This is a genomic window from Marinobacter antarcticus, assembly GCF_900142385.1.
Classification (GTDB): Bacteria; Pseudomonadota; Gammaproteobacteria; order Pseudomonadales; family Oleiphilaceae; genus Marinobacter; species Marinobacter antarcticus.
This window is the reverse complement of sequence record NZ_FRAQ01000001.1, coordinates 398,997-454,498: the sequence shown is the minus strand read 5'-3', so window position 1 is coordinate 454,498 and position 55,502 is coordinate 398,997. Positions and strand designations below refer to the sequence as shown.

Sequence of the window (55,502 nt, the reverse complement as noted above, 5' to 3'; positions counted from 1 at the left end):
GAGGTCTGGACCTGGGCCCAGCTTGGTTTCCACCGGAAACCTTGTGCTTTCTATAACGTTGACGGATTTTATGATTCGTTGCTGGACATGGTGAAAACCATGGTAGCCGCCGGGTTTGTAAAGCAGCAGTACTTGGACATGATCGTGGTGGCGAAAACTCCGACAGAGCTGCTCGATGGCTTCAGGGACTACACCCCGCCCCAGGAAAAGTGGTCCTGAGGTGGTATGAGTTCCCCGGTTGAATTCAAAGCCGGCTGACCCTGCTCATTAGCCGGCTCCAGTCGATCGGCAGCCGCTTTTCCAGGCCGGCAAGAGAGGGATCTTTCGGGTTTATAGGGTCGAAGGGCTGTTTGCTGGCGTACACAACGGTATTGTTGGTTTTGCTTTTGAACATAAGCAGAGTGGCAAAGTGCTTTCTCAGCTGGCGGAAGTAGGGCCCTTCGGGATCGGGCGCGCGGTGGTAGTTCAGAACCAGCCAACCACCAGGGCTCAGTGCCCGGCTGCAGCTTTCTACAAACTGGCGCTGCGCCTGCGCTGGGCTCATACGGTCTGCGCTGTACAGGTCTGCCAGGATCATATCGGTAATGGCATCGGGAAGATCGCTCAGGGCATTGCGGGCATCGGCAATGGTCACGCTCAGGCGTTCGCTGTCGGGTAACCCGAAGTATTCCCGAGCCACATCCAGCACCGCCTGCCTCAGTTCAACCGCGTGCACATGGCAATCCGGATAAAGGTGATGAAAAGCACTGGCCATTACGCCGCCGCCCAGCCCCAGTATGGTGACGTGCTGCGGGGGGCAAAAGGCGGCTGGCAGGAGCATCGCCCGGCTATATTCGTGCACAGGAATGTAGGGGTATCGCCGGTCGATCTTGCTCTGCTCAAATATCGAATTGAAGGTCAGTACCCGATGTTTGCGGTAGTCGATCACCAGAATACTGCCGAGTTTGTCCCGGCTGTGGTGAATAATCTCGCCTTTGTTGAACATGCGGTGCTCTTTGAGGAGGTCGGAGGCTTAGCGTTCCAGGTGTTTGATGACGTCCTGTGCACCCATGGCGCGGGCAAGGCTCAGAGCGGTATTACCGTCTGCGTCCTGTAGCTCTGGGTTGGCGCCTTTTTCCAACAGAAGTTGCACCGTATCTGCATGGCCGTTGCCGGCGGCGAGCATCAGCAGGCTGTCGCCGTCGCTGGTGCGTATGTCTGCGGGTACTCCCGCTTCCAGCAGAGGGCGCAGCATATTGGTGCCGCCGTTACGTGCCAGCTCAAAAATCCCCTGGGCGAAGGCGATGGCGTCTTCATCCAGCTGGCTCTCTGGTTGTTGCGGCTGGCCGGGCTTGTGCTCGTTCATCTGGTCTCCGTTTTACGCGTTACTGGAAGGTCGGTTGGACATGCGTACGATACCGCTGATACAACGTATTATCACAGAATGGGTTAGTCTCTGGCACAATCATTTAGACAGAGCCCAGCAATTAACTGCAATAACCGACAGGAGAAAGCGCCATGAAACTGAACGTTGAGGGTATTGAAGAGGGCAAGCCGGTCCCGGAGATATTCGCGTTCGGCGTGTTCAACCCGGAAGATCACATGAGCTTTGGCCCCAACCGGAACCCGGACATGTTCTGGGAAGGTGCACCGGAAGGCACGAAAAGCTTTGTGGTTATGATGTTTGATCCGGATGTGCCCAGTGTGGCAGATGATGCAAACCAGGAAGGCAAAACGGTTTCAAAAGATATTCCACGGGTGGATTTTTTCCACTGGTTGTTGGTGGATATTCCCGCCAGCATCAGCCGGATTCCGGAAGGCGAAGACAGCGATGGCGTTTTGCCCAAAGGTAAAGACGGAGGTCTCGGCCCGGTGGGCTTGCGCGGCGTAAATAACTTTACCCAGTTTCTGGCCGGTAACCCTGATATGGCAGGCACCTACTGCGGCTACGACGGCCCCTGCCCGCCCTGGAATGATGAGTTGCTGCACCACTATCACTACGAAGTGCATGCACTGGATGTGGAATCACTTGGTCTTTCCGGAGAGTTTGACGGTGAGGCGGTGCGTAACGCCATGGCCGGCCATGTTCTGGCCAGTGCCAGGGTTACCGGAACCTACACGTTGAATCCGGACCTGCGCTAAGGTCAGCGCGCGGCTGAGGCAGATTACAGATCTGCCCAGTTGATGGCTCTGAAATCGAAGCTGCTTTCCAGAGTTGGTTTGATAATCCGGAAATACGGAGATGCATCAAAATCCCTCGGTGTGAACAGGGATGTTTGCCGGATCCGGTAGTGCTCACGAATACAGCTTGCACAGTTCGGGTCGTCGGAGGGTATTGTGTCGATGGTCGGAAGTATCGGATAGCGCAGGCGCTGAAAACCCTCCGCAATGAATGTGGAACAGATAGCCCGTGTCGGGTCTCCGCTTCCAAATGACAGCAGCTTGTATCTGTGCCGTGCAGGAACCGGTGGTGTCTGGATAAGATAACGCGCAAGATCAAATACATTCTTCATATCGTACTGGTGCCCCAGCCGGCTCAGGGCGTAATCGGTGAGCGTGCGAATGTTCTCGTCATCAAGCCCCACAGGGCGGCAGATGCGGGTATGGCTGTTACGGTAAAAGGATAGCGACAGCGGGCGAATGCCGAACTCGAGATCCGCTTCAATCAGAGTTTGTGGCTCACCGTATTCCGAGGTTCCCAAGCCCGCATCCGGCCCCAGGTAGAGTGCCGCATGAGACCACGTTGACTGGGTCAGGTATTTTATTGCCACGCTGATGCGTGTATCCCCCTCTACAAGCAGAACATCTCCCGGCCTGAGAGCCTTTCCCAGAGCTTCATAGGTTGAAGTGGGCACCGAATGCTGCGCCACTTGCTTGGAAAGGTAAGCGGCGAGATGTTTCGCTAGCCAGTTCAGGAACATTCTTCACTCCGATGGTGTGCAGGACGTGTTGATGACCAACCGTCGGCCTTCCGCAGTTTAACTCTAGTCGTCCGTGCCGGGTTTTTGAATGCTTAGTGCGTCGGCTAGAACCCCAGGAGGCCTGAGGTTCATCGCGTTTATGAAGCAGGTAAATCGCTTAGCTGGTTGCACCTGCGTCTTTGACCATCGGGCCATGAAGGCACGGATGGTTGTTTCCACATTCGAGATCTCTGGCACTTGGTGTGTCCGCATAAGCTGTTGCACCCCACGCGAATACAACAAGGGCACCGATCAGTGTTAAAGTTTTCATAATGCTGTTCCTCTTCGTTGGTATAGCGGCCACGCTCCTGTTGATCTGAGTTCAGTCAACGTCCTGGGGTGTGGCTTTCACGGTATGGACACACGAGTGAACGAAGGATTACAGATTATTCGCATGCTGCGGATTCGGGAGCGTCTGCCGCACTGTCAGTCGGCTCAGTAAGCGTCAAGAATATGCGCCATATCGTCGCCCAAAGCCTCCAGGTCCCCGGCAGAGAGGTTCCGCTCTGCAATGGAGCGCAGACCCATGATCTGACTTTGCATCAGTCGGGCCAGACGGGCGCAATCTGTTGAGTCTTTCAGTTCGCCCCGTTGTTTGGCTTCCTCCAGCAATTCCGAGAAAGATTGCTCAATGGCTCCGAGGATTTCCCGGGCCTGGTCTGAATGCCCGGTGTGTGTGTTGCTTGCCTCCAGCAGGGTTTTAACGATGAGACAGGCCCGGGAGGGTACTTCGTCTTTATCGACACAGCCACTTGCGATTTTCCGCAGGTAGCCTTTGAGCCCGTCTACAATGGAATCGTAACCAGCCATATGCCTGGCCAGCTCCGCACCGCCAGCCTGGGCATAGCGGGCCAGAGCTTCAGAATAGAGGCCATCCTTGCTGCCAAACGTTGCGTAGATGCTGCCGGGACGCATATCCAGAGCATGCTCAATCTGCTTCATTGAGCTGCCGTTATAACCCCTCTTCCAGAACAGACCAATGGCCTGGCCGAGGGCCGCTTCCCGATTAAAACTGGGACTTCTCGCCATGGGTGTCACCGTTAATTGCGGGTTTGAATGTTCATTCAATTATATCTTGAATGATCGCTCAGCAACAGATACCGTGATGATGTTGCTGAAAATTCCCGAAAACCCTTCCCGCCCTCAACGTGACCGGTAGAATACGCTGATGAACCGTTCACAATGGGCTTTCCGTCTCACTATTCTGATCATTGTCGCACTCTTGATGGGGGCCATTTGGCTGATCCTTCGTCAACTGGGCATGCCTGTGAGTCTGGCACCAGTAGCGCTTTCTGAGTGGCTTAGCGATCAGGGTATGTCCGGGCCATTTTTGCTGATGCTGTTGATGATCCTCGCAGTGGTTGTTGGGCCAATTCCAACACTGCCCATCAGTGCTGCCGCAGGGCTCGTTTACGGCACGTTCACCGGAACCGCGATTGCGGTGTCGGGCGCCCTCGCCGGATCCATCATTGCTTTTTATCTGGCGCGGATCCTGGGGCGTGAGGCGGTTCGGCGCAAACTGGGCGACAACCCGGTATTCTCAGCCACCGGGTCCCAGCGTTTTCTGTTCATCGCGGTGACGCTGACGCGCCTGATCCCATTGTTTTCGTTTGCGCTGATCAGTTATGCCGCCGGTGTCACTGCGATATCGTTCTGGCGCTACGCACTCGCGACAACCCTCGGCATGATCCCCATGACCTTTGTGTTTGCCGGACTGGGCCACAGCTTTGAACTCAGTCCTGTGCTGACGGTGGTTGCCGCTGCCGTCATCCTTGTGGTGATGAGCACCTTGCCGCTGTATCTCGGCAGACGCCCCCACTCCCGGCTGTCTCGTTTCCTGCATCTGGATACTAAGGTCTGAGCTTTCCGGCATTGCATGTGTAACAGAACGGGGTTGTTTTGGTCTGTAGTCATGATTCTGAACTACTACTGACCAGACTGACTGACTTGGGAGTGATTATGCGTGGATATCGATTAGTGACCGGCTTTCTTGCATGGGTTCTATTGCCCGGCCTGGTTTGGGCGGATATCAATCCCGGCCTCTACAAACCCTACCAACGCCTGTTATCCAACTATCTCATTGAACAAACATTGCCCGCTAACGGACTGGTCTCCGCGTTTGATTACCAGTCCGCATTGGCGGATACGGATTTGGCGCAGACGCTGGAACAGCAGCGCAAAGCTCTGGCGGAATTTGATACCGGAACCCTTGAGGCTCAGAAAGAGTCCGTAGCCTTCTGGATTAATGCCTACAATTTTTTCATGCTCGAACAGATACTTACCGAGCGGCCGGACGGCCTGTTGGTTTCATCCGTCTGGGATTATGGCGGCCGGGTGAACCCGTTTGTCGACAGTGTCTTTGAGCGGGAAAACTTCGTGATTGGCGGGGAGCGCTTCAGCCTGAACCAGATCGAAAAAGGCGTTTTGCTGGGTGAGGACTATCAATCCCGAGGCTGGAAGGATGCGCGGGTTCACTTCGCCGTAAACTGCGCTTCTGTGGGTTGCCCACCGTTAAGAGAACAGATTTACACTACGGCCAACCTTGAGGGTCTGCTGGAAGAGAATACTCGCCGGGCGTTCAACACCCAACACCATCTTCGGGTGACTGGCAACACCCTGTATGGCACGGAACTGTTCAAATGGTACGAACAGGACTTTGTTGAGGCGGAGGGATCGGTTCGGGCCTTTATCCGGCGCTGGGCCGGCGACGCGGTAGCGGAACAGGTGGCCGGGACGTCGGAACTGGATTACATCGACTACGACTGGTCCCTCAATCTGCCTGCCGCCGATAGAAATATTCTCAATTTACATAGACCGAAAAAGAATAGATGAGCGGCTATGCATAACGGATTTAAAGATCCATAATGATCGTTCAAAAATGAACTCCAAGTTGGAGGTGGTGCGATGAATCGTTTAACGACATTGCTTGTACTGATGCTGCTTAGTGCGTTTTCCTACGGAGCAGAGCCGGGAGTGCCTGCCCTGGTGGATGCCCAATGGCTGAATGAGCGCCTGAATGAGGAGAAGCTTGTTGTGCTGGATGTGCGCTCGGGCATCGATAATGGCGGCGATCGGAGCAGCTTCCAGAAAAGCCATATTCCCGGTTCGGTTTACAGCAATTACACCAATGATGGCTGGCGGGAAACCCGGGATGGTGTGGCCGGTTTGATGCCTCCGGTCCGCTTCCTGGAACGTCTGATTGGCAGCCTGGGGATCGCCAACGGGAATACAGTGGTTCTGGTTCCGGCCGGCACTGGCCCGACCGATTTCGGTAGCGCCGCACGGGTATACTGGACCTTCAAGGTACTGGGTCATGAGTCAGTGACCATCCTTAATGGCGGCCTTGCCGGTTGGAAAGCCGCAGGCTACGAGGTAGCCAAGGGAGAGGGCGCCCGCTTGCCGGTGGCGCAATTTGCCGCTGAACTTCAGGAGCACCTGATTGCCAGCCTGGAAGAAGTTCAGGCCGCCCGGGACACCCAGGCGCAGCTGGTCGATGCCCGCCCCGTGGACTATTTCCGTGGCGAAACCAAGTCTCCGGCCGCTAAGGCCCCCGGCACCATTCCCGGATCAACGAACCTGCCCCACCAGTCGTTCATTAAACAGCAAAACCAGGTGTTTTATCTGGACCAGGACGCCATTAGCGATAAGGTCAACACCGCTGAACTGAACCCTCAGGCCCGGACAATTGCCTTTTGCAATACCGGCCACTGGGCAGCCACGGACTGGTTCGTGCTGAGCGAACTGGCGGGCTTCCAGGAGGTTGCGCTTTATGACGGCTCCATGGCGGAATGGTCTCAGGACAGCAACCGTCCGCTGCAGGTTGCCAAAAAAGGATTGGGGAAGCTTCTGGACCTGTTTAACTGAGTGGCAAAGTAATGACTGATTCCGCAGTTCTCCAGCCTGGTCTGCAACAGCCGGGTTGGCAGGTGGACCGCTTTATTGTATCAACCGCCCTGTTTGGCCTTGCCCTGTTGGGTGGTCTGATCTGGTTGGAAACAGCACCGTTCATGGTAGCGCTGTTTGTGGTGGGCACGGTGCTTGGCATGGCGCTCTACCACGGAGCTTTCGGCTTCACTGCCGGCTGGCGCAATCTGGTGGTCAAAAAGCGCGGTGCCGGCATGCGGGCCCAATTGCTGCTATTCGGTGTGACCTCACTGATCATGGTGCCCATGCTGCACAGTGGCATGGAAGGCCTGGTGGGTGCGGTGGCGCCGGTGGGCACCTCTCTGGTTGTGGGCTCCTTCCTGTTCGGTGTAGGCATGCAACTGGGTGGTGGCTGTGGCTCCGGCACCTTGTTTACCGTCGGTGCCGGTAACATTCGAATGGTGGTGACGCTGGTGTTTTTTATCGCCGGTGCCGTGCTCGGCTCCATTCATCTGCCCTGGTGGCTGGATCAGCCCGGGTTCGATCCGGTGCCACTGGTCAACACCTTCGGCATTAGCGGTGCCATCCTTGCCCAGCTTGTCGGCCTGGGGCTGATTGCCTGGTGGGTCAACCGCATTGAGCGCAAGGCCCATGGCAATGTTGAACGGGATGAACTGCTCTGGAAAAACCAGGGGCACGGTGTATTGCGTACTTTGATCAGCGGCCGCTGGCCATTCACCTGGGCAATCCTGATTCTGGCCGCCGGCAATGCCCTCACCCTGGCCATCGGTGGCGCACCCTGGAGCATCACCTTTGCGTTTAACGTCTGGGGCGCCAAGGCCCTCGAGGTAGTGGGGGTAAATATGTCCCAGTTCGAGTTCTGGCAATGGGATTATCCCGCCATGGCTCTGAAGGACTCGGTTCTCACCAACATCCCTTCGGTGATGAACTTCGGATTGCTGCTCGGCGCCATGCTCGCGGCGGGCTTGGCCAACCGGTTCAATGAAGCCAGTCGCAACAAGCCCGAAGGCCGGCAGTTTCTGGCGGCGGTGGTAGGCGGATTGCTGCTCGGCTATGGCGCCCGGCTGGGCTTTGGCTGCAACATCGGTGCGCTGTTTTCCGGCATTGCCTCAGCCAGCCTGCACGCCTGGATATGGTTCGCCAGTGCCTTTGTCGGGTCGCTGATTGGTATCCGGCTACGGCCCTGGTTCCGGCTGGCAAACTGATGAAGGGGTCTGAAACCATGGAGCGAGCTTACAGCCGCACCCGTATTCTGGTGATGCTGGGATTTATTCTGGCACTGATCCTGGTGGATCATTTGAACAGCCCAACCTTTGCATTCAATTCCGGGCAGGGCAATGTGGAAACCGCACTGAGCCAGCGGGATGAAACAGCCTGCGCGCCCTGCGGTGCGCCGTGCCCGTCAACGAGAAACTGACCGGTATTGAAGCAGGTATTAGGTATTAGTAGTGGGAAGGAAACCACCGGTTCCGCCCGGGAGCTCTGTTTTTTGAAACCGATAAAATTTGAGAATGGGTGTAATAGTTGTGGAGGTCATGTGTCTCTATCCTAACCGCTCCTTTGGGCGGTGAGCCAATAGCTCCATAATCACGGAGAGAGACAATGTCTACAATACATCCTCTGAGAAAAGCCATCCGCAGTTCCTATGAACATCGTCGCACTACCTGGTGGTCCGCGGCTCTGATGACTGCCATGCTCGGCACCAGTGGGCTGGCGGTAGCCGCCTGCAGCCCGTGTTCCCCATGCAAGAATAAGTGCAAGGCCGGACAGCACTGCAAAGCTGGCTGTAATCCGTGCGCAGCCAAAAACCCGTGTGCGACCAAAAATCCCTGCGCCGCGAAGAACCCCTGCGCCACCAAGGGTTGTAATCCCTGTGCTGTGAAAGGATGCAACCCGTGCGCCGCAGCGGGTAAGTGCGGTGCCAAACCCAATCCCTGTGCGGCCAAGAAGGTGAGCCGGCCTGCCAACTATCAGTCATACGAGGGCAATCCCTGCAAACTGATGGCCTTGGGCGAGAAACTGTTTAACGATCCGTCACTGAGCAGTAATGGCTTGTCCTGTTCGACCTGTCACAACAATGGCGCCAGCTACAATGCAACCTTCGCCAATGCCTACCCGCACTCGGTGGCCATGGCCCGGGATATCTTTGGCTTGGACTCCGTGCACCTGGATGAAATGGTTCAGATCTGCATGGTCCAGCCTATGGCCTCCGAGCCTTTGGCGTGGGACAGTGAGGAATTGGCCGCTCTGACTACCTATATGGGCAAGGTTCAGAAGCAGCTGGCAGGCAACCCATGCGCGCTCAAGGGCGGAAAGTGTGGTGCCTGTAACCCTTGCGCTGGCAAGAATCCATGCGCTACAAAAAATCCCTGTGCGGCTAAGAATCCCTGTTCAGCCAAAGTGGGGAAAAGCTTGGCAAACGTCGCTGCATAAGGTCGAGCACAAGTCTGACGCGCGCGGTTTCCAAGATAACCGGAAACCGCGCTGCAGGAGGTGAGAGATTATGACAGAGCTCCAGATTCCGAAACTGGCGAGCCTCAGCGACAGCCAGCTGACAGCCAGCCTGGCAGCCATTGACGATATCCGGGAATGCTACCGGGTGTTGGAGAAGGGTGGCATAAACATTGTCGGTGAAGTGCTCAGGGGGCAGGGGTCTTTCTATGAGATGGATCATTATCCGAAAGACGACGTCTATGATCGGGACACGGCGTCCCAGTATTACTACCATGCTCACCGCGCGGATCATGCTGAGCACGGCCATTTCCATCTGTTTCTGAGGAGCGCGGCATTACCCCAAGGTGCTGAGCCGGCAATGGGGCCAGCGGGCGAGGATCGGGTGGCTCACCTGGTGGCGATTTCCATGGACGCCTGGGGCTATCCCACGGATCTGTTCGCGGTAAACCGCTGGGTAACGGATGAAAGCTGGTTGCCTGCAGAGACGATCGTTACGGAACTTGATCGGTTTGCCATCGACCACGCTTATCCCAGCTGGCCGGTGAATCGGTGGCTGACAGCGATGGTGCGTTGTTTCAGGCCACAAATTGAAGCCCTGCTTTACCACCGGGACGAGGTTGTCTCACAACGACAGGGGCAGAACCTTGAGCAGGTGCTTGAGGACCGTTCCCTGGAAATTACCGGAACCATCCCGGTCGATATAGAAAGTTGGGCGGACAAACTGAAAGCGGAGCAAAAAAGACGAATTCAACCCAGCGAAATACCGCGAAAACGGTTATCAGGAGCCGGCAACCAACGGTAATCCGGTCGTCTCGGGACGGAAGGTTAGTTATCTCCGTTATTCTTTTTCCAGGCCTGGAGGGCCTCTGTCACCCGTTCATCAATCCGACGCATGAGTTCCTCGTCCGGCTTGCCGGAGGAGTGCGCCTTCATAAGATTCGTGCTTGCGCGAAGGTTGCCGATAAACGTGCGGCAGTCCTTGCACATCATCAGATGCATCTTCACGGACACGTTCTGTCGGCCGGTCAATTCGCCATCGATGTAGTCACTGGCGATTCCGGCCAAGTCCCTGCACATTAACATTCGCCCGTCTCCTGGAAAGTTTCCACCATGAGAAAGATCTTCTGCCTCGCACGGTGTAAAAGAACACGAAGGTTAGAGGCACTGACATCCAGAATGTTACAGACATCCTCGGATTTGTGTTGGTGGGCTTCGTAAAGCATCAGGGCTGAGCGCTGGGTTTCTGGCAACACCGATAGATGTTTATCCAGGCAATCACTGAGCGCGTCTTTTTCCATCAGAGTGTCTGCGGATTCGTGGAACTTAAGTTTTGGTGGCAGGTCCCAGCGGCCTTTGGCATTGAAACGGTCGGCAAGCTCCGGCTCGAGACTTTCTGAAAAATCAGTGGCTACTTCCCGATTGCTGGATCGGAGCTTGTTCTTGCAGCGGTTGGCGACAATTCGGTGCAACCAGGTTTTCAGGCCGGAACGACCTTCAAACTTCTGAATAGCATCGATCACCGTCACCCAGCAGTCCTGAACGATTTCCTCGGCACTCGAGTAATCCAGATAGAACCGGGCGACAGCCAGCATTCCGGGCGTGTAGGTGCGCACCGCTGCCTGATAGGACTGATCATCGCCCGTTTTCATGCTTTGAATCAGTGCTGCTTCCTTGAGGGCGTCTGTATCGGACATTGCTGTTTCCTTTTATGAGCAATTGTTCAAGAATAGCAGTAAGTTCTGAAAGCTGGCGAAAAGTTCCTTGCGTATCATCCACCGGGGCCGTGACCAAATTGTTAGATATTCATGAGAAAACGTTGACACAATGCCGGTCTGAATAACGTACAACATGATTAAACCGGTAAAAGAAGCAAAACTGAAGCGCTTGATGTAACACTTCCGCGACTGGCGTGTCTTTGCAGTATCACGTTAAAGGTAATAAGGATTATTTCATGACAGCGAAAAAGTGGATTCTGGTCGGGTTGATCGTGGCGGTGATCATCGGCTTTATCGCCAGCGGTGGTAATGAACTGCTGACGCTGCAGAATCTCAAGGATAACCAGCAGCTTCTGGATAGCTGGATTAGTCAGAATCTGGTGGTTGCGGTGCTCGGCTTTGTGGCTATCTACGTCGTGGTCACAGCGCTGTCACTCCCCGGGGCAACGATCATGACCCTGGCAGGCGGTGCTTTTTTCGGTAACCTTTACGGCCTGGCGGCGGTGTCGGTTGCCTCCACCATCGGTGCCTCTCTGGCGTTTCTGGTAGCCCGCTTCCTGATGCGCGATACCTTGCGCCGACGTTATGCCGAGACGGTGGCGAAAATGGACCGTGGTATCGAAAAGGATGGCGCGTTCTACCTCGCAACCCTGCGCCTGGTGCCGGTATTCCCCTTCTTCCTGATCAACCTGGCCATGGGCCTGACGGCGATGAAGCTGCGCACCTACGCTCTGGTTAGCTGGATTGCCATGCTTCCGGGGACCTTTGTCTACGTTAATGCCGGTACGCAGTTGGGCCAGATCCAGTCCACCAGCGATATCGTTTCTGCGGATCTGCTGCTTTCCTTTGCGTTACTCGGGCTTTTCCCCCTGATTGCCAAGTTTGTGGTGGGCTTTATCCGCCGTCGCAAGGTGTACGCAGGCTGGCAGAAGCCCGAGAGCTTTGATTACAACCTGTTGGTGATTGGCGGTGGCTCGGCGGGTCTGGTATCTGCCTACATTGCTGCTGCGGTTAAGGCGAAAGTGGCGCTGATTGAAAAGCACAAGATGGGCGGTGACTGCCTGAATACCGGTTGTGTGCCTTCGAAGGCACTTATTCGCAGCGCGAAAGCGGCGGATACCTTGCGCCATGCTAATCGTTACGGCCTTGAATCGGTGCCGGTGAAAGGGTCATTCCGGAACATCATGAACCGTGTCAAAGATGTGATTGCCAAAGTAGAGCCTCATGACTCCCCTGAGCGGTATCGGGAACTGGGCGTGGATTGCATCGCTGGCGAGGCGAGCTTCGTCTCTCCCTGGGAGCTGGAGGTAAAGCACAATGATGGTCACACAGAGCGGCTGACAGCACGGAGTATTATTGTCGCCACCGGCGGCAAGCCGGCCATGCCACCGATTCCAGGGCTTAATGATATGGAGCCTTTGAACTCTGACAACCTTTGGGAATTGCAGGAGCAACCGGAGCGTTTGCTGGTGCTGGGTGGTGGCCCCATCGGTTCCGAGCTGGCTCATGCTTTCGCCCGCCTGGGCAGCCAGGTGATTCAGGTAGAAATGGGTGATCGGTTGCTGGCTAAAGAAGACAGCGATGTGTCAGAACTGGTGAAAACTCAGTTCGAAAATGATGGCGTTGACCTTCGTCTGGAACATGCGGCCAAAGAATTCGCCATCGAAGAGGGCGAAAAAGTGGTTTACTGCGAGCACAAGGGAGAGCGGGTTCGTATTGCCTTTGATCAGGTGCTGGTTGCGGTGGGCCGCGCCGCAAACACCACAGGTCTGGGGCTAGACAAAATCGGTATCGAGACCTTGCCTAATGGAACCGTGCCGGTGGAAGAAGACATGAGCCTGCGTTACCCGAATGTGTTTGCCTGTGGCGATGTTGCCGGTCCCTATCAGTTTACCCATGCTGCAGCGCATCAGGCTTGGTATGCCGCGGTGAATGGCCTGTTTGGTCAGTTCAAGCGCTTCAAGGTGGATTACCGGGTTATGCCCTGGGTCACCTTTACCTCGCCGGAAGTGGCCCGCGTCGGCCTGAGTGAAGCCGAAGCCAGAGAGAAAGGCATTGCCTTTGAAGTCACCAAATACGGTCTGGACGACCTGGATCGGGCAATTACTGAAAGCGAAGACTCTGGTTTTATCAAGGTGCTGACGCCGCCGGGTAAGGACAAGATTCTCGGTGCTGTGGTGGTTGGTTCTCATGCCGGGGAGATCCTGGCCGAGTTCACCCTGGCGATGAAGCATGGTCTCGGCCTGAACAAGATTCTGGGTACCATTCATCCGTATCCGACCTGGAACGAGTCTGCCAAGGCTGCCGCGGGGGAATGGAAGCGCGCCCACGCACCCCAGGGCATTCTCAAACTGCTGGAAAAACTGCATGGCTGGCGGCGAGGAAAGGGCCAAAGCCACCAGGCGAAACGTAAAGAAGTGACTACGGGCTGAAAAAAAGCGGGCGGTTGCTGTAACAAGACAGCACTGCCTGTGTCCGTGTCCTATTCCCATTAACATCGAGGAGCATGTATGCCCCTGACCGAAACCCGACCGGCCCGCAGTAAACGCATTCCGGCCGTGGAAGTGCTCGAACCCAGGGCTTTCGACAGCTGGACCCATACTCGCAACGGTGACCCCCGAGGGTATATTGATGCGAACAGGCTGAAAGAGTTATGGATTCACACCGGCACGGCCTGCAATCTGGCCTGCCCTTTCTGCCTCGAAGGCTCCCATCCCGGTGATGGCCGCATTCCGGGTATGAAGCTGAGTGATGTGAAACCGTTCATTCATGAAGCGATCGACATGAGTGTGGAGCAGTTTTCATTCACCGGTGGAGAGCCGTTTGTGATTCGGGATTTTGTGAATATTCTCGATTATGCCAGTCAGCACCGTCCCTGTTTTGTGCTCACTAACGCCACCGAGCCGTTGCTGAAACGCAGGCACCAGGTGCTGCCGCTGCTGGATAACCCCTACCCGATTCACTTCCGTGTAAGCCTCGATTTCCCGGATCGCGCCCGCCACGACAAAGACCGTGGTGAAGGCAGTTTTGATCAGGCGCTGGAGGGCATTCACTGGCTGATTGAGCAGGGTTTCAAGGTCTCTATTGCTCGCCAGACGGATCCGGAGGAAATTCCGGCGAACGTGGAAGCGGCATTCCGTGACATTTTAGAGTCGTGGCAGATTCCTTCTGATCTGGCCTTCACGGCATTTCCGGATCTGGGTACACCGGGTTCTGAAGACGGCAGTCCCGAGATTACCGAAAGCTGCATGGACAAGTATCCGACCGAGGAGAGCCGGGCGCACTTTATGTGTACCTATACGCGGATGCTGGTGAAGAAGGGCGAGCAGGTTCGGGTTTATGCCTGCACGCTGGTGGATGACGACCCCCAGTATGATCTGGGCGGTTCGCTGGCGGAGAGTATGGATGAGCGCATTATGTTGCGGCATCACCGGTGCTTTTCCTGTTACCGGTTTGGGGCCAGTTGTTCGGCGCCTGGTTGATTTTCAGGACGGCTAGATTGGCATTGGCGGCCTGCGGGGCGGGAATTAATTTCCTTGGAAAAAACAACTCGCTTCGCTCAGACATTTTTTTCTGGCGGAAATTAATTCCCGCCCCACAGACCGCGCGGGTCGCTGTGCTGTTCACTGATAGAAACGTGGATTTTTGTGATGACGACTTTTGAAGGTGCCCTGTTCTGGGGATTTCTGGTGGTTTACGGCATTGTGATGTACGTGCTGTCGCCAAAGAGCAAGAATGCGAATTCGTTCTACAAGGGTGCTGACGATCAGGGCAATCCGGTCAGTCAGTGGTCGCTGACGGCGAGTATCTTTATCAGCTGGATTTTCGCCAAGTCGGTGACCAACGCAGCCAATCTCGGTGCCGCTTACGGGGTGACCGGCGGTCTGGCCTACGCCAGTTACTGGTTGTCGATTCCGGTGGCGGGTTACATCATCTACCTTATCCGGACTCAGACCGGGGCCCGGAGTCTGCAGGATTTCCTGACCTCTCGTTTTGGCCGGTTTGCAGCCTTGGCGTTTGCGGCGGCGATTCTGATTCGGCTGTATAACGAAGTCTGGAGTAACACGGCGGTGGTGGGTGGTTACTTCGGACTGCCAGGCGAGTGGGAATACTATGTATCAGCTATGCTGTTTACCGTATTTACCCTTGCCTATAGCCTCAAAGGCGGTCTGCGTTCTTCCATTTTTACCGATGTGATCCAGACGTTTGTGTTCGTGTTTTTCCTGGGCGCAGTGCTGTTCATGATTATCCCGGCCAATGATACTTCCGCGTTGCTTAGTGAAGGCGAGTTCCGGTTGAACGCGGGTTTCGATTTGTTGCTGGTGGCGTTGCTGCAGATGTTCAGCTATCCGTTCCACGACCCGGTGCTGACGGATCGTGGCTTTGTGAACAAGGAAAAAACCATGCTCAAGAGCTTTGTCGTCGCGGGCTTGCTGGGCTTTGTCGCGGTGTTCGCCTTCAGTCTGGTAGGGGTTCATGCGCGCCTGAACGGTATTGATGCCATGGGCAATGCCCCAGCGGCGGTCGGGCAGTCACTCGGTCTTGCGGCGCTGTTCTTTATGAGTGTGGTGATGATGACATCCGCAGGCTCGACGCTGGACTCCACTTTTTCGTCGCTGGCCAAATCGCTGGCGGTGGACCTGCCGCGCCTGGCGCAGCGGGCAAAGGACAAGTTGCCGAGTATCCGTGTAGGTGCAGTGGTGATGATCGTCTTTGCATTAGCGGGCAATCTGCCGATGTTTGCCGGCACCGATATCCTCAAGGCCACCACCATTTCCGGCACCATGGTAATGGGGCTGGGCCCTGTGTTTCTGTTCTACGGTTTCACGAGTTGGTCGCCCTGGAGTTTCCATCTGAGTTTCTGGACCGGTCTTGGCCTCGGCGTGATGTTGGCGGTGGGGCTGATTCCGACCAGCTGGGCCATCGGCGACGGCAAGTACGCCATGTTGCTTGGGGTGAATGCGTATGGCTTCCTGATTTGTACTGGCGGCTTTTTCCTGCCATTGGCATTTCGGCGTTTGGCAGGTCGCTCACTGGCGGCCAGAGAAGTATGAGGTACTACCATGACTGAAGGTCGTAGTTGTCCCCTGGCCTACCGATACAGGCCTGAGTCTCTCTGCCAGCAGCCGGATGAGGTAACGGAGGACGTGCTTTATATTATCGGCGGGCTCTACGGGAATCCTTACGCGCTTGATGAAATCGAGCGGATGGCACTGGCAGAAGAGCGCCAAGGCCACCGGGTAAAGCTGATTTTTAATGGCGATTTCAACTGGTTTAACGCCAGTAATAGCCTGTTCCGGGATATCAATAACCGGGTGCTGGCGCATACCGTCAGCCTTGGCAACGTCGAATACGAATTGGCGAATGCCAGTGCTGGTGCCGGGTGCGGTTGTGCCTATCCGGATTTTGTCGATCAGCGTGTCGTAGAACGCTCGAACCGCATCATGGCGCGGCTGCAGGACGTTGCCGAACAGCATCCGGATATTCAGGAGCGGCTGTCGCTTCTGCCACGGTATCGGTGCTTGATGTTTGGAGGACTAAAGGTTCTGGTTCTGCACGGTGATCCCGAATCTCTTGCCGGTTGGGGGCTGGCCCATGAATCCTTTAGTGCCGCTAATGAATCCGTCGTGCTGGAGTGGCTGCACGCCACTGGCGCCGATGTGATTGCCTGCACCCATACCTGCCTGCCGGTGCTCTGGTCAGCGCAGATGGAGAGCCGGGCTCGCGTGGTGGTCAACAATGGTTCTGCCGGTATGGGCAACTTGCAGGCGGATCCACGCGGCTTGATTACCCGCATCGGTCTGCCCCGTCCAGTCACTGAGCCGGTAGCCAGCTTTGAGCAGCGGGGCGTTCACGTCTCCCTGCTTCCCGTTGTCTTTGATACGGCGGCCTGGCTATCTCGTTTTGACGAGCTGTGGCCGGCGGATTCGGATGCCGCTGCATCCTACAGGCAGCGTATCCTGCAAGGTACTTCCCTGAGTTCTGAGCAAGTCGTTTTTTCTTCCGGTTCCTGACGAATTAGTCATTGGCGAAAGCTTCAATACGGTCTATTCTGAAAGAAAGGGCGGTTGTGCTTTGCTGCGTGGTCATTAAGCCCGACTTGAAATATATTTTGTGGTCTATATAATTTAGCTCTAACTTTTTAAGGCGAATTGATCACGTTATGACATCAGAAGGTTCGAATACCACCGCCATCGCCCTTCGCACACCCGTTAAGGATGATGGCTTCAGGCTCCACCAGCTGGTCGCAGAATGCCCCCCGCTGGACGCCAACTCGATTTACTGCAACCTCTTGCAGTGCAGCCACTTCGCCGAAACCGGCGTGGCCGCAGAGAAGGACGGCGATCTGGTCGGCTTTATCTCCGGATACATCCCTCCCCAAAAGGCCGAAACTGTATTTGTCTGGCAGGTTGCGGTTCACGAGAAAGGTCGTGGGCAGGGTCTGGCCAAGCGGATGCTGAAAGAAATCGTGGCCCGGGAAGCGTGCAAAAACGTGACCCACATGGAAACCACGATCACCGCCGATAATGAAGCTTCATGGGCATTGTTTCGCTCGTTTGCGCGGGATATGGGCGCCGAGCTTGAACATCATGTGCACTTCGAGAAAGACACTCATTTTGGCGGTCAGCACGATTCTGAATTTCTGCTGCGCATAGGGCCGTTTACCAAGAAGCCCTGAGAACTTTTGCGGGCGCCCTGCCTGCTCACGCGCCCCAGCCTCAGAATTATCCTTAAATAATCCTATTGAAGAGGTCGAAAGGCCAAGAGGTAAAACCATGGAAATTTTCAAGTCCACTGAATCCGAAGTACGTGTATACAGCCGTGCCTTTCCGGTGATTTTTAACCGCGCCAAGAACGCCCATCTTTACACGGAAGACGGTAAGCAGTACCTGGACTTTCTGGCCGGTGCCGGTTCACTGAACTACGGTCACAACAACGACATTCTGAAAAAAGCACTGCTTGAGTATATCGAGGCAGATGGCGTGAGCCAGGGTCTTGACCTGTTCACCACGGCCAAGCATGATTTTATGGAGTCCTACAAGAAGTACATTCTGGATCCCCGTGGCCTGGACTACAAAATGCAGTTTACCGGCCCGACGGGTACCAACTGTGTGGAAGCGGCCCTGAAGCTGGCCCGTAAGGTGAAGGGCCGTACCGGTATTATTTCGTTCACCAACGGTTTTCATGGTGTGACCATGGGTGCGGTTGCCGCAACCGGCAATAAGCATCACCGTGTTGGTGCGGGTGTTCCGCTTTCTGGCGTAGACTTCATGTTCTACGACGGCTATCTGGGTGAGGACGTTGATACTCTGGCCATAATGGACAAGCTGCTGTCTGACAGCTCTTCCGGTGTCGAACTGCCGGCTGCGGTGATCGTGGAAGCAGTTCAGGGCGAGGGTGGTCTGAATGCTGCCCGTGCCGAGTGGCTGAAGGGGCTGGAGACTCTGTGCAAGAAGCACGACATTCTGCTGATTATTGATGATATCCAGGCAGGTAATGGTCGCACTGGTGAGTTCTTCAGCTTTGAGTTTGCCGGCATCAAGCCAGACATCGTGACGGTTTCCAAGTCCCTGAGCGGGTATGGCCTGCCTATGGCACTGGTATTGTTCAAGCCGGAGCTGGATGTTTGGGATCCAGGCGAGCATAACGGCACTTTCCGCGGTAACAACATGGCGTTCATTACGGCACGTGCCGCTGTCGATACCTATTGGAAAGACGATAAATTTGCCAATGAGGTTAAGGAAAAGGCTCAGGTTCTGGGCGATGGGCTGCAGGCGATTTGCGATAAGTACCCGGGTCAGTTCAAAATGAAAGGACGCGGTTTGATGCGGGGCATTGAAGCTGCCCACGCTGACGTCACAGGCCCGATCACCCAGCGTGCCTTCGAGCACGGTCTGATCATCGAGACCAGTGGTCCGAATGATGAAGTCATCAAATGCCTGATGCCGCTTACAACCAGCAAGGAAGACCTGAAACTGGGTGCTGAACTGCTGGCAAAAAGTGTGGATGAAATCATGCAGGAAGGAATCAGCGAGGCGTCTTAAGACGCCTCTCTATTCCCTACATTCATTCTGCAGGTTAGCCAGGGAAGAACTATGACGAGTCAATTACATACCGTCGAGAAAATCGGTGGTACCTCAATGAGCAACTACGAAGCCGTGCGAGATAACATCATTGTCGCGGATCGTAGCAAGGAAGAACTCTATCAGCGTATTTTTGTGGTATCCGCCTACAGCGGCGTAACCAACGAATTGCTGGAACACAAGAAAACCGGCGAGCCAGGCGTATACGCGCTGTTCGCCGACGCAGAATCCGACTGGGCGTGGGGTGATGACCTTACCAAGTTGATAAAATTCATTACAGATATCAACGGTGAGCTGTTTGAAGACCCGATGCTCAAGCAGCAGGCAGACCAGTTCATTACCGACCGTATTGAGGGCGTTCGCGGTTGCCTGATTGATCTTCAGCGCCTGTGTTCCTATGGTCAGTTCCAGCTCGAAGAACATTTGCTGACGGTTCGTGAAATGCTTGCGGGCATTGGCGAGGCCCACAGTGCGTTCAACACCACCCTGAAGCTCCAGCAAGAAGGTATCAATGCACGTTTTGTGGATCTTACCGGCTGGCGCGACACTGAACTGCTGCCGCTGGACGAAAAGCTGAAGCAGGCTTTCGATGCCGTTGATCTCACCCGTGAGCTGCCAATCGTGACCGGATATGCCCAGTGTAAGGAGGGCCTGATGCGCACCTTTGACCGGGGCTACAGTGAGATGACATTCAGCCGTGTGGCGGTTATTACCGAAGCCCGTGAAGCGGTCATTCACAAGGAATACCACCTGAGCTCCGCGGATCCCAACATTGTGGGCGCAGAAAAAGTGGTTCCCCTGGGTCGCACCAACTACGACGTGGCAGACCAGCTGGCAAACCTGGGTATGGAGGCAATTCACCCCCGTGCAGGCAAGGGCTTGCGCCAGTCGGAGATTCCGCTGCGGGTGATGAATACCTTCGAGCCGGAGCATACCGGCACCCTGATCACTGGCGACTATGTGAGCGAAAAGCCGCAGGTTGAGATCATTGCCGGTGCCAAGGGCGTATTTGCCATTGAGGTGTTTGATCAGGATATGCAGGGGGAGCCGGGCTCGGACCGCCGCATTCTGGATATCCTGAGCCGCTTCAAGGTGCGCTTCATTGCCAAGGATACCAACGCCAACACGATTACCCATTACGTGGGTAGCACGCTCAAGCACGTCAAACGCGTGGTGAGTGCGTTGAAAGAAGAGTTCCCCAACGGTGAGATCAGCACCCGTAAAGTGGCGTTGGTTTCAGCGATTGGCAGTGATATAAAAGTGCCGGGCATTCTGGCGCGGTCGGTCAAAGTGCTGGCTGATGAGGAAATCAGCGTGCTGGCTCTGCACCAGTGCATGCGCCAGGTTGATATCCAGTTCGTGGTCGATGAGGATAACTACGAGAAAGCGATCATTGCTTTGCATGGTGTTCTGATTGAGCCCCATAACCATGGGTACGCTATTGTTGCAGCTTGAGTGATAAAACCCGGGTGGATTCGTTGCGCCGGGAGGGCGACTTGCGATGAATCCATCCGTAGTATGAGGACGTATTCTCTGTAAATCCTCACCGGTACCAAGCCATGGCAAAGACCGACAGGCTGGGGCCGTCTCCTAAAATGCCCAATGATGGTGAAAGGGATTCTCTGGTTGGGTTGTATTTCAGGGATGCGTCCCGGTTCGAAATGCTTACAGAGGCGTCTGAACGCCGCCTTTCCCGCAAGTTAACGCTGTGCTATCGCATCATCAGTGCGGAAATGACGCTGCCTGATGACACCCCCCAGACATTCCGTGCTGTCATAGGCAGCCTCGGCGATGCCTGTGCCTTCTCACCCAGGTGCCGCCGCGCACTTAATCTTGCCAACGCCTGTCGCCGCAAGCTCATTCAGAGCAATCTGCGGCTGGCCGTTCACATTGCCCGCCGTTACAACCAGCAGGGCATACTCATGTCTGATCTGATTCAGGATGCGAATGTTGGCCTGATTAAAGGGGTTGAGCGGTTTGATCCCACAAAAGGTTTCCGTTTTTCCACCTACGCGTACTGGTGGATCAGTGAAGAGGTCAAACGTTGTTTGCAACGGGGTGGTCGGTTGGTTCACACGCCGGAAAATGTTGTGAATGAAATCCGCAACCTGCACAAAGTGTCGTTGCAGATGCATCAGAATCTTGGGCGTATGCCTTCCCAGACGGAGCTGGCGCGGGCGATGGAGGCGACACCCTCGCGGATCGGTGAACTCAGAGCGCTGGCCTGGCGGGAGATATCAACGGATGCTCCCTTGATTGAAGATGGCTCAATTACCCTGGGCGACAGCCTTGAGGCCGACGATCAGGCAAGCCCGGAGCAACGGATGTCGGGCCGCGATGATCGCCGGGCGCTGAAGTCCATGTTCAGTGAGCTCACGGATCGGGAGCAGGCTATTCTTTCGCGCCGCTACGGCTTAGGTTTGCCGGAACCGGATACTCTGCAGGTTATCTCTGAAGATATGGGTATAAGCCGGGAGCGGGTGCGGCAAATCGAGAAGCTGGCGTTGCGCAAGCTGCAGGCTCTGGTTGACGGGCCGGAAGAAGGCTTCAGGCTCTAAACGCCCTGGCTGGAGTGTAGCAGGAAGAACCAGGCGCCGACGGTCAGTTGGCAGGTAACCGCAACGAGCGTCAGAACCATGCGCATGCGCAGATACCAGGCTGGCCAGTAAACCCGCATCCAGCGTGCATCGGTGACGTACAGGCCAAGGTACGCAACGGTATAGAGCACAATTTGCGCTGGCGTACTCAGCAGGAGGCCAATGCCTGCGGCAACAAAGAACACTTGGCTTAGCAACATGGTGACCAGAGGCGATAGTGGGTAACAGCGATTATCCAGCTGCATGGCTATGGGCCAGTAAATGCCTGCCATGAAAGCCAGAATGCCAGCGCTGTAGAGGTAAAAGTAGCCCAACAGGGAGACGCTGTACTGCGGCATTGCGAAAAGAGCAGCAGCGCAGGCAATGAAAGGTATTAGCCCTGCTACCCCTACCAGAATCGCAAGTCTCGCTACTGAAATCACGTTTTTTGCCCCTGAACCTTCTGTCTCTGAACTCGTATTCTCAAAGGCTCTATGGCGGCAGGCTCCATGCCAATCATCTCGTGATAGGCAGAGGGGTGAACTACCTGAGTTTCTCTGATTGAAACGGCGCTAAGAGTATCCTGAAGTTGCCAGGCGCTGCGGAAAAGGCAAGTAACGTCTTTTTTATCGGATAGCAAAAATTGCCGATCACCAAAGCTCAGCCTGGCCATGTATTGCTGGCCTTCAATGGATATGATTTCAAGCAGATCAATGACCTGCTTTGGCTGGGCTACGAGTTGTTCCAGGGTAATTCTCACAGTAAAGCTCCGGGATACCTGATTCTCCAGAACTTACGAGACTGTGGGCGTTTAAGATCATTGAGCCAGCAAACGGCACTGCGCGTGCTGCGGGCAATAAACCATGTGGTCGTTGACCATGCCAGTAGCCTGCATGAACGCGTAGACAATGGTAGGGCCTACAAACGTAAACCCTGCGCGTTTGAGAGCCCGGGACATGGCCTCGGATTCTGGCGTGGTAACAGGCACCTCATTAAAGTTGCGCCACTTGTTCTGTCTCGGGCTGTTTTCCACAAACGACCAGAGGAAGCCGGAAAAACCCATGCCTTTCTCTTGAAGATCCAGAAACCCTTTGGCGTTTTCGATGATCGACTTTACTTTCAGCCTGTTTCGCACAATGCCCGGATTTGCTAGCAGTTCTGCGACCTTGGCATCGCCGTATTGAATAATTTTTTCCGGGCTGAAATTGTCATAGGCAGCACGATAGCTTTCCTGCTTGCGCAGAATGGTGATCCAGCTCAGGCCAGCCTGTTGTCCGTCCAGACAGAGTTTTTCAAACAGCGCGAGGTCGTCGTATTCGGGCCGGCCCCAGACCGTGTCATGGTAATGCACATAAAGTGGATCGGTACCGCACCATGGGCAACGCTCCGGGGTTGCTCCATCCTTCTGTGCAACAGGCATGTTGTGACCTTCCGATACTTTGACAGGGATTTGAATCAGGGCTTTGAGCGGATCTGTCGCTGAAACATCGGCTCCCAGTGAATGTCGAGTGATTCTGCAGCGCTCAGCGTGTAATCCTCGGGCGGCGGTTCCAGCAGTGTGATCGCTGGCCATGAACCCGGCCGGCAACCACCGGCTTGCCTATACACCAGTGTGCCCAGAAAACCCTCCGTATAAAAGCAGCAGGCCTGCCAGTGACCGTCTGGTTGATCGCCATAAAGCTCAAAATGCCTGCGCACTTCCAGAGTCTGCAGGTTGCCTGCTATGCCCCGGCCGGTGGCTTTGAGCCATGCTTCTTTCAGGGTCCAGACCCTGAGAAAAGTGTGAGGGTCATCCTCCTGAAACAGCCATTCCTGTTCAATGGAAGAGAACCAGCGCTTAACCACTTTTTGCCATTGTGGGTGCCGTTTGCTGGGCTCAATGTCTATGCCCAGTGCAGAGCCGTATTGGATGCCGCAGGCAGACAGGCCGTGGCTATGACTTAGTGAGAGGTGCCAGTCTGGCGGGTTGGCGGAGGCCGTTGGGCGCCCTTCAACCGGCCGACACTGGGCAGGCGCCACAGCACTTGCTCTGCTGAGAGCCTGTCGTATCAACCAGCGACTGGTGAGAAACTCTGCCGCGCGGGTATCGCTGAGTGCGGAGAATGTTTCACGCTCACGAGCCGTCAGCCAGTCCGGTGCTGCTTCGGGCACTTGTCCGGTCTGGTGACATAGCAGGATGGCCGGCTTATGCTGGTCGCCGGCGGGGTCAGGGCTGGAGTCGTTGGATGAGCCAGCCATCATCTGCCCTTACGTATTCGAATCGGTCGTGGAGGCGGCTGGGGCGGCCCTGCCAGAATTCGATGCGCTCAGGGACAACGCGGTAGCCACCCCAGAACCCGGGAAGTGGCACTTCACCTTCGCTGAATTTACGCTTCATTTCCGCCACCTTTTGTTCCAGCAGCCCCCGTGACGTAATGGCTTTACTTTGCTCCGAAACCCATGCGCCAATCTGGCTGCCCCTCGGGCGCGAAGCAAAGTACTTCAGGGATTCGGTCTTGCTGACCTTCTCAACCGGGCCCTGAATACGCACTTGGCGGTTCAGGCCAATCCAGGGAAACAGCAGGGCGGCCCGGGGGTTCTCTTCAATCTCATGGGCCTTTCGGCTGCCGTAATTGGTGTAAAACACGAACCCGCGTTCATCAAAGTATTTCAGCAGCACCGTGCGCAAATCTGGCATGTTGTCGGCACCGGTGGTGGCCAGGGACATAGCGTTGGGTTCGAGAATACCGGCTTCGCGGGCATCGCCAAACCAGGTTTCGAACTGCTGGGTCGGGTTGTCGCTCAGCGCCTCGCGATCCATCCCTTCACTCTCAAAATCGCGACGCATATCGCCGATGTCCATAAACCTTCCTCTCTCTCGCGTGTAAAAAATGACACGGGATAATTACGACGACTGAGCATATCGGGTTCAGGGCCGCCTGTCAGTGATCCTTGTGGCGTAGTCGTTTACAGAAACCCAACAATAAAGTGAGGCCCGGTTCACTTCTAATGGTACGGGCGTCTGGACCATGCACTTCGTGGGGATGCGTCGGGTTCCGCTCCGCCTGGCGATCAAATAGATCGGCCAGTTTGTGAATGTGGGGCTGATCCTGAGCTGGTATTGCCTGGCCATAACCTGAACAGCTGACAAACCGGTATCAGGCCGACTATCCTTGTGGGCAGGCAGGAGGGCAAGATCGCCCCAGGGATTCCGCCGTTTATGAGGAGATGTCCGTGGCCCAGAGCCGTCAACACAGTCGTATGCCCAGGAATCTGTTGATCGGATTCCTGGTTCTTCTGATTCTGTACAGCCTTGCAGGTTTTCTGCTTTTGCCCTGGTGGCTGGAGAAGTTGGTGCCCGATCAGCTGGAGCAGCGCATGGGGTGGCAAGCTGATGTTGGTGAAATCAGCAGTAACCCGTTTGCTCTCAGCGTTGAGGCTCTGAACCTGTCTGCTCAGGACAGCGACAATGAAAAGGTTGTGGGTTTAGATCGTCTGTATATCAACCTGAACTTCTTTGAGCTGATTCGTGGCGTTGTCGGGTTTGAGGCGATTGAGCTTGATGAGCCGTTCATCCGGCTGGATCTGCTTGAAGACTACAGCGTGAATTTTGCGCGTGACTTTCAGGCTGCTAACGCAGGGGAAGGCGGCAAGCCGGCAGAGCCGGAGAAAGGTCAGACGCCGCCCTCGCTGTATTTTAAGCAGTTCACTGTAAACGGTGGTGAGCTGCTGTTCCGGGATTTCACTCAGCCGGAAATGGTGGAGTTTCGGATTATACCTCTGGATCTGACCCTGAGCGATCTGGCTACCTGGCAACGGGATGATCGCAACAGCGATTATCATCTGCAGGCAGCCCTGGGTAGCCAGACCATCGAGTGGCAAGGCAACCTCAGTGTCACACCGCTTTACTCCAGTGGAAACCTCGCCATTTCTGGCGTTGATCACAAGACTCTCGGACACTTCCTTGCGCCTTACCTCCCCTATGATTTGCGTGGAGGTAAAGTAACGGTGCGTTCAGATTATGAGCTGCAGTCAGGCGACATTCTGTCCTTTTCTACCAGCAATGGCCGGTTTTCGGTGGAAGATCTGGCCGTCGCTCCGGATAAGCAGAGTGAACAGCCCCGCCTGACCACTGCGTCCATTGTCATCGACGATATAGGGTTTGATCTCAATACCCGCGAAGCGCGTGTCGGGCCGATTTCACTGGAACAGCCGGACATTGCGCTGGCGCGCAATAAAGCCGGAGAGATTGACTGGGTTGCCGCACTTGCCGCATTTAACAAGGGCAGCGGGAAGAAAGAGCCGGGCGCAGAAGCGCCGGAGCCTGCAGCGGCCGCGCGGCCTTTTCGCTGGTCACTGGAGAGCATCAACGTTTCCGGGGGCCGTGTGCTTTGGCAGGATCAGCAGCCGGGCTCGCCCGCAGAGCTGACACTGGAGCAGCTATCGCTTTCTATGGGTGACATCAGTAGTGAGATGGAAAATCCGATGTCGTACCAACTGCAGGCAGCTCTGGCCAGCGGTGGCAAACTCTCCCTGAACGGCCAGTTGACTCCCCGGCCCTTTACGCTGGAAGCGGCTATTGCCGGCTCCGGAATCCTTCTGGCGGTGTTTGAGCCGTATTTGCAGGAATCAGCCAATATTGCGGTTGCAGATGGCACACTGGGGCTGGACGGAAACCTCAATCTGGACAGCCAGCAGGAACCACTAACGGGCACATTTAATGGCACTGCAGAGGTTTCCGGGCTGAACCTTCAATTGCCGGGAAGTAACGAGCGGCTGATCTCATGGCAAACGTTGCGCCTGGCACCCATTGAGTACAACGTGCATCCGGCCAGGCTGGAAATCGGCACGGTTACCCTGGCCCAGCCGGCCATCAATCTGGTTCGGAACACTGATAGCGTGCACAACGTAGAGCAGATCATCCTGTCGTCCGGAGCTGTTGATGCTTCTGCACAGCCAAAACAGGAGACGGGTGAAGACGCGCGCTTTATCTTCCGCATCGGCCAGCTAATGATCGAGAAAGGTGCACTCGATTACACGGATCGTACTCTTGATCCGGCTTTTACAACCTCGCTCGATCAGCTCAATGGCACGGTTACCGGCCTTAGTAATATTTCGCCCCAGCAAGGCAAAGTCTCCGTAAAGGGTCGTGTGGGAGGCAGTGCCAGCGTTGAGTTTGACGGCACGATTGGCACTTTGGGAACCGAAGAAACCAGCGACCTGAAACTGACGATGAAAGATCTTTCGCTGCCGGTACTTTCGCCCTATTTTGGCCGTTATCTGGGCTATGCTGTGGACAGCGGCAAGCTGGCGCTGGATCTCGACTATGAGATTACCGGCAGCCGGATTAAAGCATCGAACCGGGTTGTTATGGATCGCCTTGGGCTTGGGCAGGCAATTGCCAGCCAGCAAGCCGTCAATGCGCCGGTGAAGCTCGGGCTGGCGTTGCTTCGGAACAGCAGTGGGGTTATCGAAATGAACCTGCCCATTAGTGGGGATATGGCCAGCCCTGATTTCAGCGTTGGCCAAGTGGTCATGCGGGCGTTTGTGAATCTGCTGGCCAAAGCAGCTACGTCGCCTTTCAGTGTGCTCGGATCGATTGCCGAACTGGCTGGTCTGAGCGGTGAAGAGCTGGGCCAGATGAGCTTTGAGCCCGGCAAGACCAGGCTGGTACAGGGCGAGGCTGAGAAGCTGGCCGCCCTGGCCGAAGCCCTGCTTGACCGCCCGGATCTGTTACTGAACATCCGTGGCGGTGTTTCGCCCTCTGTCGACGGGCTGGCGCTTCTGCGTGATGAGCTGGCTGCTAACCAGAATGGAAAGCTATCAGAGCAGAACTGGGAGGAAGCTCGAAAGGCGTATCTGGCCGGAGAGCGGCCTCTGGCGCCAGAGGTGCTGAATAATCTTGCCAGTGCGCGGGGCGCTTCGGTGCAGGAAATACTGCGAGACACCCACAATGTTCCGGCGAGTCAGTTATTCATGCTCGATCCTTCACGTAACGCTGAGGTATCGGACGATGGCAATGTCATTGTCGAGTTTACGCTGGACGCACGCTAAGGCGTCTATGGATTTCACAAAGATGGTAAAAAGGAAAAAAGCGCGTGCCACAAGTCAGTAGTCATTTTTTTGCTTACGTATCCCGACTGCGCTGGATCAAGCGTTGGGGGCTGATGCGCAACGCGATTGAAGAAAACGTAGCAACCCATTCCTGGGAAGTGGCCACTCTGGCCCATGCGTTGGCACTGATTCGTAACCGACACTTCGGCGGAAAGGTGAATGCAGACAGGATTGCTGCTGCAGCGCTCTACCACGATGCAACTGAGGTGATAACGGGTGACATGCCCACGCCCGTAAAATACCATTCCCGGGTTATGCGGGAGGCCTTTGGCGACATTGAGCACAAAGCAGAGGCGGAATTGTTGGCACTGCTGCCGGCGGATCTGCGTGAGGATTTTTCACCTTATGTCCGGGAGTCCCGGCTACCGGCTGAGGATCGCGAACTCATCAAGGCCGCAGATCGCCTGTCGGCCTGGCTGAAGTGTCAGGCAGAAGTTCGAGCGGGTAATCGTGAGTTTGAGCCAGCTGAGAAACAGATCCGGCAAAAGCTTGAGCAGGAAGCGTTGCCGGAAGTGGCCTACTTCATGGGCGTGTTCGCGCCCAGCTATGCAGAGCCGCTGGACAACCTGCTGGGCTGATGCCGGCAGGTTGTCCGTGCGTTCGTGAGGGTCAGGCGTTGCTGGCGCCGCCGACCAGTCCGCCGCGCAGACCGTCCCGTTGCAGCGATTGGCGAACTGCATCGTCGGGGCTGCCGGCCAGTTCCCGGAACATGCCCATGGAGCCCAGCAGGGCAGAAGACTCGTAGGGTACAAATACCCGCTCGCCGTCTTTTGCCATATTCGGCAGTACCTTGATGTAACTTTGCCCCAGCAGATAGCCGATAACCGTCTGCTTGTTGTCTTCCGAGTCGCCGATGGCGCTGAGTACCAGGCGAATGGATTCCTGTTCACCCTGCGCGCGCAAAATGGCGGATTCTTTATCGCCCTGAGCGTTGAGAATGGCGGATTCACGCTGGCCCTGGGCCTTGGCGATTGCTGCGGTCTTCTCACCTTCGGCTTCGGTGACGGTAGCTCGGCGCTTGCGTTCTGCGGCCATTTGCAGGCGCATGGCTTCCTCTACTTCTTCCGGCATACTGATGTCCTGAACTTCCACCCGCGTAAGCTTTACACCCCATTTGGAGGCGGGCTCTTCCATTTCGGCCTGAATGGCGTTGTTCACCTCGGCGCGGGATTCAAACAGCTTGTCCAGTTCCATCTTGCCCACTACCGAGCGCAGCGTGGTCTTCGCCAGTACTTCTACAGCCTGGCTCATATTGGCTACTTCGTATACGGCGCGGCGCGGATCGATAATCTGGTAATACAAGGCGCCGTTAATGGACACCGTAACGTTGTCGGTGGTAACCACTGGCTGGCCGGGAAAATCCATGACGGTTTCGCGGCGGTCAATGCGGGTTTCATCGGTCATCATGGCGTGATAATCCGCGCCGGCGCGCACATAGCGGATCATGGTGATGGGGCGGGGCCGTTCGATAAAAGGAATGATGATGTTCACGCCGCTTTCCAGAACGCGGTTGAACGAGCCAAGGCGCTCAATGACCATAACTTCCGACTGCCGGATGATCACCAGCCCTTTGGCGATGATAGAAATACCGATGACAACAACAATCAGGCTGATGATCAGCCCCGGTGTAATATAGGATTCCATGCTTACTGCTCCTTGTGCGTGACGGCTTGAACAACGGCAGTGGTGCCGTCGAATTTTGTGAAAATAACGTCGGTTCCTTCAGGAAAATCTGTGGCTCCGGTCGTGTCGTCCCGCAGGCGATAAAAGTCGCCGTTGACCTTGATGCCTGTAGCACCGTCGAAATCCCGCTTCAGTGTTTGGTAGCACTGGCCCTGCTCGACGCCCGTGCCGGTGGTTCCGTACGCCACGCCTTTGGGCGAAAAGCGCGGGCGGATCCAGCGAACAGCGATGGGCACCAGCGCGCCAGAGAACACGCCCATGCCAACAAGCTGCCATTCGAAAGACATGCCGATATACGCCAACACCGAGGTCAGAGTGGCGGCGATAGCCAGCGCCAACAGCAATAGCACTCCGGATGTCAGCTCCGCCAGGCCCAGCACGAGGGCCAGAATCAGCCAGAAATGCGTAATACTCCATTCCATACAGAAAATCCGCAGGTTCAGGGTTAAAGAGATCCGTGAGGCCGAAGCTGCCCCGGAGATTGGGGATTGTACCCAAAACCCAGGGCTGCGTCAGAGTGGCTCAGGTGTCGTGCAAGACAGATATCCATAGCCATATGCTGCTCAGGGACACTTGTTAGAGTATCTTCTTTAAGCAGTACAACACACAACAAGAGACCTGTGATCATGAAAGACCTGAAAAACAAAGTGGCCGTTATCACCGGAGCGGGTTCCGGTATCGGGCGATCTCTCGCCAAAGCACTGGCTGTGCGCGGCTGCAGGCTGGCGCTGTCGGATGTTAACGAAGAAGGGCTGGCTGAAACGGCTGCGGCTCTGAAGGGCTCAGACGTTAAAACCTACGTACTGAATGTGGCGGACAGAGACGCTATCTATGCCCATGCTGCTGAAGTGGTTCGGGACTTTGGCCAGGCCAACCTGATTATCAACAACGCCGGTGTTGCTTTGTCTTCATCAGTGAGTGAAATGTCCGATGAGGATTTCCAGTGGATTATGGACATCGATTTCTGGGGCGTGGCTCACGGCACCCGGGCTTTTTTACCCCATCTGATTGCCTCGGGTGATGGCCATGTGGTGAACATCTCCAGTGTTTTCGGCCTGATCGGCGTGCCCAAACAGAGCGCTTATAACGCCGCGAAGTTTGCCGTTCGAGGGTTCACCGAATCCCTGCGCCAGGAAATGAAGCTCGAAAAACAGCCGGTTGCTGTCAGTTGTGTGCACCCTGGTGGCATCCAGACCAACATTGCCAACTCGGCGCGCACAAGCGCATCCGAAAACGGTGCGGCCCTGCGCAAAGGGTTTGATAAACTGGCGATGACCACGCCGGACAAAGCGGCCGAGATCATTATAAAGGGCATTCTGAAGAACGAATCCCGCATCCTCGTGGGGCTGGATGCCTGGGGCATTAGCGCCATTAACCGATTACTGGGTTCGGCGTATCAGCCGCTGGTAGAGCGCTTTTCCCGTAAAAACCTGTATAGCTGATGCCGTTACGGCAAGGAGCCACCTCGTTTTATGTGTGAACTACTGGCCATGAGCGCCAATACACCAACCGACCTCTGCTTCAGCTTCACCGGGCTGACTCGCAGAGGCGGTGATACCGGCCCTCACAAGGATGGCTGGGGCGTGGCTTTTTACGAGGGTAAAGGCGTGCGGACTTTTCACGATGTGGATGCCAGTGCCAACTCACGGCTTGCCGAAGTGGTTCAGACTCACCCTATAAAGAGCGAAGTGGCGATCTGCCATATTCGCCAGGCCAATGTGGGTGACATCTGCCTGGCCAATACCCATCCGTTTATGCGCGAGCTCTGGGGCCGTTACTGGGTGTTTGCCCATAACGGACAGCTTTCTGAATTCCAGCCATCGCCGGGGTTTTACGAGCCTGTAGGCGGCACAGACAGCGAGGCGCTGTTCTGCGATATCCTCAACCACTTGCGCCACCGCTGTGATCGCAACGATGCTGTGGAGGTTATTACAGAGCACCTGGTTCAGCGCTCAAAGGCTTTTGCGGGCCAGGGTGTTTTCAACCTTTTGCTAAGCAATGGAGACTGGCTGTTCACCTACTGCACCACCAAAATGGCGAGCATTACGCGCCGGGCACCTTTCGGCCCGGCGCGGTTGAAAGATGCGGACGTTATTGTGGATTTCGAGTCTGAAACCACGCCAGGCGATATTGTCAGCGTTATCGTAACCGAGCCGCTGACCACGGATGAGGATTGGGATATTTACCAGCCCGGCGAATGGCGGCTATGGCACAAGGGTCTTGTGGAGGCAAAAGGCATTGCGGTGAGCGAGCCGGCGTAATCTCTCCGCCCCGGCACCCTACTCGCAGGCCTTGTGGAATTAAGATTTTAGCCCCATATAAAGTGCACTAATAATTTTCATCGGAGTAGTTATGATTAGCCGACCGGATACACACAGCAAGTTGTTTGGATATCTGCTCTGGATCTTTGGGTTCCTTGGCGCCCATCGCTTTTATTACGGCAAGCCGATCACTGGAACCATCTGGTTCTTTACATTCGGGCTATTTTTTATCGGCTGGATTATCGACCTGTTTCTCATCCCTTCCATGGACGAACAGGCGGACAATCGGTTCCGCGAGGGTGAGGTCAACTACAACATTGGCTGGTTGCTGCTGACCTTTACCGGCGTTTTCGGGTTACACCGACTGTATATGGGCAAGTGGATAACCGGGATTATCTACCTGCTGACCGGCGGCTTGTTCCTGATTGGCGTTCTTTACGATTTCTGGACACTGAATGACCAGATTTCGGAGCGTAACAGCGAAGTGAAGTTCAGCTAACGGCGCCCTGCTCCAGCTCTACCAGCCCATCTTCCAGGTAATCCAGCATACGCTGGAGGCTTGGAAGTGTCCGGCGGCAGCCAATCAGTCCGAACTCTACCTGATCGTTGTAACTGGTCAGCGTCATATTCAGGGCCAGACGATCCATGGCGATGGACACGGGGTACATGCCCTCCAACTTGGCGCCGTTCCAGTAAGAGGTTTTTTTCGGCCCGGGCACGTTGGAAATCACCACATTGAATGTCTGCCACTTCGGAGCCATACCGGTCAGCAGATTAAATGCCGCCGGTGTCAGCGTCAAAGCGGTGTAGTTAAGGATTTCCGCAGGTGACATATGGGAGTAGCGGTCTTTCGCTTCCTGAATGCCCTGGTGAATCTTCCTCAGCCGTGTGACGGCGTGGCTTTCATCCGTATGCAGGTTGGCCAGAAGAACGCCCACTTGATTGCCTTCTGGCTGGCTCCCCTCTGCTTTTTCGCTTGTAGCACGTTCATACTTGCGCAGAGATACCGGCACCATCGCGATCAAAGGCTTTTCCGGCAGTGCATCCAGGTTCATGAGGTAGGTGCGCAGAGCACTGGCGCACATGGCCGTGACCACATCGTTTACGGTGGTGCCATACGCATGACAAACCGCTTTTATCCGTTTCAGACAATACGATTGGGCCGCAAAACGCCGGGAACCGGTGATTTTCTGGTTCAGAATGCTGCGCGGCGCGTGGAAGATGGAGTCGTAGGCCGGGTCTTTACGGGCGGTGTTAGCGGTGCGCAACAACTCCCGTGCGACGGTTGGCACAGTGCCCAGTTGTTTTCCTGATTCTCCCAGCAAATGACTAATACTGCCCCATAGTGAAGGGCCGCTGCTATCGTCATCCCGCCGTGGCCGTGCCGATAAGTCCCAGATGGGCGGCATATTGCGCTTTGAGGGGTCGGTGGACAGCATTCTCTGAAACATTCGCATTGCAGAAATACCATCCACCAGGGCGTGGTGGATCTTGATATAAACCGCAAACTGTCTTTCGCCCAGCCCCTCTATGAGATGAAACTCCCACAGCGGTCTTTCACGATCCATCAGATGGGAATGTTCGGCCGAAATAAATGCCAGCAGCTCCCGGATACGACCGGGTGTTGGCAGGGCTTCAAAGCGGAAGTGATGTTCCAGATCCAGATGCTTGTCCTGCACCCAGACAGGTTGTGCCAGCCGGCTGTCCAGCCGGCGGTTAAACGGCGCCGTCACTTCGGTATCTTTTCGAAGCTGCTCAGCAAGCCTTGCCACATAATCGTCAGGTGCATCGTCGGGAAACGAAAAAATCTGCAGCCCGCCCACATGCATGGGTTGCTGGCGCTTCTCCAGCCAGAGGAAAAGCTGGTCGGTGGGGCTGAGTGGCTTCACGGGCTATTCCTTGTTATTGATGTTTTCCTGTTATTAGTGCATCTATTGAGAGTAGCAGCGTTTTCAGCTCACGCGCCTCAGCATTTGCATCGGCACCCTGTAACGCATGCCCCGGGACCTGCCGGTGCCATCAACGGTGCAGGTCTTGCGATTGACTCTTACGACCTTACCCTGAAATTCGCGCAGGCCGTTACTGAAGCTTATCGTTTCTCCCACACTCCAGTCAGCCTGCTGCTTGCGGGTGTCGGGCATTTTGAAAGCTTGATCAGGTAGAGGTAATCCGAATTGTTCCGTGCGCTCTGAAAGCGCTCGCCGCACCGCGCTGGCACCACCGCTTTCATGCAACTCATCAAGAATGGTGTAGAAGTGCCGGTTGTGAACCGAGCCGCGGTATCTCTGGCCGGCACTGTGTTGCAAGAGGTGTGCGAATTCGTGACAGCAGGTATGCGCCAACAAGTTCAGTGTGCTCAGCTCACCGTCGAAATAACCCCGCTTGTGGACCTCCCGGCTGGAGAGCCAGCCACTGGCCGTGTCGGGCTGATGTTTGGCCTGAATCATGCGAAGTCCGTAGGTAATCTGGTGCTGTTTGTACTGCGGATCAAAGCGATGATATGTGGCCTGACCAGAGCCCACGCGGCATACCAGTGTGCTGCCGGAAGCCTGCTCTTGAATCCAGTCTGCAGCAGGTTGCCAGAGAATACTTTGCGTAACCTCGCACATCAGCCTGCCTAGATTCTGCGCATGTGTTCTGGGTATTGTCATGATGGCTCAGAGGAGTGTAAATACAGGCCAAGGATAGACCGCTATCTGAAGCTTAACGATGCCATGTTTGCATCAAAAAAACTATTTACGAGTGGATTATTACAGGAGCGCGGCCAGCTTCTTTCTCGTCTTTTTACACACAAAAAGGGTGCTGCAGCACCCTTTTTGTTGGAGGCTCTGTTTCTTAGGCCTCGATTGGCGAACGCCAGTCATCTGCGCCGGAAGTACCGGCAACAGCGTGCTCCCAGGTTACTTTGCGGTAGGACAGGGAAACGGTGACGAGCTGTGTGAAGTCAGCGCTTGCGGTGTCCTGACAGTGCGGCATGTTGCAGTTAATGTCGATGATGGTGGCATCTTCCAGGATGGTGGAAAAGAAGTGCTCCTGCTTACCTTCGACAGAAGTGCGGTACCACTTCAGTTCAACTTTCGGCAGCATTTCACCGGAAGCCAGCGCGTTGTACATCAGCGGTGTGGCTTTGTTCAGTGCGGATGTGAACTTGAATGGTTTGTGTACACGCTGCCCGGAAGGCTGGCCGGACTGGGGATCTGTGGGAACGGTGACAACGTGGCTGAATTCCTGAACCAGCACTTCGTCTTCGTGACCTTCAACGTAGATGTTACCGACGGAATCGGATGTAAATGCACCGGCGGTGATGTTGCCTTGGGTCTGGCCTTCGATAGCGATATAACAAGGAGTTGGCATAGTCTGCTCCGTGACGTTTGAATGAATAAATGTCCTTGGGTATCCCTGGACAACTGGTTATAGACAAATCCCGCGCCAGGTTCGAAAAATTCATTAAAAACAGTAAGTAGAGGTTTTATTTCAGACTATCCTGGAGTGGTGGGCAAGCTTGTGCCCAGCTGCTGGGCGAGGAGTTGCTGATCGGGCGAAAACTTGCTCGGGCATGTGGGTTCACCCTGCCTTACCGCTCGCACTGGTGAAGTGATGCAGCCGGTAAGCATTACCACCGCGATGCTCCAGGAAGCTATGAATGGTTTTGAGGGTACTGCCAAGACACGCAATGGCGAAAGCGAAAGCATTATCCTGTCGGTGTGGCAGATGGCTGAGGTGCCCTGGTTCGTGGCAGCTGTCTGGCCGGCCCACGAAGCTAATGCGCCCGCCACCCGCATTAAAGATGCGTTTCTCTGGATTTTGCTGGCGGTGATCGTGCTGATTGTTCCGCTTGCCATGTGGCGTTTCCGCCGTCTGATGGCGCCGTTAAAGGGCTTGGGGCAACAGGTGCATGAGCGCCATCTTGGCGTGCGAACCAATGCGGTAAGAGGCACCTGCGGCTCAGAAATTCGTCAGGTAGCTGACATATTCAATATGGTGGTGGATGAGCGTGACGAGGTGATGAGCTCTCTGGCCGAGCGGGAGGCGTTTTTTCGGTCACTGGCCCAGGGTGCGCCTATTGGCATTGTGCCGGCCGTAACCGGGTTGTGGTGATGCCTGCGGCAGAGCAACAGTAGGGGAAGCTCAGGACCACCAGTTTGCCGCCGCGCTGGCCTGCCATAGCAAGCGCAGAGCGAGGATGGTCAGAACGATATTCAGCGCCTTGCTGAACCAGCGGTTATCGAGCGAGTTCAGAAGGCGCAGGCCTATCCAGGTGCCGGCAAAACCGCAGGCAATCATGGCCAGAATAAACAGCAGCCAATCTGCAAAAACAAAACCCGTCACGCCGAACACCAGGGCTTTGGGCGCATGCTGCAAAATCATCGCGGTGGCAAAGGTTGCAACCGTGTGGAACCGATCCACATGAATCTGCTTTATGAACGCAGCCACCAGAGGGCCGGTGGCGCCCACAAAAAGACTGACAAAGCTGGTTACTGTGGATGCGATAAATATCCCGGCAGGACCGAAAGCACCTTTGGGTAGTGCCGGGCCCCAGCAAAGATAGAGCACGAATACGGCGATGGTCAGCTGCCACAGATAGGCAGGCAGGCTTACCAGTAACCAGGCTCCCGCTGCCGCACCTGCGATAACGCCGGGTGCGAAAGCTGCGATAACCCGCCAGTCGATATGCTTCCAGGTCAGTATTGCCCGGCCACCGTTGGAGCCCAGTTGAATCATGCCATGTACGGGGATGATCGCTGCTGCCGGCATCCAGGATGCCATCAGCAATAGCAGCAAAACACCTCCGCCAGCGCCCAGGCTGGCGGTAATCATTGACGTAATAACCGAGCTACCGAGAAGGGAAAGCGCCACCGTCAGGCTCAGGCTTTCTGGAATCAGGGCTACTTCCACGCGCAGAACTCAGCGGATTTAAGCTTTGTCGTTTGGCACAGGGCTTCGGTTGCCAGTTGCACATCGGCAACGTAATACAGTGAGGCCAGCCCCAGTCTGTCACGGCCCAGGTTGTGAAACACTATGCCAAACGCGATGTCGCCAGCGGTAAAGCTCTCGTGGTTTGACGCAAAGTATGCTGCTGGCTTTGCCAGTGTCTCGTCATCAAGAAGTGCCTGAACGCGGCTTGCGCCACCGTGGTATGCCTGAACCAGCAACAGCACGAACAGCTCATTGCGTTTGCTTTCCGGCAGGTGGCCAAAACGTTCGTCGAAGACGGGCTGGAGGTTGCGGGCATTTTGATGCATCAGGCGCAGCGCGCAATCGATCTGCGCCAGTCGGTGCCAATAATTCTGCGGTTTGATCTGGCAGTCTTTCAGTGCGGGAGGTGAAAGCTGGAGAATGCCTTTGGCGTTTGCACGGGAGTGTGCTCTTGCCTGCCCTCCGCTTTCTATCAGGATTTGTCCGGCCAGATATCTGGGCAAAACCGCTGGCAGGGCAAAACGGTTTTGCTCGCTCCGGCGCTGAACGATGTACATCAGTGCATCGTGAAGTGAACCGGGCTGTTCGCGGGTTGCAAAGGAGAGGTCGTCCCAGGCGCCCCATACCCGATCGCTGGCCCGTGTGCCCAGGTAACGGCCAACGGCAAGGTCCAGATTTACGTGGGGCTGGTCACACGCCAGGGCAAACGGATAGCCCTTGGTATCTGAGTCGCCGGCAATCCACTCTTCGGTGAGCCCTTTTTCGTGCATCGACTGGCGAGTATCGTTCAGGCGCTTCTGGGTTGTTGCGCTGTCGGAACCGTTGCTGATCCAGCCCAGAAACTGGCCTCGCATGTCGAACAGAATGTGGCGGTCAGGGCTTGAACAGTAGCCTGACTCCTTCAGTACCCAGCGACGAATGGTGAGAATGTTCGTGTAAACGCCCTGGCTGACCCAGTAAGGCGAGTTCCTCACGATGGCTGTCCAACCAGCGGTGTCAGTGCTTTCGTCTTCTGCCTGGTTCTCTTCCGCCAGCGCTGGCACCTGTGCCAGAGCGGTCAGGATGAAAATCAGAACAACCTGTCGTAAGCTTGCGAATCTTGAGTTCATAAACGATGTGTCCGTGGTATTCCGGGCACCACAATAACAAATGGACGCCATTATGAAGCAATCTGAGTATCTTCGTTACGACGCCACCGCGCTGGCTGATCTCATACGCCGTGGCGAAGTGACCTCCCGGGAAGTATGCGAGGCTGCAGTGGAACGGGCAACCTCTGTGAATGGTTCCCTTAACGCGATCTGCTTTCCCCAGTTCTCCGAAGCTCTGGCCCAGGATTTCCCTGAGCAAGGTGTGTTCGCCGGTGTTCCTTTGTTGCTCAAGGATCTGGCGCAGGAACAGGCTGGTCGACCCTGTACCTACGGCAGCCGCGGTTTTAAAAACAATATTGCGTCACAGGATTCAGAGTTTGTGCGCCGTGCCCGCGAGGGTGGGCTGGTATTTCTGGGGCGGACAGCAACACCGGAATTCGGCCTCAAGGCGATCACGGAATCCGAGCTGTGGGGGGCATCGCGCAATCCCTGGAACACCAACCTCACCCCCGGGGGCTCAAGCGGTGGCTCTGGTGCTGCAGCCGCCGCCGGTATCGTGCCCATGGCCGGCGCTAACGATGGTGGTGGTTCAATCCGCATCCCCGCAGCCTACAACGGGCTGTTTGGACTCAAGCCGTCTCGCGGTCGCATCTCAAGCGGGCCCCTGATGGGCGAATCCTGGACCGGCGCCTCTTCGGATCATGTGGTGACCCGCACCGTACGCGACAGTGCTGCCATGCTGGATGTGCTCAGCGGCGCTGCCTCCGGCGATCCGTTTGTCATCCCCGCGCCCGAGTCCGCCTATGCTGATCTGATGCAGAAATCGTCTGGCAGCCTGAAAATCGGCGTATTCACATCGTCTCCTTATGACACCGAGGTAGCTCCCGAGTGCGTTGCGGCGGTTGAGGAAACAGCTCGGATTCTGGAAAACCTGGGGCACAAAGTTGAGTATGCCCGGCCGGAGTTCGATGGCATGGCGCTGGCACGCTGCTACCTTGGCCTCTATTTTGGTGAAGTATCCGCCATGATGGCGAAAGCCAAAGGCCAGCTTGGTGCAACAGACAGCGATTTTGAGCTGGATACCCGTCTGATTGGTATGTTGGGTAATACCATGCCGCTGTCAGATTACGTGCTTCGTCGTCAGCAGTGGAATGAGTTCGCCCGGGCACTGGGAGCATTTTTCGGGGGATACGACCTCTACCTCTGCCCGACCACCGGCCAGTTGCCAGCCCGTATCGGGGAGTTGGAGACACCGGCTCACCTGAAGCTGGCGGCAAAGTTGATGCTGACGTTCAAAGCCGGGAAAATGGTGCACCGTAGCGGTCAGGTAGATCAGATGGCGATGGAGAGCCTTGCCCGAACGCCCTTTACTCAGCTTGCCAACCTCACGGGAACGCCGGCCATGTCGGTGCCCATGCACTGGACAGCAGCAGGGCTGCCGGTTGGTGTACAGCTGGGCGCACCTCATGGTGGTGAGGACGTATTGCTACAACTGGCTGCGCAGCTTGAAGAAGCAGCCCCCTGGTTTGATTATTACGAGCGCCTCGACAATGCATTTCCGGCCGCGAGCGGATGAAGAGTTGTGATCCGTTGGCCGTAAGCCCACGTTTATCTTTGTATGCTTAACAGGCTATGCTGTGTATCAGGGAGACCTTCTTCCTAATACATCCTGATGGCATCGAGGAGTCGAGCGTATTATGAACCAACCGATGGCAATCGATGAACTGGTATCCGTAGCACAGGCAGAAGCCATGGGGGAGCTTGACGCCCCGATGATGGCGATTGTTCTGGCCAGCGAACAAAGCTATGACTTGCCCATCAACTCACTTGAAACCGATGCCGACAAGGCGCGCTGGGGGTTGATCCTCCGTGCTGCCCGCGAGCATGTAGAAGCGGACGCTGTGGCGGTTCTCTATCCCGCCTGGACAACCATCCGTCATAAAAAGAAGGAGGCTGTTGAAGATGACGGCCCTGAAGCTTCTGCAGACAGTCTGGAAGCGTCTTCAGACAGCGCCGAAGACGAGCCGAATGAGCCGATAGACACTTTGTTTGTCCAGCTCCATACCCGGGATCACGTTTACTGGCGTGGATTTGAACAGATCCGGGATCCGAAGCATCAGCGCATCATAGGCTTTCGCCGCATTAAAGCCTTGTCTACGGACTACAGGCGTGATGAAGAACCTTCGATTGCATCCTGGCTCAGCACACTGTTTGAGCCACTACCGGAGCACGGTGAAGAAAGCGATATTGACCTTGAGCTGGCCGACCTTCTGGAAGAGCCTGAAGTAAGTGCTGCGCTGTATCCACGGCAACTGCGAGCGCTGCACTGAGGGCATTGTGCCTGTAGCGAACCAGCATGGCGGGATGCTGGGTGTAGGGAAAACCCGGATTCGGGTTTGGCATGCGAATAGTCTATAATCGCCGGCTTTAATCCTGCACCCACAAGGCGCTGACCGTGATTGTATTTAACCAGGTACAGAAGTCGTATCAGGTAGGCGGCCGGGCGATCCCCGCGCTGTACCCAACTGATATGACTATTGAAACCGGCGAGGTGTTCGGTATTGTCGGGCATTCCGGGGCGGGAAAATCCACCCTGGTGCGCCTGATCAACCTTCTGGAACCACCGACCGGCGGTGATATCCTGATTGATAACGAAAATATTACCCGTTACAGCGCTTCTGAGCTACGCGCCTTCCGCCGTAAAGTCGGCATGATCTTCCAGCACTTCAACCTGCTTTCGTCAAAAACTGTTTCGGACAACATCGCCTTCCCGATGAAGCTGGCGGGCATCTATTCCAAAGCGGAAATCCGGAACCGTGTGCAGGAGTTGCTGGCTCGCGTCAGCCTCACGGATCAGGCCGACAAGTATCCCTCCCAGCTATCCGGTGGTCAGAAGCAGCGTGTGGGCATTGCCCGGGCGCTGGCCTGCAGGCCTACGATTCTTCTGTGTGATGAAGCCACCAGCGCCCTGGATCCGCAAACGACTCAGTCGGTGCTCAGGTTGCTGGCAGAGATTAATAAGGAATTGGGTCTCACTATCGTACTCATTACCCATGAGATGGACGTGGTGCGCCGGGTGTGTGACCGGGTTGCGGTGATGGATGGTGGGCGCGTGGTAGAAATGGGCGCAGTGAGTGATGTATTCCTGCATCCGAAACACCCCACCACCCGGGATTTTGTGCTCGAGAGTGAAAGCGTCGACAGCCAGGAGCGGCAGGAAGACCTGCAAAAGGCCAAGGGCCGTATCCTGCGCCTGACGTTTAAGGGTGAGTCCACCTATCAGCCATTATTGGGCAGCGTTGCACGTGCCTCGGGAGTGGATTTCAGCATTCTGTCGGGCCGTATTGATCACATCAAAGACACGCCCTACGGGCAGTTGACCCTGTCTTTGGTAGGTGGTGATCTGGAGGTTGCCATGAGCGCTCTGGAAGCGGCCGATGTTCACGTGGAGGTGGTGCGCTGATGGAAGCTTTACTGAGTAACGTGGACTGGCCTGAGATTGGCATAGCGAGCTGGGACACCCTCGTGATGGTGGCTATGTCGCTGCTGTTCAGTGTTCTGGCTGGCTTGCCTATCGGTGTGTTGCTGTTCCTGACCGGTAAGCGCCAGTTGTTGGCACAACCGTTGGCATACGCCGTGCTGTCGTTTGTGGTGAACGTGCTGCGCTCGGTGCCGTTCATTATTCTGCTGATTGTGATGATACCGTTTACTGTAATGCTGATCGGCACGTCTCTGGGCGTAGCGGGCGCCATTCCGCCGCTCGTGGCTGGCGGAGCGCCATTCTTTGCCCGGCTGGTTGAAACGTCTCTGCGGGAAGTTGATCGGGGCATCATCGAGGCAACCCAAGCTATGGGGGCCAGCGTGCGGCAGATCGTTTTCGGTGCCTTGTTGCCAGAGGCACTTCCGGGCATCATCGCCGGCATTACGGTTACGGCGATTACGCTGGTCTCTTATGCGGCCATGTCTGGCGTTATTGGCGGCGGTGGCCTGGGTGACCTGGCGATACGTTTTGGCTACCAGCGGTTTCAGACTGACGTGATGGTGATTACCGTGGCCTTGCTGGTGATTTTTGTGCAGATTCTGCAGATGGTCGGCGATCGCCTGGTTTTATATTTTAGCCGGAAGTAGTTTTAGTTCGAGTAGGCCTGATATCAAAGTAATTTTCAGTTAACAGGAGAGTGCATTTATGAACTTCAAGAAAACCCTGGTAGCACTGGCTGCCGTCTCTGTTTTTTCTGCCGCTGTGTCCGCTGAGAAGCTGTCCGTAGCAGCAACGCCGGTGCCCCATGCCGAACTTCTGGAGTTTGTGAAGCCGAAGCTGGCCGAACAGGGCGTAGAGTTGGATGTGAAGGTGTTTACCGACTATATCCAGCCGAACGTTCAGGTGGACCAGAAGCGTATGGATGCCAACTTCTTCCAGCACCAGCCGTACCTGGATGAGTTCAATGACGGCCGGGGTACCAGTCTCGTGACCGTTGCCGGTATTCACGTTGAGCCGTTTGGTGCCTACTCCAACAAGATTGATTCTCTGGATGATCTGAAAGAAGGCGCAGTCATTGCCATTCCGAACGATCCTACCAACGGTGGTCGGGCGTTGCTTCTGCTTCAGAAAGCTGGACTGATCACACTGAAAGAAGGCAGCAAGATCACAGCAACTCCGCGTGATATTGCCGATAACCCCAAAAATATCGACTTCAAAGAGTTGGAAGCTGCGACGCTGCCACGAATTCTTGATCAAGTGGATGTAGCGCTGATCAACACCAACTACGCGCTCGAAGCGGGCCTGAACCCGACGGAAGACGCGTTGATTATTGAAGGTTCCGACTCTCCGTATGTGAACATTCTGGTGGCGCGCCCTGATAACAAGGACAGTGACGCCATGCAGAAGCTGGCGAAGGCGCTGAAATCGGATGAAGTCCGTGACTTTATCAAGGAAAAGTACAAAGGTGCCGTGGTTCCTGCGTTCTGATCAGAACGAAAGCCATAAAAAAGGCCGGGCAGCTTACGCTGCCCGGCCTTTTTTTGCTTCACGAGTTGGCGCTGATAATCAGTCACCGCTCCAGTTGGCTGTCGGGTCCGGTGTCATCCGCAGGTAGGACTTCACCTTCTTGTAGCCCTTCGGGAAGCGCTTCTTGATTTCTTCCTCATCCTGAAGCGAGGGCACGATCACCACGTCTCCGCCGCGTTCCCAGTTGCCCGGGGTGGCGACTTTGTGTTCGTCGGTCAGCTGTAGAGAATCGATCACCCGCAGAACTTCGTTGAAGTTACGGCCGGTGCTGGCCGGGTAAGTGATCATCAGGCGAACTTTTTTGTTCGGATCGATCACGAACAGCGAACGCACGGTGAGCGTGCTGTCTGCGTTGGGGTGAATCATGTCGTACAGCTCAGCGACCTTGCCGTCGTGGTCGGCAATGATCGGGAAATTCACCGCGCAGCCCTGGGTTTCGTTGATGTCCTTGATCCACTCATGGTGGGAGTCAACGGGATCTACGCTCAACGCGATGGCTTTAACGTTGCGCTGGGCAAACTGGTCTTTTAGCTTTGCAGTCAGGCCAAGCTCAGTTGTGCACACTGGCGTAAAGTCTGCTGGGTGAGAGAACAGCACGCCCCACCCATTGCCTAACCATTTGTGGAAGGAAATCCTGCCTTCACTGGAGTCCTGTTCAAAATCCGGTGCGGTATCGCCTAGACGTAAACTCATATTCGCTCTCCTTCGATGCTGCTTGTGATAGCGTTATTCGAGATTCCGACAGGTAGGCTGCCGGGATCATTTGTTGAGTGTATACGAGAATCATTGGTGCCGGATGACGGTATTGCAAGGGCCAGTTGATTCACCTCAGCCGGCACTGGCCCATTGCGCAGTTGCTATGATGGTTGTTTTAGCAGAGCTCCATCACAGCCCCACGGCCTTTTCTTGCTCAAAATGCTCTTTGGTCAGCCTGAACACCACAGGGCTGAGCAACAGAAGGGCGATCAGATTCGGCAGAGCCATCATGGCGTTCAAAGTGTCGGCTACCAGCCAGACCAGGCCCAGGTTTACTGTTGCCCCAATGGGGATAGCAAGGATCCAGGCGACCCTGTAAGGCACTATGGCTTTCACCCCGAACAGAAACTCGATGCTACGCTCACCGTAGAACGACCAGCCAAGCAAGGTGGTAAAGGCAAAAACAGCCAGAGCAATGGCCACCACATAATCACCAACGCCCGGGAGTGCCTGAGCGAAAGCCATTGAAGTGAGTGCCGCGCCAGATTCGCCGGATGTCCATGCACCAGAGGTGATGATGACCAGACCGGTGATCGTACAGATGATGATGGTGTCGATAAAGGTGCCCAGCATGGCCACCAGACCTTGATTAATCGGGTTCTTGGTTTGTGCAGCAGCGTGGGCGATAGGTGCAGAGCCCAAGCCGGCCTCGTTGGAAAAGACGCCTCGGGCAACACCAAAACGGATAGCAGCCCAGACTGCTGCACCGGCAAAGCCGCCTTCTGCAGCGATGGGGCTGAAGGCATGCTCGAAGATCAGGGCAAATGCGGCAGGGATGTCGGCGTAATTAATGGCCAGGACAACCAGGCCCGCAATCAGATACGACAGCGCCATAAGAGGAACGAGCGCGCTGGCTACCTGCCCGATGCGGCGGATACCGCCAATCAGAACCATGCCCACCAGTACCATCAGAATAATGCCGCTGATCCAGTGTGGCAGACCGAATGTTGTCTCCATTACGTCTGCGACCGAGTTGGCTTGCACAGTATTGCCGATGCCAAACCCGGCGATGGCTGCGAAAATGGCAAACAGTACGCCCAGCCAGGCCCATTTTTTGCCAAGACCGTTACGAATGTAATACATGGGCCCGCCGACATAGGAGCCACGCTCATCTACTTCACGGAAGCGCACCGCGAGTACCGCTTCGGAGAACTTGGTGGCCATGCCCACCAGGGCCGTCAGCCACATCCAGAACAGGGCGCCCGGCCCGCCGAGGAAAACCGCCGTCGCAACACCTGCAATGTTCCCTGTCCCTACGGTTGCCGAAAGGGCGGTCATCAGCGCCTGAAACGGGGGGATTTCACCATCCGATTCAGCACCCGTGGCGCTGCGGCCATTCCACATCAGTCGAAAGCCGGCGCCGAGCTTGAGAATGGGCATCAGCTTCAGGCCGAGACTTAAAAACAGCCCCACACCAAGAATAAGCACCAGCATGGGAGGCCCCCAGACCAGCCCGTTGATTGCACCAAGCATGTTTTCAATCGCTTCCACGGGGATCCCCTTGTGTGTGCCATGGTTTGATGTTGTGATTGTACCCGCAAGGGTTATAACTGGCTGAGTTTAGTCAGATATTGGCATGTGTAAACCGGCAGTTCGTGATAATTGGAGGATTCGGCGCCTATTGCCTATGTTTACAGGACAGGGGTCAGGCCTGATCAATGCTGCCGGATCAACCAGAAATGCGAGGAGCTACCCATGTGTGCGCTCAGAGTTTCCGATGTCATGTCCAATCATATTGAGCCTGTCCGGTGCGGGACGCCGCTGACCGAAGTGGTCAAGGCGCTGCTGGAGAATCATATTTCCGGGCTGCCGGTGGTCGATGCGAACCGGCATTTGCTTGGTTTTGTTTCTGAACAGGATTGTATCCACGCGCTGCTGGTGAGCAATTATCACTGTGAGGGTGATCCGGTTGTGGACGATGTCATGTTTCGTGAGCCTTTGTCGATTTCACCCGGCACTGCGATTGTCGACCTTGCCCAGAAGCTCGGCTCTGGCAAGCCGAAAGTGTATCCTGTAGTGGAACATGGAAAACTCATCGGCATCGTCACGCGCACGGCTGTGCTGGCCGAATTGGCCCGCATGGGTTGCGGGATTGAGCTTTCGAAGCACAGGGGCGCCGACGACTGACCAAGCTGTACTCTCAAGCCATACTCTCAAGCCGCATTCTCAATCGGTATTCTACAGAGGACACTATGGAACTCTTATCCACCAACGTCAGTTTTGACGGGGAGCACCGCCGCTATCGCCACACATCAGCCACGCTTGAGTGCACGATGGAATTTGCAGTGTACCTGCCTCCGATTGCGGTAGGGCCGGATCCGCAAAAAGTACCGGCGCTCTGGTGGTTGTCCGGGCTGACCTGCAATGATCAGAACTTCATGCAGAAGGCTGGTGCCCAGAAAAAGGCAGCGGAGCTGGGCATGGCGATTATTTGCCCGGATACTAGCCCTCGCGGCGTTAACCTGCCGGGTGAAGATGACAGCTATGATTTCGGAAGTGGAGCAGGGTTTTACATCAATGCCACGCAGCAGCCTTGGGCGCCTCACTACCGCATGCACGACTACGTGGTGAAGGAGCTTTCACAGCTGGTTGAAAGTGAGCTAGCGCTTACCGGAAAACGCAGTATCAGCGGGCACTCAATGGGTGGCCATGGCGCACTGATATGCGCACTCCGCAATCCGGGCCGCTATGTCTCCGTTTCGGCATTTGCTCCCATTGCTCACCCCACCAAATGCCCATGGGGAGAGAAGGCATTCAAGGGTTATCTTGGTGACAACCCGGCAGGCTGGGAAGAATGGGATGCCACACTGCTGATCCCGGAAGCAGATGAACGACTGCCTCTGCTGATAGACCAGGGTACGGCGGATGATTTCCTTGAAAGCCAGCTCAATCCTGAAGCGCTGGTGGAGGCTTGCGTGCAACACAGTCATCCCATCAACCTGCGTATGCGCAGTGGCTACGACCACAGCTACTTTTTTATCGCTTCGTTTATTGATGATCACTTGAACCACCATGCCGCGGCTTTGGGCCTGAGCTGAGCGATTCACCGGATTTCCGGGGCGGGTCCGATCAGTCCGGGAAGCCCCAGATCCGGCTGAAACTCATGGATGGCATGATGTCCGGCTCTTCCAGTGCCTGGATATTGAACTCTGGCACGCTGGTATCACGTTCCTGGCGGGTGTCGCAGCTGTTGCCCGAAGAATCGAAGACAACCTGCACAAAAGGCCCGCGGGCGCGCACTGGCCTGCCGGTTATAACGCAAACTTCGTTGTTTTCCAATCGCACCAAGGTTCCTGGCGGGTATTCGCCCAGAATCTGGAGCAGGGCTTTGGGAAGGGCTGGCCGGAAGTTGCCATCTGCCAGGTTGGCTATCAGTTTGCGTGCGGCTGTTACGTTCATCCGCTTGCGATAAGCGCGTTTTGTGATCATGGCGACGTAGCGCTCGGCGAGTGCGAGGATTTCCGCTTCGGGCCGGATGTCTGCACCGCTCAGGCCATCCGGATAACCGCTGCCGTCTCCCTGCTCGTGGTGCTGCGCAATGATGGTAAACAACAGGTCGTTATCGATACCCACAGCTTTCAGGGCGCGGATACTCCGTTGCGGGTGCTTGCGTATAACGCTTCGCTGTTCGGTGCTCAGCACTTTGTTGAATGCGTTGAGCTTGTCTGCAACTGGCACCAGGGCGAGATTTGCACTTAGAGCGGCTTCTGTCAGTATCGGGATACGCTGCTCATCGAGCCCGAATTGTCGGGCGATCAGCTGGCAGAGTATGGCGTAAAAAATGATCTGTTCGTGGATGGTAGGCCCGACGGAGTATAGGTGAATGAGTGCCAAGCTGGAATCCGGCGCTTTGATACAAGCCTGCTCCAGAGCGTGCGCCAGATCCTGAAGGTGTTTGCGGGCGTCTGGCTCACCAGCGGCGATCGCCGCCAGAGCTTTTTCAAGCGCCTGAAGATAATCCGGGTAACGGGCGAACGGGTTACATTCCGCTTCATCCCCGGACGCCTCGTCGTCTTCCTGAGGCACCTCAATAACCCGTGGTTTGAAAAGGCCACGCTCAAAAAGCTGATCGAGCTGTGAATCGGTCTGTATCACAAAGCCCTGACATAGAAGTACGTTGCCGTCGGCGTCATACACGTCCCATGGCAGCGGGCGGCCTATGGTTAATGCGCCGGGAGCTATTCGAACGAGTTCACTCAAAATCCCTTTGATTCCTGTAAAGTATGTATGGTTTGAGCACAGTTGTGACTATAGTAAAGGTAATTGATTTGCCAGAGCTACCCGCCGGAAGAGCAAATTCAGCGAAAACCTGTTTTTTTATGACTCTTTAAGGTCATTTTGTTAAAAAACGTAGGGTCCAGCGTTTATTGCACCTTACTGGATTATGCTTGAGGAGTAAGTTCTGCTTGGCACGAAGGTCACCAATATGCTGAAGCGTCTCAGAACAGATTTTCGATTATCGATTATTACTCTTTTGGGTGCCAGTGCGTTACTGGGAATTACCCCGTTTGCGATCATGCGTTTTTTGCAGGGTAATTTTGTCGCCGGATCCATAGATACCTCTATTCTGCTGAGTATCTGTGGCGTAATGGCTTATGCCTGGATAACCGGCGATACGCGTCGTAGCGGGATGGTGCTCGCCGTCATCGCCTGCTCTGGGGCAGTCGCGGTAGCTGCGGTGGTTGGGGAGGTAGGTTTGTTCTGGCTTTATCCCTGCCTTGTGACCGCTTTCTTTCTGGTTAGCCCCCGCATTGCCACCTTTCTCAATCTTGTGTCGATTGCTGCCATGACGGCCCTGGGCGATGTTTTTCAATCCGATGTGCAGATGTGGACGTTCACAGCAACCGCTCTGGTGGTCAGCGCAACGGCCTTTGCGTTTGCTCATCGAACCGACAATCAGCGCGAGCGCCTGGAGCATTTGGCGACTATTGATCCTCTGACTGGCGTGAAAAACCGCCGATCCATGGACGAGGAGCTCAATCTGGCGGGAGCCCATGCTGAGCGTAGCGGTTTGTCTTATGCCCTGGTGATGCTGGATATTGATCACTTCAAGAAGGTCAACGATGAGTACGGTCATGGAGTGGGAGACGTCGTTCTTGTTGATCTGGTGACGCTGATTCAGCAAAGTACGCGTAAATCAGATCAGCTTTTCCGCTACGGTGGCGAGGAGTTTGTACTCTTGTTGCCCGGGGTTGATGGAGCGGGCCTGACAGCGGTAATGAATAACCTTCAGCATATTATGCGGAAAAAGATGAGGCACCCGGGAGGTGCAATCAGCGCATCGTTCGGAGTAGCGCTGCTCGGACCTGGCGAAAGCATAGAGAGCTGGCTGGAGCGGGCGGATACGGCTCTTTACGAGGCGAAGGAGACCGGTCGTGACCGGGTCGTATTTTCGGATAACATGTCAGCGGCTGACGCGGACGTGTCTGTTGGCAGCCCCGAGCTAGCCGGCTAGCTGGTTTTCGGGCGATAGCGGAACAGCCTCCATCCCAGTAATACACTGGCGGATGCCAAACCTCCGGTCAGTCCCACCCAGAACCCTGCAGCGCCCATAGCGGGAGCAAGCAGATCGGTAAACGTCAGAGCATAGCCCAGCGGTAACCCCACACCCCAGAATGAGAACAACATGATCAGCATGGGGATGCCAGTATCTTTGTAGCCTCTCAGCGCGCTGATGCAGGTAACCTGGATGACATCCGCCACCTGGAAAATAGCCGCAAACACCAACAATCTTACGGTAACCGCCTGAACATCGGCATCGCTGGTGTAGAGCGCTGAGATACCCTGTGAGAAAACAAACAGGAGAATGGCGAACGCCAGCGCTGTGGCGGCGGCAAGAATCAGTGAGCTGCGGGAAATCAAACGGGCTGTATCCGGCGCTCCCGCTCCGATAAGAAAGCTGACTCTCAGTGTAAGAGCCATACCGATGCTTAGCGGCAGCATGAACAGCAGGGACACCACGTTCAATGCAATCTGATGCCCGGCCACTACAACAGGACCGAGAGGCGCAAGAAACAGCGCGATCACCGAGAACATGCTGGCTTCCACAAAAATAGTGAACCCGATGGGCATGCCAATACTGAGAACATAGCGAATCAGGGCTGCATTAGGTTTTGTCCAATCTGCAATCAGATGGAATTGTTTGTAGAGCCGGCTTCGGCTCAGATAGACCAGCAGCGCAATGGCGGCGACCCCGTTAGAAACAGAGGTTGCCCAGCCACAGCCGATGCCGCCCATGGCAGGCAGCCCGAGCTTGCCGTAAATGAACATATAATTGAGCGGCAGGTTGATCAGCGTGCTCAGTACCGAGAACGCCATAATGACACGGGTGTGTCCCAAACCGTCGGTCAGGCCACGGAGTGCAGTCATCAGAAGGAGAGCTGGAATGCCCCAGGCAAAAGCGTTCAGGTAGCCCTGGGTGATGCGTGCGGTATTGGCTTCGAGTTTCAGTCCTTCCAGAACCGGATGTACGTTGGTGAGCAACAGAATCATGATGATTGAGCCAGCACCGGCGATGTATATGCCCTGCCAGGTCGCCGGCATTATTTTTTCCCGCGTGCGTGCGCCGTTATAACCGGAAATAATCGGTTGCAGTGCCCCAAGCATACCCATAAAGAACAAAAATAAAGGCATCCAGAGGCTGCTGCCGATACCCACACCGGCCAGATCTTCAGCGCTCGCGTGGCCGGCCATTACCGTGTCGATAACGCCGTTGGCCATCTGGGCTATCTGGGCAATCAGAATCGGCCCGCCAAGTATCGCCAGAGTCTTCCATTCGATCAGTGTCCGTGAGAAGAGAGGCTTACGTACTTCCGGCAGTGGCTGGTGGGTTTCATCCATAAGGTGCTGATCCGAAGGGCTGGAGCCAATAGGTATCCAAAGCTGATTTGCGGGCGGAACATGCTACCCGATTGTGGGAGGGCGCGTCATAGGGGGTTGCCACGTAAAGACGCTGAAACCTGCTTTAAAACCCGTTAAAGTACACGCCCAATTCATACGGATGGCAGTCATTATGGGACTCCTGGTTTTCGTAACGGTCCTCTGGGCTTTTTCATTCAGCCTGATTGGTGAGTTTCTCGCCGGCCAGGTAGACAGCTATTTTGCAGTGCTCAGTCGAGTGTTACTGGCGACGTTGATTTTTTTACCGTTTACTCGTTGGCGCGGAGTGCCTGGACGGCTCCGGTTGGGTGTTTTGGCGACCGGTATGTTGCAATTCGGTATCACCTACCTATGCCTTTACCGATCGTTCAGCTATCTGACGGTACCGGAAGTGCTGCTGTTCACCATATTCACGCCGCTTTACGTAACCCTGATTGACGATGCCCTGTCCCGCCGGTTTTCACCGGTTGCCCTGGTTGCGGCCGCAATAGCGACATTTGGTGCCGGCATAATCCGCTATGACGGCCTGAGTGAGGATTTCATCACCGGCTTTCTGTTGCTGCAGGTTGCGAACTTCACCTTTGCAGCGGGACAGGTGGGCTACAAGCATGTTATGCAGCGCTATCCGGTTGATATTCCGGCATACCGCACCTTCGGCTATTTCTTTATCGGTGCGCTGATTATCGCGTTGCCCTCGTTCATGGTGTTCGGCAACGCTGAACGCCTCCCCACAACCGCTCTGCAATGGGGCATTCTGGCGTGGCTGGGGCTGGCGGCTTCCGGCCTCGGTCTGTTCCTGTGGAACCGCGGTGCCTGCCGGGTGGATGCAGGTACACTTGCCATCATGAATAACGTATTGGTGCCGGCCGGATTGCTGGTAAACCTGCTGATCTGGAATCGGGATGCAGATCTGTTAAGGCTTGCCGTAGGTGGCGTCGTTATAGCGTTTTCACTCTGGGTGAACGCCCGCCTTCACCCCCGTGCCCGGCTGGCCGGGGCTTTGTAATCCACGGCACCTGCATCAGGATTCCAGGTTGCAAAGATAAATACTGTTACTCAGCTTTACTTTTGATGAATATCAATAATGGGGGTGGGTCTATATTCTATCGGACCTCCCTGCACGCAATGAGTAACAGGCAACTATAATGCGCACAAATTTACCCGTAACCCAGCGTGAAGTTAAAATGCGCAAGGGCGGCAGGCTGATAACCACCACCGATCTCAAAGGCGTTATCACTTACTGCAATGAAGAATTCGCAGAGATCAGTGGTTTTCCTGAAGATGGATTGGTTGGACAGGCCCATAACATCATCCGCCACCCCGATATGCCGCAGGCGGTATTCAGGGACATGTGGAAGTACCTCAATGCAGGCAAAGCCTGGATGGGCGTGGTCAAAAACCGGGCAAAGAGCGGTGATCACTACTGGGTGAGTGCCTATGTCACTCCCATTCGGGAAAACGGCCAGGTGGTTGGCTATGAGTCCGTTCGTGTAGAGCCAACCCGGGAAGACGTAGCCAGGGCTGAAAAGCTCTATGCGCGCATCGCGGCTGATAAGCCAGCCCTGAACCCCGGGAGCCGTATCCTGTCGGTGATGAAATCCGGATGGCCCCTGATTCTGTCGCTGGTTCTGAGTCTTGTTGCGCTTGAGTTTGAGAACAACTGGATGGCTGCCGGGCTGATTGTAATCGCCCATTTGTTGGGTGCATTGCTGTTGCGGAAGTCGTTGAATGAGCGACTGAAGCGTCTTATCGAAACCCGCCCGGGCGCTTTCCATGACCCGGTTGTAGCTCGCACTTATAGTGATGAGTCCGGAATTTTCTCGCAACTTGCGCTGCTACTGATCAGTGAAGACGCACGGATTCGCACGGCGCTTGCCCGCATAGATGACCAGGCAGAGCTGCTTTATGAGCAGGCCCGTGCTTCTTACAACTATATCAGCAGTGGTGCGGAAGCCATAGGTCGTCAGCGTGCTGAAACTGACCAGACGGCGTCGGCGATCACGGAGATGACGGCATCCATTCAGGAAGTGACACAGTCCATGCTGGGCAATGCCCGGGAAGCCGGGGAGGCAGACCGCCTTGCACTAATTGGCAGCGAGCGCAGTTCAGAGGCTCTGGTTGCAATCGAACAGCTGGTTACTCGTGTGAATGGGATTGGCCAGGCTATAGGCAGGCTGGGTGAATCCACCAAAAGCATTGGTGAGGCGGCTAGCCTGATTTCCGGGATTGCAGAACAGACAAACTTGCTGGCCCTGAATGCGGCAATTGAAGCTGCCCGCGCAGGTGAGCAGGGCCGTGGGTTTGCCGTCGTCGCCGACGAGGTGCGTTCGCTGGCAAGCCGTACCCGGGAATCCACGGTGCGTATTCAGGAGGTCACTGACGACTTCCGCCTGCAGGTGGATTTGGCAGTTCAGGCCACGCGGGACGGGGAGGCGGATGCTGGTCAGGGTCTGGTGAAAGTGCGTGAAGCCGAGAGCTCTCTGCGGGATATCGTAACGTCCATCAAGACAATTTCTGACAGTTTCATCAGCATGTCGGCGGCGTTTGAGGAACAGAATCAGGTGTCTGAGGAAATCAATTGCCAGATTGTCAGTATCGCTGAACTGGCAGACCTCAGCGAAGGTCAGGCATCTTCTGCCAAACAGAGCAGTGATAGCCTGAGCGTCATGTCCAGTGGTCTCAAAGATCTGGTTTCGCGCTTTCTCAGGAAAACCGATTAAGTTTTACTTGCCGGGAATCTGGCGCCAATCTATTGCCGGCGCTGGCATCCCCGGGCCAGTGCTGGCAGAATTCTCTCCCAATCGCCCCGGGAGAGCCCGTGGCTACTTCTTTTACGATTCCTTAGCCACAAGCACAGGAACAAAACATGACTCAGTTCAATTCGGCTTCGGGTGACGATTCCGGAGCTTCTCGCGGCCTCTGGTCTTCCCGGTTTGCGTTTATTCTTGCCGCCACGGGTTCTGCCGTTGGTCTCGGTAACATATGGAAATTTCCTTACATTACAGGTGAGAACGGGGGCGGCGCCTTCGTTCTGGTTTATCTCCTGTGTATTGCTGTTATCGGCGTTCCCATCATGATGGCAGAAATATACGTGGGTCGCAGCGGCCGCCATAACCCGATTGGCAGTATGCGTCTGGTTGCCGAGCGTAACCTCAGTTCGCCGGCATGGCGTATTTCTGCCGTTATCGGGATGATCGCTGCCTTTGCGATTTTATCCTTCTATTCCGTTATTGGTGGTTGGGCTGCTTCTTACATTGGCCATGCGGCCATGGGTGATTTCACCGACGGCACTGCGGAATCCATCGGCAAGCTTTTCAGCGGTTTGCTGGCCAGCCCCAAGCAGCTGCTTGCATGGCATACCGTTTTCATGGTGTTGGTGATTCTGGTTGTATCCCGTGGTCTGAAGGGCGGTCTGGAGCGCGCAGTGACCATTCTGATGCCGGCGCTTTTCGTTCTGCTGCTTATTGCTGTGGGCTACGCCACCACAACAGGCCACTTTGGTGAGGCGGTAAGTTTCCTGTTCACACCGAACTTTAAGGCACTGTCCATTAACGGTGTGCTGATTGCTCTGGGCCACGCATTTTTCACACTCAGTCTGGGTATGGCCATTATGATGGCCTATGGCTCTTACCTGGGGCGTGATGTAGCCGTTGGGCGCACAGCAGTCAGCATAGCACTGATGGATACGGTTGTTGCGCTGTTGGCGGGCCTGGCGATTTTTCCCATAGTGTTCGCTAATGGCCTTGAGGCCAGCGCAGGCCCGGGACTGATCTTCCAGACTCTGCCTCTGGCGTTCGGAAATATGCCCATGGGCGGCCTGTTTGGCGCCCTGTTCTTCATATTGTTGCTGTTTGCCGCCTGGACCTCGGGTATCTCCCTGCTGGAGCCTGTGGTTGAGTGGGCGGAAGAAAACACCAACATGGAGCGCGCAGGCAGTGCCATTGTTGTCGGCGTGCTTTGCTGGCTTCTGGGTATTGCGTCTATCCTGTCGCTGAACGTCTGGGCAGATTTTGCACCCCTCGATATGTTCGCGCGCTTTGAAGGCAAGACGATTTTCGATCTGCTGGACTTTTTTACGGCCAACATCCTGTTGCCGTTGTCGGGTTTGCTGACGGCGATCTTTGTAGGTTGGTTTGTTGCCAAAGAATCCCTGAAAGCGGATCTGGATCTGAGCAATGGCACGTTCACCTTGTGGCTGAACTTTTTGCGTTTTGTCACGCCGGTGGCGGTTGTGATCGTGTTTGTTTATAACCTGCTAGCGTAATAGCACCGGAAAACAGAAAACCCGGAAAGCATCGCTGCCTTCCGGGTTTTTTTGTGCGCGGGAGTCAGTCTTCTTGATCTCCAGAGATAGCTCGCAACGCCTCAAGGTGAGGTTTGACCGCATTAATGTCGGCTAAGGGAGCATCGCTGGCCTGCTGGGTAAAGCCGAGGGCTGTTTCCATTGAGGCCCGCATCTGGGCTTTCTGCTGAGCGCTCAGGTGAGGGCTATTTTCGATCTCAGCCATAGCGCTCTCCATCTCCTTCCTGAGTGCGGGGCTTTGATCTGTCATTTCGATGGCTATCCAGGCGCTGTAGATACGGTCACCGGTGGTGGCCCAGTCTTCGAGGTTCTTGAAGCCATGATCCTGAACCAGGCTTTCCAGGCGGTCGTAAACATCCTCGCCTTTTAACTCTTCAATGGAAGATGAAAAAATTCTCGAGAAATCAAGCGCTTCATTGTCCTGCTTGTCGTCCAGCTCTTCAAATTCCGGCTCCATGGTCTGAGCTTTTTCCAGGGTCGTGATGAACGAGCGGATTGTGTTATCAGTCAGCTTTTCTGCGTGGGCGCTGAACGATACCAGAGACAGCACGATTGTCAGCGCCAGCATGGCGGCAAGCTGATTGCAGTGTGAGTAGTGATTTTGCGAGTAGTAGTTTTGAGAGTAAAAAGGGTTCATAGGGTTCTCCTTGATGACATGTTTCCGGCTCCATCCGTCCGGAAGCTTCTTTAGCCTAGGCCGAAAACGAACAAACTGACAAGCATCCGCGTTGTTGTCGAGAGCTGTTATATCCCCCCCCGGTGTGACAGATTCGTGAAGTTTTCACGTTAGACTGCAGGAAGTAACCTCAGCATGACGGGCTGGTTGTGCAGCACAGACAAATGAGCCGGAGCACCATGACA

59 protein-coding genes and 1 pseudogene (2 of these 60 cut by a window edge) are annotated in these 55,502 nt (G+C 55.4%); 36 read left to right on the top strand and 24 right to left on the bottom strand.

Annotation, left to right across the window (positions count from 1 at the left end):
• A protein-coding gene (locus BUA49_RS02180) for an LOG family protein (protein ID WP_072795163.1) crosses the window boundary here: on the top strand, window positions 1-219 show its end. It extends 342 nt beyond the left edge of the window; only the last 219 of its 561 coding nucleotides appear in the window; its start codon lies beyond the left edge, outside the window; it ends in the stop codon at window positions 217-219.
• Window positions 220-244: 25 nt separating this feature from the next.
• Here BUA49_RS02180 and BUA49_RS02175 read toward each other — a convergent pair whose 3' ends face one another.
• Together BUA49_RS02175 and BUA49_RS02170 are read right to left on the bottom strand one after the other, a co-directional pair.
• Complete coding sequence (locus BUA49_RS02175) at window positions 245-985, bottom strand: spermidine synthase (RefSeq protein ID WP_072795161.1); 741 nt, start codon at window positions 983-985, stop codon at window positions 245-247.
• Between the two features lie 27 nt (window positions 986-1,012).
• On the bottom strand, window positions 1,013-1,345 hold the full coding sequence (locus BUA49_RS02170) for an ankyrin repeat domain-containing protein (RefSeq protein WP_072795158.1): 333 nt from the start codon (window positions 1,343-1,345) through the stop codon (window positions 1,013-1,015).
• 152 nt (window positions 1,346-1,497) lie between these two features.
• Here BUA49_RS02170 and BUA49_RS02165 point away from each other — a divergent pair, with 152 nt between their 5' ends.
• Entirely contained in the window at window positions 1,498-2,121 is a 624-nt protein-coding gene (locus BUA49_RS02165; RefSeq protein WP_072795157.1) for a YbhB/YbcL family Raf kinase inhibitor-like protein, read from the top strand.
• A gap of 23 nt (window positions 2,122-2,144) precedes the next feature.
• Here BUA49_RS02165 and BUA49_RS02160 read toward each other — a convergent pair whose 3' ends face one another.
• From BUA49_RS02160 to BUA49_RS02155, 3 genes are all read right to left on the bottom strand, one after another.
• Window positions 2,145-2,900 (bottom strand): C40 family peptidase, encoded by a 756-nt coding sequence (locus tag BUA49_RS02160; protein WP_072795155.1) that lies wholly within the window; start codon window positions 2,898-2,900, stop codon window positions 2,145-2,147.
• 157 nt (window positions 2,901-3,057) lie between these two features.
• Entirely contained in the window at window positions 3,058-3,210 is a 153-nt protein-coding gene (locus tag BUA49_RS17740; RefSeq protein ID WP_175547541.1) for a hypothetical protein, read from the bottom strand.
• Between the two features lie 164 nt (window positions 3,211-3,374).
• The gene (locus BUA49_RS02155; RefSeq protein ID WP_072795153.1) at window positions 3,375-3,968 is read right to left on the bottom strand and encodes a TetR/AcrR family transcriptional regulator; all 594 of its coding nucleotides are present in this window, start codon (window positions 3,966-3,968) and stop codon (window positions 3,375-3,377) included.
• Between the two features lie 139 nt (window positions 3,969-4,107).
• On the opposite strand from BUA49_RS02155, the gene BUA49_RS02150 reads away from it, so the two are divergent.
• From BUA49_RS02150 to BUA49_RS02120, 7 genes are all read left to right on the top strand, one after another.
• Entirely contained in the window at window positions 4,108-4,800 is a 693-nt protein-coding gene (locus BUA49_RS02150; protein WP_072795151.1) for a TVP38/TMEM64 family protein, read from the top strand.
• A 98-nt stretch (window positions 4,801-4,898) separates the two neighbouring features.
• Window positions 4,899-5,771: a DUF547 domain-containing protein gene (locus BUA49_RS02145; RefSeq protein ID WP_072795149.1), complete on the top strand. Its 873-nt coding sequence runs from the start codon at window positions 4,899-4,901 to the stop codon at window positions 5,769-5,771.
• 72 nt (window positions 5,772-5,843) lie between these two features.
• Window positions 5,844-6,803 carry a sulfurtransferase gene (locus BUA49_RS02140; protein ID WP_072795147.1) on the top strand — a complete coding sequence of 320 codons (960 nt, stop codon included), beginning with the start codon at window positions 5,844-5,846 and terminating at the stop codon, window positions 6,801-6,803.
• An 11-nt stretch (window positions 6,804-6,814) separates the two neighbouring features.
• The gene (locus tag BUA49_RS02135) at window positions 6,815-8,029 is read left to right on the top strand and encodes a YeeE/YedE family protein (RefSeq protein ID WP_072795145.1); all 1,215 of its coding nucleotides are present in this window, start codon (window positions 6,815-6,817) and stop codon (window positions 8,027-8,029) included.
• On the top strand, window positions 8,029-8,241 hold the full coding sequence (locus BUA49_RS02130; RefSeq protein WP_228704383.1) for a hypothetical protein: 213 nt from the start codon (window positions 8,029-8,031) through the stop codon (window positions 8,239-8,241). Before BUA49_RS02135 ends, BUA49_RS02130 begins: the two co-directional genes overlap by 1 nt.
• 185 nt (window positions 8,242-8,426) lie before the next feature.
• A complete protein-coding gene (locus BUA49_RS02125; RefSeq protein ID WP_139248725.1) occupies window positions 8,427-9,257 on the top strand; it encodes a c-type cytochrome in 831 nt (276 codons plus the stop codon).
• Between the two features lie 70 nt (window positions 9,258-9,327).
• Entirely contained in the window at window positions 9,328-10,080 is a 753-nt protein-coding gene (locus tag BUA49_RS02120; RefSeq protein ID WP_072795144.1) for a DUF6969 family protein, read from the top strand.
• Window positions 10,081-10,103: 23 nt separating this feature from the next.
• Here the strand turns inward: BUA49_RS02120 and BUA49_RS02115 are convergent, their stop codons facing one another.
• Both BUA49_RS02115 and BUA49_RS02110 read right to left on the bottom strand, forming a co-directional pair.
• Complete coding sequence (locus tag BUA49_RS02115; RefSeq protein WP_072795142.1) at window positions 10,104-10,361, bottom strand: zf-HC2 domain-containing protein; 258 nt, start codon at window positions 10,359-10,361, stop codon at window positions 10,104-10,106.
• Entirely contained in the window at window positions 10,355-10,972 is a 618-nt protein-coding gene (locus BUA49_RS02110; RefSeq protein ID WP_072795141.1) for an RNA polymerase sigma factor, read from the bottom strand. The genes BUA49_RS02115 and BUA49_RS02110 overlap by 7 nt, the downstream gene beginning before the upstream one ends.
• Before the next feature lie 257 nt (window positions 10,973-11,229).
• Between BUA49_RS02110 and BUA49_RS02105 the strand changes: the two genes are divergently transcribed.
• From BUA49_RS02105 to BUA49_RS02070, 8 genes are all read left to right on the top strand, one after another.
• Complete coding sequence (locus BUA49_RS02105) at window positions 11,230-13,425, top strand: FAD-dependent oxidoreductase (RefSeq protein ID WP_072795140.1); 2,196 nt, start codon at window positions 11,230-11,232, stop codon at window positions 13,423-13,425.
• Window positions 13,426-13,503: 78 nt separating this feature from the next.
• Window positions 13,504-14,475 carry a radical SAM protein gene (locus BUA49_RS02100; RefSeq protein WP_072795139.1) on the top strand — a complete coding sequence of 324 codons (972 nt, stop codon included), beginning with the start codon at window positions 13,504-13,506 and terminating at the stop codon, window positions 14,473-14,475.
• 168 nt (window positions 14,476-14,643) lie between these two features.
• On the top strand, window positions 14,644-16,047 hold the full coding sequence (locus BUA49_RS02095) for a sodium:solute symporter family transporter (protein ID WP_072795137.1): 1,404 nt from the start codon (window positions 14,644-14,646) through the stop codon (window positions 16,045-16,047).
• A 9-nt stretch (window positions 16,048-16,056) separates the two neighbouring features.
• Entirely contained in the window at window positions 16,057-17,007 is a 951-nt protein-coding gene (locus BUA49_RS02090) for a hypothetical protein (protein ID WP_072795136.1), read from the top strand.
• Between the two features lie 149 nt (window positions 17,008-17,156).
• The gene (gene ectA, locus BUA49_RS02085) at window positions 17,157-17,672 is read left to right on the top strand and encodes a diaminobutyrate acetyltransferase (protein ID WP_072795135.1); all 516 of its coding nucleotides are present in this window, start codon (window positions 17,157-17,159) and stop codon (window positions 17,670-17,672) included.
• A gap of 97 nt (window positions 17,673-17,769) precedes the next feature.
• Window positions 17,770-19,038, top strand: coding sequence for a diaminobutyrate--2-oxoglutarate transaminase (ectB, locus tag BUA49_RS02080; RefSeq protein WP_072795134.1), 1,269 nt, complete (start codon window positions 17,770-17,772; stop codon window positions 19,036-19,038).
• A gap of 51 nt (window positions 19,039-19,089) precedes the next feature.
• Window positions 19,090-20,532 carry an aspartate kinase gene (locus tag BUA49_RS02075; protein WP_072795133.1) on the top strand — a complete coding sequence of 481 codons (1,443 nt, stop codon included), beginning with the start codon at window positions 19,090-19,092 and terminating at the stop codon, window positions 20,530-20,532.
• A gap of 104 nt (window positions 20,533-20,636) precedes the next feature.
• On the top strand, window positions 20,637-21,635 hold the full coding sequence (locus BUA49_RS02070) for a sigma-70 family RNA polymerase sigma factor (RefSeq protein ID WP_072795132.1): 999 nt from the start codon (window positions 20,637-20,639) through the stop codon (window positions 21,633-21,635).
• Here the strand turns inward: BUA49_RS02070 and BUA49_RS02065 are convergent.
• Genes BUA49_RS02065 through pdxH form a run of 5 tightly spaced genes read right to left on the bottom strand, consistent with a single transcriptional unit; the run spans window position 21,632 to window position 24,495 of the window.
• A complete protein-coding gene (locus BUA49_RS02065) occupies window positions 21,632-22,096 on the bottom strand; it encodes a DUF3429 domain-containing protein (RefSeq protein WP_072795131.1) in 465 nt (154 codons plus the stop codon). The genes BUA49_RS02070 and BUA49_RS02065 overlap by 4 nt on opposite strands.
• Window positions 22,093-22,413 (bottom strand): DUF6482 family protein, encoded by a 321-nt coding sequence (locus BUA49_RS02060; RefSeq protein WP_072795130.1) that lies wholly within the window; start codon window positions 22,411-22,413, stop codon window positions 22,093-22,095. The genes BUA49_RS02065 and BUA49_RS02060 overlap by 4 nt, the downstream gene beginning before the upstream one ends.
• A 57-nt stretch (window positions 22,414-22,470) precedes the next feature.
• Entirely contained in the window at window positions 22,471-23,073 is a 603-nt protein-coding gene (locus tag BUA49_RS02055) for a DNA-3-methyladenine glycosylase I (protein ID WP_072795129.1), read from the bottom strand.
• Window positions 23,074-23,108: 35 nt separating this feature from the next.
• A complete protein-coding gene (locus BUA49_RS02050) occupies window positions 23,109-23,891 on the bottom strand; it encodes a 4'-phosphopantetheinyl transferase family protein (protein WP_072795128.1) in 783 nt (260 codons plus the stop codon).
• Window positions 23,860-24,495 carry a pyridoxamine 5'-phosphate oxidase gene (gene pdxH, locus BUA49_RS02045; protein WP_072795127.1) on the bottom strand — a complete coding sequence of 212 codons (636 nt, stop codon included), beginning with the start codon at window positions 24,493-24,495 and terminating at the stop codon, window positions 23,860-23,862. Before pdxH ends, BUA49_RS02050 begins: the two co-directional genes overlap by 32 nt.
• Before the next feature lie 148 nt (window positions 24,496-24,643).
• On the opposite strand from pdxH, the pseudogene BUA49_RS18235 reads away from it, so the two are divergent.
• The 3 genes and pseudogenes from BUA49_RS18235 to yfbR form a co-directional block, all read left to right on the top strand.
• Window positions 24,644-24,712, top strand: a pseudogene (locus tag BUA49_RS18235) (MHYT domain-containing protein); the annotation flags it as partial.
• Window positions 24,713-24,860: 148 nt separating this feature from the next.
• The gene (locus BUA49_RS02040; RefSeq protein WP_072795126.1) at window positions 24,861-27,686 is read left to right on the top strand and encodes a DUF748 domain-containing protein; all 2,826 of its coding nucleotides are present in this window, start codon (window positions 24,861-24,863) and stop codon (window positions 27,684-27,686) included.
• 44 nt (window positions 27,687-27,730) lie between these two features.
• Entirely contained in the window at window positions 27,731-28,324 is a 594-nt protein-coding gene (gene yfbR, locus BUA49_RS02035) for a 5'-deoxynucleotidase (protein ID WP_072795125.1), read from the top strand.
• 31 nt (window positions 28,325-28,355) lie between these two features.
• On the opposite strand, the gene BUA49_RS02030 is transcribed toward yfbR, so the two are convergent.
• On the bottom strand, window positions 28,356-29,390 hold the full coding sequence (locus BUA49_RS02030; protein ID WP_072795124.1) for an SPFH domain-containing protein: 1,035 nt from the start codon (window positions 29,388-29,390) through the stop codon (window positions 28,356-28,358).
• A gap of 2 nt (window positions 29,391-29,392) precedes the next feature.
• Complete coding sequence (locus BUA49_RS02025) at window positions 29,393-29,851, bottom strand: NfeD family protein (RefSeq protein ID WP_072795123.1); 459 nt, start codon at window positions 29,849-29,851, stop codon at window positions 29,393-29,395.
• Window positions 29,852-30,055: 204 nt separating this feature from the next.
• Between BUA49_RS02025 and BUA49_RS02020 the strand changes: the two genes are divergently transcribed.
• The 3 genes from BUA49_RS02020 (at window position 30,056) to BUA49_RS02010 (ending at window position 32,189) form a co-directional block, all read left to right on the top strand.
• The gene (locus tag BUA49_RS02020; RefSeq protein WP_072795122.1) at window positions 30,056-30,871 is read left to right on the top strand and encodes an SDR family NAD(P)-dependent oxidoreductase; all 816 of its coding nucleotides are present in this window, start codon (window positions 30,056-30,058) and stop codon (window positions 30,869-30,871) included.
• Window positions 30,872-30,901: 30 nt separating this feature from the next.
• Window positions 30,902-31,690 (top strand): class II glutamine amidotransferase, encoded by a 789-nt coding sequence (locus BUA49_RS02015; protein ID WP_072795121.1) that lies wholly within the window; start codon window positions 30,902-30,904, stop codon window positions 31,688-31,690.
• A gap of 91 nt (window positions 31,691-31,781) precedes the next feature.
• The gene (locus tag BUA49_RS02010; protein WP_072795120.1) at window positions 31,782-32,189 is read left to right on the top strand and encodes an NINE protein; all 408 of its coding nucleotides are present in this window, start codon (window positions 31,782-31,784) and stop codon (window positions 32,187-32,189) included.
• Here BUA49_RS02010 and BUA49_RS02005 read toward each other — a convergent pair.
• From BUA49_RS02005 to BUA49_RS01995, 3 genes are all read right to left on the bottom strand, one after another.
• On the bottom strand, window positions 32,182-33,579 hold the full coding sequence (locus BUA49_RS02005) for a WS/DGAT/MGAT family O-acyltransferase (RefSeq protein WP_072795119.1): 1,398 nt from the start codon (window positions 33,577-33,579) through the stop codon (window positions 32,182-32,184). The two genes, BUA49_RS02010 and BUA49_RS02005, sit on opposite strands and share 8 nt — an antisense overlap.
• 63 nt (window positions 33,580-33,642) lie before the next feature.
• Entirely contained in the window at window positions 33,643-34,341 is a 699-nt protein-coding gene (locus BUA49_RS02000; RefSeq protein ID WP_072795118.1) for a hypothetical protein, read from the bottom strand.
• A 184-nt stretch (window positions 34,342-34,525) separates the two neighbouring features.
• Complete coding sequence (locus tag BUA49_RS01995; RefSeq protein ID WP_072795117.1) at window positions 34,526-35,044, bottom strand: Hcp family type VI secretion system effector; 519 nt, start codon at window positions 35,042-35,044, stop codon at window positions 34,526-34,528.
• 243 nt (window positions 35,045-35,287) lie between these two features.
• Here BUA49_RS01995 and BUA49_RS01990 point away from each other — a divergent pair, with 243 nt between their 5' ends.
• On the top strand, window positions 35,288-35,788 hold the full coding sequence (locus BUA49_RS01990; RefSeq protein WP_072795116.1) for a hypothetical protein: 501 nt from the start codon (window positions 35,288-35,290) through the stop codon (window positions 35,786-35,788).
• A 30-nt stretch (window positions 35,789-35,818) separates the two neighbouring features.
• Here the strand turns inward: BUA49_RS01990 and BUA49_RS01985 are convergent, their stop codons facing one another.
• Entirely contained in the window at window positions 35,819-36,586 is a 768-nt protein-coding gene (locus BUA49_RS01985; protein ID WP_072795115.1) for a sulfite exporter TauE/SafE family protein, read from the bottom strand.
• Window positions 36,577-37,716 carry a transglycosylase SLT domain-containing protein gene (locus tag BUA49_RS01980; protein WP_072795114.1) on the bottom strand — a complete coding sequence of 380 codons (1,140 nt, stop codon included), beginning with the start codon at window positions 37,714-37,716 and terminating at the stop codon, window positions 36,577-36,579. Before BUA49_RS01980 ends, BUA49_RS01985 begins: the two co-directional genes overlap by 10 nt.
• 52 nt (window positions 37,717-37,768) lie before the next feature.
• Between BUA49_RS01980 and BUA49_RS01975 the strand changes: the two genes are divergently transcribed.
• From BUA49_RS01975 to BUA49_RS01955, 5 genes are all read left to right on the top strand, one after another.
• Window positions 37,769-39,271: an amidase gene (locus BUA49_RS01975; protein WP_175547540.1), complete on the top strand. Its 1,503-nt coding sequence runs from the start codon at window positions 37,769-37,771 to the stop codon at window positions 39,269-39,271.
• A gap of 121 nt (window positions 39,272-39,392) precedes the next feature.
• Window positions 39,393-40,025 (top strand): hypothetical protein, encoded by a 633-nt coding sequence (locus BUA49_RS01970; RefSeq protein WP_072795112.1) that lies wholly within the window; start codon window positions 39,393-39,395, stop codon window positions 40,023-40,025.
• Between the two features lie 125 nt (window positions 40,026-40,150).
• Window positions 40,151-41,158, top strand: coding sequence for a methionine ABC transporter ATP-binding protein (locus BUA49_RS01965; protein ID WP_072795111.1), 1,008 nt, complete (start codon window positions 40,151-40,153; stop codon window positions 41,156-41,158).
• Window positions 41,158-41,823 (top strand): methionine ABC transporter permease, encoded by a 666-nt coding sequence (locus tag BUA49_RS01960; RefSeq protein ID WP_072795110.1) that lies wholly within the window; start codon window positions 41,158-41,160, stop codon window positions 41,821-41,823. Before BUA49_RS01965 ends, BUA49_RS01960 begins: the two co-directional genes overlap by 1 nt.
• A 58-nt stretch (window positions 41,824-41,881) precedes the next feature.
• Window positions 41,882-42,664 carry a MetQ/NlpA family ABC transporter substrate-binding protein gene (locus BUA49_RS01955; RefSeq protein WP_072795109.1) on the top strand — a complete coding sequence of 261 codons (783 nt, stop codon included), beginning with the start codon at window positions 41,882-41,884 and terminating at the stop codon, window positions 42,662-42,664.
• A 78-nt stretch (window positions 42,665-42,742) separates the two neighbouring features.
• On the opposite strand, the gene BUA49_RS01950 is transcribed toward BUA49_RS01955, so the two are convergent.
• Window positions 42,743-43,396: a peroxiredoxin gene (locus BUA49_RS01950; RefSeq protein WP_072795108.1), complete on the bottom strand. Its 654-nt coding sequence runs from the start codon at window positions 43,394-43,396 to the stop codon at window positions 42,743-42,745.
• 192 nt (window positions 43,397-43,588) lie between these two features.
• Window positions 43,589-44,950 (bottom strand): alanine/glycine:cation symporter family protein, encoded by a 1,362-nt coding sequence (locus tag BUA49_RS01945; protein ID WP_072795107.1) that lies wholly within the window; start codon window positions 44,948-44,950, stop codon window positions 43,589-43,591.
• Window positions 44,951-45,154: 204 nt separating this feature from the next.
• On the opposite strand from BUA49_RS01945, the gene BUA49_RS01940 reads away from it, so the two are divergent.
• Window positions 45,155-45,586, top strand: a complete 432-nt coding sequence (locus tag BUA49_RS01940; RefSeq protein WP_072795106.1) for a CBS domain-containing protein — start codon at window positions 45,155-45,157, stop codon at window positions 45,584-45,586.
• Window positions 45,587-45,651: 65 nt separating this feature from the next.
• On the top strand, window positions 45,652-46,497 hold the full coding sequence (fghA, locus tag BUA49_RS01935; protein WP_072795105.1) for an S-formylglutathione hydrolase: 846 nt from the start codon (window positions 45,652-45,654) through the stop codon (window positions 46,495-46,497).
• 31 nt (window positions 46,498-46,528) lie between these two features.
• On the opposite strand, the gene BUA49_RS01930 is transcribed toward fghA, so the two are convergent.
• Window positions 46,529-47,659, bottom strand: coding sequence for an HD-GYP domain-containing protein (locus tag BUA49_RS01930; protein ID WP_072795104.1), 1,131 nt, complete (start codon window positions 47,657-47,659; stop codon window positions 46,529-46,531).
• Between the two features lie 226 nt (window positions 47,660-47,885).
• On the opposite strand from BUA49_RS01930, the gene BUA49_RS01925 reads away from it, so the two are divergent.
• Window positions 47,886-48,914 (top strand): GGDEF domain-containing protein, encoded by a 1,029-nt coding sequence (locus BUA49_RS01925; protein ID WP_072795103.1) that lies wholly within the window; start codon window positions 47,886-47,888, stop codon window positions 48,912-48,914.
• Here BUA49_RS01925 and BUA49_RS01920 read toward each other — a convergent pair.
• Window positions 48,911-50,299 (bottom strand): MATE family efflux transporter, encoded by a 1,389-nt coding sequence (locus tag BUA49_RS01920; RefSeq protein WP_072795102.1) that lies wholly within the window; start codon window positions 50,297-50,299, stop codon window positions 48,911-48,913. The two genes, BUA49_RS01925 and BUA49_RS01920, sit on opposite strands and share 4 nt — an antisense overlap.
• Window positions 50,300-50,471: 172 nt before the next feature.
• On the opposite strand from BUA49_RS01920, the gene BUA49_RS01915 reads away from it, so the two are divergent.
• The 3 genes from BUA49_RS01915 to BUA49_RS01905 all read left to right on the top strand — a co-directional run bounded on the left by BUA49_RS01915 (window position 50,472) and on the right by BUA49_RS01905 (window position 54,602).
• The gene (locus BUA49_RS01915) at window positions 50,472-51,344 is read left to right on the top strand and encodes a carboxylate/amino acid/amine transporter (protein WP_072795101.1); all 873 of its coding nucleotides are present in this window, start codon (window positions 50,472-50,474) and stop codon (window positions 51,342-51,344) included.
• Between the two features lie 139 nt (window positions 51,345-51,483).
• Window positions 51,484-53,058 carry a methyl-accepting chemotaxis protein gene (locus BUA49_RS01910; RefSeq protein WP_072795100.1) on the top strand — a complete coding sequence of 525 codons (1,575 nt, stop codon included), beginning with the start codon at window positions 51,484-51,486 and terminating at the stop codon, window positions 53,056-53,058.
• A gap of 146 nt (window positions 53,059-53,204) precedes the next feature.
• Window positions 53,205-54,602: a sodium-dependent transporter gene (locus BUA49_RS01905; RefSeq protein ID WP_072795099.1), complete on the top strand. Its 1,398-nt coding sequence runs from the start codon at window positions 53,205-53,207 to the stop codon at window positions 54,600-54,602.
• Window positions 54,603-54,666: 64 nt separating this feature from the next.
• Here the strand turns inward: BUA49_RS01905 and BUA49_RS01900 are convergent, their stop codons facing one another.
• On the bottom strand, window positions 54,667-55,278 hold the full coding sequence (locus BUA49_RS01900) for a hypothetical protein (protein ID WP_228704382.1): 612 nt from the start codon (window positions 55,276-55,278) through the stop codon (window positions 54,667-54,669).
• A gap of 218 nt (window positions 55,279-55,496) precedes the next feature.
• On the opposite strand from BUA49_RS01900, the gene BUA49_RS01895 reads away from it, so the two are divergent.
• Window positions 55,497-55,502 carry the 5' portion of a response regulator transcription factor gene (locus BUA49_RS01895; protein ID WP_072795098.1) on the top strand. Its footprint extends 696 nt past the window's final position, so only the first 6 of its 702 coding nucleotides appear in the window; it begins with the start codon at window positions 55,497-55,499; its stop codon lies off the right edge, out of view.

Coding starts and splice junctions, on each gene's coding strand:
- BUA49_RS02175 (WP_072795161.1), bottom strand. CDS start 985: ATGTTCAACAAAGGCGAGATTATTCACCACAGCCGGGACAAACTCGGC.
- BUA49_RS02170 (WP_072795158.1), bottom strand. CDS start 1,345: ATGAACGAGCACAAGCCCGGCCAGCCGCAACAACCAGAGAGCCAGCTG.
- BUA49_RS02165 (WP_072795157.1), top strand. CDS start 1,498: ATGAAACTGAACGTTGAGGGTATTGAAGAGGGCAAGCCGGTCCCGGAG.
- BUA49_RS02160 (WP_072795155.1), bottom strand. CDS start 2,900: ATGTTCCTGAACTGGCTAGCGAAACATCTCGCCGCTTACCTTTCCAAG.
- BUA49_RS17740 (WP_175547541.1), bottom strand. CDS start 3,210: ATGAAAACTTTAACACTGATCGGTGCCCTTGTTGTATTCGCGTGGGGT.
- BUA49_RS02155 (WP_072795153.1), bottom strand. CDS start 3,968: ATGGCGAGAAGTCCCAGTTTTAATCGGGAAGCGGCCCTCGGCCAGGCC.
- BUA49_RS02150 (WP_072795151.1), top strand. CDS start 4,108: ATGAACCGTTCACAATGGGCTTTCCGTCTCACTATTCTGATCATTGTC.
- BUA49_RS02145 (WP_072795149.1), top strand. CDS start 4,899: ATGCGTGGATATCGATTAGTGACCGGCTTTCTTGCATGGGTTCTATTG.
- BUA49_RS02140 (WP_072795147.1), top strand. CDS start 5,844: ATGAATCGTTTAACGACATTGCTTGTACTGATGCTGCTTAGTGCGTTT.
- BUA49_RS02135 (WP_072795145.1), top strand. CDS start 6,815: ATGACTGATTCCGCAGTTCTCCAGCCTGGTCTGCAACAGCCGGGTTGG.
- BUA49_RS02130 (WP_228704383.1), top strand. CDS start 8,029: ATGAAGGGGTCTGAAACCATGGAGCGAGCTTACAGCCGCACCCGTATT.
- BUA49_RS02125 (WP_139248725.1), top strand. CDS start 8,427: ATGTCTACAATACATCCTCTGAGAAAAGCCATCCGCAGTTCCTATGAA.
- BUA49_RS02120 (WP_072795144.1), top strand. CDS start 9,328: ATGACAGAGCTCCAGATTCCGAAACTGGCGAGCCTCAGCGACAGCCAG.
- BUA49_RS02115 (WP_072795142.1), bottom strand. CDS start 10,361: ATGTTAATGTGCAGGGACTTGGCCGGAATCGCCAGTGACTACATCGAT.
- BUA49_RS02110 (WP_072795141.1), bottom strand. CDS start 10,972: ATGTCCGATACAGACGCCCTCAAGGAAGCAGCACTGATTCAAAGCATG.
- BUA49_RS02105 (WP_072795140.1), top strand. CDS start 11,230: ATGACAGCGAAAAAGTGGATTCTGGTCGGGTTGATCGTGGCGGTGATC.
- BUA49_RS02100 (WP_072795139.1), top strand. CDS start 13,504: ATGCCCCTGACCGAAACCCGACCGGCCCGCAGTAAACGCATTCCGGCC.
- BUA49_RS02095 (WP_072795137.1), top strand. CDS start 14,644: ATGACGACTTTTGAAGGTGCCCTGTTCTGGGGATTTCTGGTGGTTTAC.
- BUA49_RS02090 (WP_072795136.1), top strand. CDS start 16,057: ATGACTGAAGGTCGTAGTTGTCCCCTGGCCTACCGATACAGGCCTGAG.
- ectA (WP_072795135.1), top strand. CDS start 17,157: ATGACATCAGAAGGTTCGAATACCACCGCCATCGCCCTTCGCACACCC.
- ectB (WP_072795134.1), top strand. CDS start 17,770: ATGGAAATTTTCAAGTCCACTGAATCCGAAGTACGTGTATACAGCCGT.
- BUA49_RS02075 (WP_072795133.1), top strand. CDS start 19,090: ATGACGAGTCAATTACATACCGTCGAGAAAATCGGTGGTACCTCAATG.
- BUA49_RS02070 (WP_072795132.1), top strand. CDS start 20,637: ATGGCAAAGACCGACAGGCTGGGGCCGTCTCCTAAAATGCCCAATGAT.
- BUA49_RS02055 (WP_072795129.1), bottom strand. CDS start 23,073: ATGCCTGTTGCACAGAAGGATGGAGCAACCCCGGAGCGTTGCCCATGG.
- BUA49_RS02050 (WP_072795128.1), bottom strand. CDS start 23,891: ATGGCTGGCTCATCCAACGACTCCAGCCCTGACCCCGCCGGCGACCAG.
- pdxH (WP_072795127.1), bottom strand. CDS start 24,495: ATGGACATCGGCGATATGCGTCGCGATTTTGAGAGTGAAGGGATGGAT.
- BUA49_RS02040 (WP_072795126.1), top strand. CDS start 24,861: ATGTCCGTGGCCCAGAGCCGTCAACACAGTCGTATGCCCAGGAATCTG.
- BUA49_RS02030 (WP_072795124.1), bottom strand. CDS start 29,390: ATGGAATCCTATATTACACCGGGGCTGATCATCAGCCTGATTGTTGTT.
- BUA49_RS02025 (WP_072795123.1), bottom strand. CDS start 29,851: ATGGAATGGAGTATTACGCATTTCTGGCTGATTCTGGCCCTCGTGCTG.
- BUA49_RS02020 (WP_072795122.1), top strand. CDS start 30,056: ATGAAAGACCTGAAAAACAAAGTGGCCGTTATCACCGGAGCGGGTTCC.
- BUA49_RS02015 (WP_072795121.1), top strand. CDS start 30,902: ATGTGTGAACTACTGGCCATGAGCGCCAATACACCAACCGACCTCTGC.
- BUA49_RS02010 (WP_072795120.1), top strand. CDS start 31,782: ATGATTAGCCGACCGGATACACACAGCAAGTTGTTTGGATATCTGCTC.
- BUA49_RS02000 (WP_072795118.1), bottom strand. CDS start 34,341: ATGACAATACCCAGAACACATGCGCAGAATCTAGGCAGGCTGATGTGC.
- BUA49_RS01995 (WP_072795117.1), bottom strand. CDS start 35,044: ATGCCAACTCCTTGTTATATCGCTATCGAAGGCCAGACCCAAGGCAAC.
- BUA49_RS01990 (WP_072795116.1), top strand. CDS start 35,288: ATGCAGCCGGTAAGCATTACCACCGCGATGCTCCAGGAAGCTATGAAT.
- BUA49_RS01980 (WP_072795114.1), bottom strand. CDS start 37,716: ATGAACTCAAGATTCGCAAGCTTACGACAGGTTGTTCTGATTTTCATC.
- BUA49_RS01975 (WP_175547540.1), top strand. CDS start 37,769: ATGAAGCAATCTGAGTATCTTCGTTACGACGCCACCGCGCTGGCTGAT.
- BUA49_RS01970 (WP_072795112.1), top strand. CDS start 39,393: ATGAACCAACCGATGGCAATCGATGAACTGGTATCCGTAGCACAGGCA.
- BUA49_RS01960 (WP_072795110.1), top strand. CDS start 41,158: ATGGAAGCTTTACTGAGTAACGTGGACTGGCCTGAGATTGGCATAGCG.
- BUA49_RS01955 (WP_072795109.1), top strand. CDS start 41,882: ATGAACTTCAAGAAAACCCTGGTAGCACTGGCTGCCGTCTCTGTTTTT.
- BUA49_RS01950 (WP_072795108.1), bottom strand. CDS start 43,396: ATGAGTTTACGTCTAGGCGATACCGCACCGGATTTTGAACAGGACTCC.
- BUA49_RS01940 (WP_072795106.1), top strand. CDS start 45,155: ATGTGTGCGCTCAGAGTTTCCGATGTCATGTCCAATCATATTGAGCCT.
- fghA (WP_072795105.1), top strand. CDS start 45,652: ATGGAACTCTTATCCACCAACGTCAGTTTTGACGGGGAGCACCGCCGC.
- BUA49_RS01925 (WP_072795103.1), top strand. CDS start 47,886: ATGCTGAAGCGTCTCAGAACAGATTTTCGATTATCGATTATTACTCTT.
- BUA49_RS01920 (WP_072795102.1), bottom strand. CDS start 50,299: ATGGATGAAACCCACCAGCCACTGCCGGAAGTACGTAAGCCTCTCTTC.
- BUA49_RS01915 (WP_072795101.1), top strand. CDS start 50,472: ATGGGACTCCTGGTTTTCGTAACGGTCCTCTGGGCTTTTTCATTCAGC.
- BUA49_RS01910 (WP_072795100.1), top strand. CDS start 51,484: ATGCGCACAAATTTACCCGTAACCCAGCGTGAAGTTAAAATGCGCAAG.
- BUA49_RS01905 (WP_072795099.1), top strand. CDS start 53,205: ATGACTCAGTTCAATTCGGCTTCGGGTGACGATTCCGGAGCTTCTCGC.
- BUA49_RS01900 (WP_228704382.1), bottom strand. CDS start 55,278: ATGAACCCTTTTTACTCTCAAAACTACTACTCGCAAAATCACTACTCA.